50 protein-coding genes and 1 riboswitch (1 of these 51 cut by a window edge) are annotated in these 56,350 nt (G+C 64.1%); of the genes, 26 read left to right on the top strand and 24 right to left on the bottom strand.

Annotated elements, in window-relative coordinates; translation table 11 throughout:
• Positions 1 to 699: the beginning of a helix-turn-helix domain-containing protein gene (locus tag IAQ70_RS19585; protein WP_190991366.1), read on the bottom strand. The gene continues 873 nt to the left of window position 1, outside the view; only the first 699 of its 1,572 coding nucleotides appear in the window; it begins with the start codon at positions 697 to 699; its stop codon lies beyond the left edge, outside the window.
• Positions 700 to 807: 108 nt separating this feature from the next.
• Between IAQ70_RS19585 and IAQ70_RS19580 the strand changes: the two genes are divergently transcribed.
• Together IAQ70_RS19580 and IAQ70_RS19575 are read left to right on the top strand one after the other, a co-directional pair.
• A complete protein-coding gene (locus IAQ70_RS19580; RefSeq protein ID WP_190991365.1) occupies positions 808 to 2,337 on the top strand; it encodes a purine-cytosine permease family protein in 1,530 nt (509 codons plus the stop codon).
• Between the two features lie 61 nt (positions 2,338 to 2,398).
• Positions 2,399 to 3,358: a polysaccharide deacetylase family protein gene (locus IAQ70_RS19575; protein WP_190991363.1), complete on the top strand. Its 960-nt coding sequence runs from the start codon at positions 2,399 to 2,401 to the stop codon at positions 3,356 to 3,358.
• A gap of 115 nt (positions 3,359 to 3,473) precedes the next feature.
• On the opposite strand, the gene IAQ70_RS19570 is transcribed toward IAQ70_RS19575, so the two are convergent.
• Genes IAQ70_RS19570 through uriH form a run of 3 tightly spaced genes read right to left on the bottom strand, consistent with a single transcriptional unit; the run spans position 3,474 to position 6,880 of the window.
• Complete coding sequence (locus IAQ70_RS19570; RefSeq protein WP_190991360.1) at positions 3,474 to 4,448, bottom strand: ribokinase; 975 nt, start codon at positions 4,446 to 4,448, stop codon at positions 3,474 to 3,476.
• Entirely contained in the window at positions 4,445 to 5,863 is a 1,419-nt protein-coding gene (gene uriT, locus IAQ70_RS19565; RefSeq protein WP_190991358.1) for a uridine transporter UriT, read from the bottom strand. Before uriT ends, IAQ70_RS19570 begins: the two co-directional genes overlap by 4 nt.
• The gene (uriH, locus tag IAQ70_RS19560; RefSeq protein WP_190991356.1) at positions 5,864 to 6,880 is read right to left on the bottom strand and encodes a uridine-preferring nucleoside hydrolase UriH; all 1,017 of its coding nucleotides are present in this window, start codon (positions 6,878 to 6,880) and stop codon (positions 5,864 to 5,866) included.
• 252 nt (positions 6,881 to 7,132) lie between these two features.
• Here uriH and IAQ70_RS19555 point away from each other — a divergent pair, with 252 nt between their 5' ends.
• From IAQ70_RS19555 to IAQ70_RS19540, 4 genes are all read left to right on the top strand, one after another.
• Entirely contained in the window at positions 7,133 to 8,239 is a 1,107-nt protein-coding gene (locus IAQ70_RS19555; protein WP_190991432.1) for a LacI family DNA-binding transcriptional regulator, read from the top strand.
• A 124-nt stretch (positions 8,240 to 8,363) separates the two neighbouring features.
• Positions 8,364 to 9,473 carry a GTP pyrophosphokinase gene (locus IAQ70_RS19550; protein WP_190991354.1) on the top strand — a complete coding sequence of 370 codons (1,110 nt, stop codon included), beginning with the start codon at positions 8,364 to 8,366 and terminating at the stop codon, positions 9,471 to 9,473.
• A gap of 178 nt (positions 9,474 to 9,651) precedes the next feature.
• The gene (locus tag IAQ70_RS19545) at positions 9,652 to 10,974 is read left to right on the top strand and encodes a glycosyltransferase family 87 protein (protein ID WP_317983718.1); all 1,323 of its coding nucleotides are present in this window, start codon (positions 9,652 to 9,654) and stop codon (positions 10,972 to 10,974) included.
• A 64-nt stretch (positions 10,975 to 11,038) separates the two neighbouring features.
• On the top strand, positions 11,039 to 12,262 hold the full coding sequence (locus IAQ70_RS19540; protein ID WP_190991350.1) for a glycosyltransferase 87 family protein: 1,224 nt from the start codon (positions 11,039 to 11,041) through the stop codon (positions 12,260 to 12,262).
• A gap of 45 nt (positions 12,263 to 12,307) precedes the next feature.
• Here IAQ70_RS19540 and IAQ70_RS19535 read toward each other — a convergent pair whose 3' ends face one another.
• Both IAQ70_RS19535 and IAQ70_RS19530 read right to left on the bottom strand, forming a co-directional pair.
• Positions 12,308 to 12,454, bottom strand: a complete 147-nt coding sequence (locus IAQ70_RS19535) for a lmo0937 family membrane protein (protein WP_190991348.1) — start codon at positions 12,452 to 12,454, stop codon at positions 12,308 to 12,310.
• Between the two features lie 214 nt (positions 12,455 to 12,668).
• Positions 12,669 to 13,271, bottom strand: coding sequence for a TetR/AcrR family transcriptional regulator (locus tag IAQ70_RS19530; protein ID WP_190991346.1), 603 nt, complete (start codon positions 13,269 to 13,271; stop codon positions 12,669 to 12,671).
• Positions 13,272 to 13,551: 280 nt separating this feature from the next.
• Between IAQ70_RS19530 and IAQ70_RS19525 the strand changes: the two genes are divergently transcribed.
• Genes IAQ70_RS19525 through IAQ70_RS19515 form a run of 3 tightly spaced genes read left to right on the top strand, consistent with a single transcriptional unit; the run spans position 13,552 to position 16,909 of the window.
• Positions 13,552 to 14,946 carry a DJ-1/PfpI family protein gene (locus tag IAQ70_RS19525; protein ID WP_190991344.1) on the top strand — a complete coding sequence of 465 codons (1,395 nt, stop codon included), beginning with the start codon at positions 13,552 to 13,554 and terminating at the stop codon, positions 14,944 to 14,946.
• 38 nt (positions 14,947 to 14,984) lie between these two features.
• Entirely contained in the window at positions 14,985 to 16,223 is a 1,239-nt protein-coding gene (locus tag IAQ70_RS19520) for a sensor histidine kinase (protein ID WP_190991342.1), read from the top strand.
• The gene (locus IAQ70_RS19515) at positions 16,217 to 16,909 is read left to right on the top strand and encodes a response regulator (protein ID WP_190991340.1); all 693 of its coding nucleotides are present in this window, start codon (positions 16,217 to 16,219) and stop codon (positions 16,907 to 16,909) included. The genes IAQ70_RS19520 and IAQ70_RS19515 overlap by 7 nt, the downstream gene beginning before the upstream one ends.
• A 77-nt stretch (positions 16,910 to 16,986) precedes the next feature.
• On the opposite strand, the gene mptB is transcribed toward IAQ70_RS19515, so the two are convergent.
• The gene (gene mptB, locus IAQ70_RS19510; RefSeq protein ID WP_190991338.1) at positions 16,987 to 18,606 is read right to left on the bottom strand and encodes a polyprenol phosphomannose-dependent alpha 1,6 mannosyltransferase MptB; all 1,620 of its coding nucleotides are present in this window, start codon (positions 18,604 to 18,606) and stop codon (positions 16,987 to 16,989) included.
• Positions 18,607 to 18,819: 213 nt separating this feature from the next.
• Here mptB and IAQ70_RS19505 point away from each other — a divergent pair, with 213 nt between their 5' ends.
• On the top strand, positions 18,820 to 20,346 hold the full coding sequence (locus IAQ70_RS19505) for a SulP family inorganic anion transporter (RefSeq protein WP_190991336.1): 1,527 nt from the start codon (positions 18,820 to 18,822) through the stop codon (positions 20,344 to 20,346).
• 7 nt (positions 20,347 to 20,353) lie between these two features.
• On the opposite strand, the gene lhgO is transcribed toward IAQ70_RS19505, so the two are convergent.
• The 6 genes from lhgO to IAQ70_RS19475 form a co-directional block, all read right to left on the bottom strand.
• Positions 20,354 to 21,556 (bottom strand): L-2-hydroxyglutarate oxidase, encoded by a 1,203-nt coding sequence (lhgO, locus tag IAQ70_RS19500; RefSeq protein ID WP_190991334.1) that lies wholly within the window; start codon positions 21,554 to 21,556, stop codon positions 20,354 to 20,356.
• Between the two features lie 124 nt (positions 21,557 to 21,680).
• Positions 21,681 to 22,832 carry a GGDEF domain-containing protein gene (locus tag IAQ70_RS19495; protein WP_190991332.1) on the bottom strand — a complete coding sequence of 384 codons (1,152 nt, stop codon included), beginning with the start codon at positions 22,830 to 22,832 and terminating at the stop codon, positions 21,681 to 21,683.
• A gap of 207 nt (positions 22,833 to 23,039) precedes the next feature.
• Positions 23,040 to 25,427 carry a bifunctional salicylyl-CoA 5-hydroxylase/oxidoreductase gene (locus IAQ70_RS19490; protein WP_190991330.1) on the bottom strand — a complete coding sequence of 796 codons (2,388 nt, stop codon included), beginning with the start codon at positions 25,425 to 25,427 and terminating at the stop codon, positions 23,040 to 23,042.
• Between the two features lie 13 nt (positions 25,428 to 25,440).
• The gene (locus tag IAQ70_RS19485) at positions 25,441 to 27,090 is read right to left on the bottom strand and encodes an AMP-binding protein (RefSeq protein ID WP_190991328.1); all 1,650 of its coding nucleotides are present in this window, start codon (positions 27,088 to 27,090) and stop codon (positions 25,441 to 25,443) included.
• A gap of 43 nt (positions 27,091 to 27,133) precedes the next feature.
• The gene (locus tag IAQ70_RS19480; RefSeq protein WP_223860399.1) at positions 27,134 to 28,039 is read right to left on the bottom strand and encodes an acyl-CoA thioesterase; all 906 of its coding nucleotides are present in this window, start codon (positions 28,037 to 28,039) and stop codon (positions 27,134 to 27,136) included.
• Between the two features lie 5 nt (positions 28,040 to 28,044).
• Positions 28,045 to 28,527, bottom strand: a complete 483-nt coding sequence (locus tag IAQ70_RS19475; RefSeq protein ID WP_190991326.1) for a cupin domain-containing protein — start codon at positions 28,525 to 28,527, stop codon at positions 28,045 to 28,047.
• Positions 28,528 to 28,729: 202 nt separating this feature from the next.
• Between IAQ70_RS19475 and IAQ70_RS19470 the strand changes: the two genes are divergently transcribed.
• Complete coding sequence (locus IAQ70_RS19470; RefSeq protein WP_190991324.1) at positions 28,730 to 29,128, top strand: RidA family protein; 399 nt, start codon at positions 28,730 to 28,732, stop codon at positions 29,126 to 29,128.
• Positions 29,129 to 29,221: 93 nt separating this feature from the next.
• Here IAQ70_RS19470 and IAQ70_RS19465 read toward each other — a convergent pair whose 3' ends face one another.
• From IAQ70_RS19465 to IAQ70_RS19455, 3 genes are all read right to left on the bottom strand, one after another.
• Positions 29,222 to 30,118, bottom strand: coding sequence for a PaaX family transcriptional regulator (locus IAQ70_RS19465; protein WP_190991322.1), 897 nt, complete (start codon positions 30,116 to 30,118; stop codon positions 29,222 to 29,224).
• 128 nt (positions 30,119 to 30,246) lie between these two features.
• Complete coding sequence (locus IAQ70_RS19460) at positions 30,247 to 31,002, bottom strand: alpha/beta hydrolase (RefSeq protein ID WP_190991320.1); 756 nt, start codon at positions 31,000 to 31,002, stop codon at positions 30,247 to 30,249.
• A 34-nt stretch (positions 31,003 to 31,036) separates the two neighbouring features.
• Positions 31,037 to 31,522, bottom strand: coding sequence for a cupin domain-containing protein (locus IAQ70_RS19455; protein ID WP_190991318.1), 486 nt, complete (start codon positions 31,520 to 31,522; stop codon positions 31,037 to 31,039).
• A 228-nt stretch (positions 31,523 to 31,750) separates the two neighbouring features.
• Between IAQ70_RS19455 and IAQ70_RS19450 the strand changes: the two genes are divergently transcribed.
• Positions 31,751 to 32,836 carry an MBL fold metallo-hydrolase gene (locus IAQ70_RS19450; RefSeq protein WP_190991316.1) on the top strand — a complete coding sequence of 362 codons (1,086 nt, stop codon included), beginning with the start codon at positions 31,751 to 31,753 and terminating at the stop codon, positions 32,834 to 32,836.
• Positions 32,833 to 34,296: an MFS transporter gene (locus IAQ70_RS19445; RefSeq protein WP_190991314.1), complete on the top strand. Its 1,464-nt coding sequence runs from the start codon at positions 32,833 to 32,835 to the stop codon at positions 34,294 to 34,296. Before IAQ70_RS19450 ends, IAQ70_RS19445 begins: the two co-directional genes overlap by 4 nt.
• A 130-nt stretch (positions 34,297 to 34,426) precedes the next feature.
• On the opposite strand, the gene IAQ70_RS19440 is transcribed toward IAQ70_RS19445, so the two are convergent.
• Entirely contained in the window at positions 34,427 to 34,861 is a 435-nt protein-coding gene (locus tag IAQ70_RS19440; RefSeq protein ID WP_317983715.1) for an acyl-CoA thioesterase, read from the bottom strand.
• Positions 34,862 to 35,081: 220 nt separating this feature from the next.
• Between IAQ70_RS19440 and IAQ70_RS19435 the strand changes: the two genes are divergently transcribed.
• Together IAQ70_RS19435 and IAQ70_RS19430 are read left to right on the top strand one after the other, a co-directional pair.
• The gene (locus IAQ70_RS19435) at positions 35,082 to 35,657 is read left to right on the top strand and encodes an NADPH-dependent FMN reductase (protein ID WP_190991312.1); all 576 of its coding nucleotides are present in this window, start codon (positions 35,082 to 35,084) and stop codon (positions 35,655 to 35,657) included.
• A gap of 129 nt (positions 35,658 to 35,786) precedes the next feature.
• Positions 35,787 to 36,290, top strand: coding sequence for a MarR family winged helix-turn-helix transcriptional regulator (locus IAQ70_RS19430; RefSeq protein WP_317983714.1), 504 nt, complete (start codon positions 35,787 to 35,789; stop codon positions 36,288 to 36,290).
• A 53-nt stretch (positions 36,291 to 36,343) separates the two neighbouring features.
• On the opposite strand, the gene IAQ70_RS19425 is transcribed toward IAQ70_RS19430, so the two are convergent.
• Positions 36,344 to 36,997 (bottom strand): response regulator, encoded by a 654-nt coding sequence (locus IAQ70_RS19425; RefSeq protein WP_190991310.1) that lies wholly within the window; start codon positions 36,995 to 36,997, stop codon positions 36,344 to 36,346.
• A complete protein-coding gene (locus IAQ70_RS19420) occupies positions 36,997 to 38,370 on the bottom strand; it encodes a sensor histidine kinase (protein ID WP_190991308.1) in 1,374 nt (457 codons plus the stop codon). Before IAQ70_RS19420 ends, IAQ70_RS19425 begins: the two co-directional genes overlap by 1 nt.
• Before the next feature lie 166 nt (positions 38,371 to 38,536).
• On the opposite strand from IAQ70_RS19420, the gene IAQ70_RS19415 reads away from it, so the two are divergent.
• Both IAQ70_RS19415 and IAQ70_RS19410 read left to right on the top strand, forming a co-directional pair.
• Positions 38,537 to 39,748: an FtsX-like permease family protein gene (locus IAQ70_RS19415; RefSeq protein ID WP_190991306.1), complete on the top strand. Its 1,212-nt coding sequence runs from the start codon at positions 38,537 to 38,539 to the stop codon at positions 39,746 to 39,748.
• A 33-nt stretch (positions 39,749 to 39,781) separates the two neighbouring features.
• Positions 39,782 to 40,564: an ABC transporter ATP-binding protein gene (locus tag IAQ70_RS19410; protein ID WP_190991304.1), complete on the top strand. Its 783-nt coding sequence runs from the start codon at positions 39,782 to 39,784 to the stop codon at positions 40,562 to 40,564.
• Between the two features lie 169 nt (positions 40,565 to 40,733).
• On the opposite strand, the gene IAQ70_RS19405 is transcribed toward IAQ70_RS19410, so the two are convergent.
• Together IAQ70_RS19405 and IAQ70_RS19400 are read right to left on the bottom strand one after the other, a co-directional pair.
• Positions 40,734 to 41,111: a cupin domain-containing protein gene (locus tag IAQ70_RS19405; protein ID WP_190991302.1), complete on the bottom strand. Its 378-nt coding sequence runs from the start codon at positions 41,109 to 41,111 to the stop codon at positions 40,734 to 40,736.
• 245 nt (positions 41,112 to 41,356) lie between these two features.
• Positions 41,357 to 41,767: a cupin domain-containing protein gene (locus IAQ70_RS19400; protein WP_223860397.1), complete on the bottom strand. Its 411-nt coding sequence runs from the start codon at positions 41,765 to 41,767 to the stop codon at positions 41,357 to 41,359.
• Positions 41,768 to 41,934: 167 nt separating this feature from the next.
• On the opposite strand from IAQ70_RS19400, the gene IAQ70_RS19395 reads away from it, so the two are divergent.
• The gene (locus tag IAQ70_RS19395; protein WP_317983717.1) at positions 41,935 to 42,384 is read left to right on the top strand and encodes a TetR/AcrR family transcriptional regulator; all 450 of its coding nucleotides are present in this window, start codon (positions 41,935 to 41,937) and stop codon (positions 42,382 to 42,384) included.
• 217 nt (positions 42,385 to 42,601) lie between these two features.
• Here IAQ70_RS19395 and betT read toward each other — a convergent pair whose 3' ends face one another.
• A complete protein-coding gene (betT, locus tag IAQ70_RS19390; RefSeq protein WP_223860395.1) occupies positions 42,602 to 44,701 on the bottom strand; it encodes a choline BCCT transporter BetT in 2,100 nt (699 codons plus the stop codon).
• Between the two features lie 605 nt (positions 44,702 to 45,306).
• On the opposite strand from betT, the gene IAQ70_RS19385 reads away from it, so the two are divergent.
• From IAQ70_RS19385 to IAQ70_RS19370, 4 genes are all read left to right on the top strand, one after another.
• Complete coding sequence (locus IAQ70_RS19385) at positions 45,307 to 45,720, top strand: cupin domain-containing protein (protein WP_223860393.1); 414 nt, start codon at positions 45,307 to 45,309, stop codon at positions 45,718 to 45,720.
• Between the two features lie 143 nt (positions 45,721 to 45,863).
• Complete coding sequence (locus IAQ70_RS19380) at positions 45,864 to 46,229, top strand: cupin domain-containing protein (RefSeq protein ID WP_190991298.1); 366 nt, start codon at positions 45,864 to 45,866, stop codon at positions 46,227 to 46,229.
• A gap of 115 nt (positions 46,230 to 46,344) precedes the next feature.
• Positions 46,345 to 46,722 (top strand): cupin domain-containing protein, encoded by a 378-nt coding sequence (locus IAQ70_RS19375; protein WP_223860392.1) that lies wholly within the window; start codon positions 46,345 to 46,347, stop codon positions 46,720 to 46,722.
• 233 nt (positions 46,723 to 46,955) lie between these two features.
• Positions 46,956 to 47,171: a hypothetical protein gene (locus tag IAQ70_RS19370; RefSeq protein WP_190991296.1), complete on the top strand. Its 216-nt coding sequence runs from the start codon at positions 46,956 to 46,958 to the stop codon at positions 47,169 to 47,171.
• A 592-nt stretch (positions 47,172 to 47,763) separates the two neighbouring features.
• Here IAQ70_RS19370 and IAQ70_RS19365 read toward each other — a convergent pair.
• Complete coding sequence (locus tag IAQ70_RS19365) at positions 47,764 to 48,099, bottom strand: hypothetical protein (RefSeq protein ID WP_190991294.1); 336 nt, start codon at positions 48,097 to 48,099, stop codon at positions 47,764 to 47,766.
• Positions 48,100 to 49,042: 943 nt separating this feature from the next.
• On the opposite strand from IAQ70_RS19365, the gene IAQ70_RS19360 reads away from it, so the two are divergent.
• Entirely contained in the window at positions 49,043 to 50,791 is a 1,749-nt protein-coding gene (locus tag IAQ70_RS19360; RefSeq protein WP_190991292.1) for a S8 family peptidase, read from the top strand.
• Between the two features lie 447 nt (positions 50,792 to 51,238).
• Positions 51,239 to 51,302: riboswitch (guanidine-III (ykkC-III) riboswitch) on the top strand.
• 13 nt (positions 51,303 to 51,315) lie between these two features.
• Positions 51,316 to 51,582 carry a CBU_0592 family membrane protein gene (locus IAQ70_RS19355; RefSeq protein ID WP_190991290.1) on the top strand — a complete coding sequence of 89 codons (267 nt, stop codon included), beginning with the start codon at positions 51,316 to 51,318 and terminating at the stop codon, positions 51,580 to 51,582.
• Between the two features lie 1,605 nt (positions 51,583 to 53,187).
• Here the strand turns inward: IAQ70_RS19355 and IAQ70_RS19350 are convergent.
• Positions 53,188 to 53,433, bottom strand: coding sequence for a hypothetical protein (locus tag IAQ70_RS19350; RefSeq protein ID WP_190991288.1), 246 nt, complete (start codon positions 53,431 to 53,433; stop codon positions 53,188 to 53,190).
• Positions 53,434 to 53,959: 526 nt separating this feature from the next.
• Here IAQ70_RS19350 and IAQ70_RS19345 point away from each other — a divergent pair.
• Both IAQ70_RS19345 and IAQ70_RS19340 read left to right on the top strand, forming a co-directional pair.
• Positions 53,960 to 54,718 (top strand): FadR/GntR family transcriptional regulator, encoded by a 759-nt coding sequence (locus IAQ70_RS19345; protein WP_223860391.1) that lies wholly within the window; start codon positions 53,960 to 53,962, stop codon positions 54,716 to 54,718.
• Between the two features lie 96 nt (positions 54,719 to 54,814).
• Complete coding sequence (locus IAQ70_RS19340) at positions 54,815 to 55,522, top strand: cache domain-containing protein (RefSeq protein WP_190991285.1); 708 nt, start codon at positions 54,815 to 54,817, stop codon at positions 55,520 to 55,522.
• Positions 55,523 to 56,350: the final 828 nt, after the last annotated feature.

Raw genomic sequence — 56,350 nt, 5'->3', positions numbered from 1 at the left:
GGATCCCGCCAAGGCACGGAGCGTAAGCCGGGCCGACGGGATGCCACGAACGGAAACGTCAACGGAGATGGTCCGGGCACGGTCCTGCTCTGCGTTGGCGGTCAGCGCAGGCTCGGCCTCCGCGGCTTGTTCGGCCGGCAGTGCACTTGCCAGCGGCGCCCCTTCATTGGATGTCAGGACAACTTCCGTGCCGGTAGCGTCGGCGAGGACGGCCAGGATCCGGTCCAGGCTGCCGCCGTGGGCCAGCTCCACCGCCATCGCGTGACTTGCCCCGTCGGCCTGCTGCAAGTGCCCAGCTGTCTCGCTCACCAGCAGCGAGTTGATGGCTTCCATAACGCCAACAAACGGCACCACTTTGCGGAGCTCTATCAACGGAAGCCCGGCGGCCTCAGCTGCTGCCACCATGGCGGACGGAATGGACGGCAGGCCGGTACCCGTCTCGATGGCCAAAGCGGCCACTCGGCGTTCCGCCAGCTCCCAGATGTAGCCAACCCGCCGCTTATCCGTTGCCGCGACCAGGGCCTGGCCGCCGGTGAGCAACAGTTCACCGCCGCCGAGTAACGGAGCGATGTCCAAAACCTCACTGGAATGAATCCAGCGCAGCTGAGTCTGGGCGGCAACGGCCGCCGCAGCGCGGATCACAGGATCGGCCGGTGTGAGGCTGGAATGTTTCAAAACATCCTGTAAGCGTATTGGCATGACACTCCGTCGCGTAGGTGGGCGATGTTCATGACACATTGTATGTGGTGCTTGTGGCCTGAGCCACATAATCTGAAGCTATCCCTTTTACTCATGGAGGCTCCCCCCATGCACAACAATCTCTCCACTCCGCAGCAGGAGTCGGCAATGATGCCGGCCGAAGACTGCGAAGCCTGGCTCCAGCCCATTCCCGAGTCCCAGCGCACGCGCAAAGTTTCCGGCCAGTTCTGGATCTGGGCCGGCGCCAACCTTGCACCGATCAACTGGGTGCTCGGCGCACTCGGCATCCACCTCGGCCTCGGCTTCGCTGACACGGTCACCGTTCTGGTTTTGGGGAACCTGATCGGCATGCTGCTGTTCGGCTGCTTTGTACTACTCGGCCAGAAGACCGGCGCCACCGGCATGGTCCTGGCCCGCGCAGCGTTCGGCCGTCGCGGCAACTACCTCCCCGCAGCCATCCAGGCCCTCTTGGTGATCGGTTGGTGCGCGGTTAACACCTGGATCATCCTGGACCTGGTCATGGCCCTGTTCGGCACGCTGGGCTGGGTTGACCCCACTGCCCACAACTATGTCTGGAAGATCGGTGTGGCCACCGCCATCATGGCCGCACAGGTTGCGATCGCCTGGTTCGGCTACAAGGCCATCGCGGCCTTCGAAAAGTGGACCGTGCCGCCCACCATCATCATCCTGGCCGTAATGTCCGCCGTGGCCTGGTTCGGCATGAAAATCGACTGGGGCTACGCCGGCCCGGCCGGCCATATCCTTGAGGGCTCAGAGCGCATCGCCGCCATGAGTGCCGTGATGACCGCCATCGGCATCGGCTGGGGCATCACCTGGTTCACCTACGCCGCCGACTACTCCCGGTTTGTCAGCACCGAAGTCCCCAAGAAGAAGGTCTACCTGGCATCCGTCCTGGGCCAGTTCATCCCCGTGGTGTGGCTCGGAATCCTCGGCGCCAGCCTCGCCACCAACAGCGGTGAAATCGACCCCGGCAAACTCATCGTGCAGAACTTCGGTGTGATGGCGCTGCCCGTACTGCTGATGGTGCTGCACGGACCCATCGCCACGAACATCCTGAACATCTACACGTTCTCGGTGGCCACGCAGGCGCTGGACATCACCATCAGCCGCCGCAAGCTCAACCTGTTCGTCGGCGTGTTCTCGCTCGCCGCCGTCGTCTTCTTCATCTTCCAGGAAGACTTCGCCGCGATCCTGGACGCATGGCTGATCGGGCTTGTCGCCTGGGTAGCCGCGTGGGGTGGAGTCATGCTGGTCCACTACTTCTGGCTCGAGAAGCGCTGGCCGGGCAACCCGGAAAGGCTCTTTGACGCGATTGGCACCAAACGGCTCCCCGTGGTCAACTGGGCCGGAATTGTCTCTCTGCTGGTGGGCATCTTCGCCACTTGGCTGTTCATGTACGGACTGGTTCCCGCCATGCAGGGCCCCATTGCGGTTGCTTTGGGCGGCTGGGATCTTTCCTGGCTCGCGGGCGGTCTGACCAGCGCCGGCACCTACGCCCTCCTGGGCCCGGCATACCACCGCAGGCACCTGGACTCCGCCCTGCCGTCCGCCACGGTTGCCCAGGCCACCGCCGACCTGAAGTTCGCCACCCAGCCCAGCGCCCCGGCAGGGCTCTGAAACACTGACGCTCTAACGGCCCTGACGCCCACACGGACCCTCCAAGGAAACGAAACACACCATGACCTTTGACGCATTCGCGGATTCCGTCCACCCGATCACCTGGCCCGAGGGCAAGCAGGCAGCAGCCTCCTTCACCTTCGACGTGGACGCCGAATCCTGCACCATCGCCCACGATCCGAAAAGCACCAGCCGGATGTCCCTGATGACGCACCAGTCGTACGGGCCCAAGGTGGCGGTGCCGCGGCTGCTGCAGATTCTCCAGCGGCAGGACATCCGGGCCACCTTCTTCGTCCCGGGCTTTACCGCCGAGTGCTACCCGGATACCGTGCGGCGCATCGTCGATGCCGGGCACGAGGTGGCGCACCACGGCTACCTGCACGAACCCATGCAGGGGATCGACGCCGCGACCGAGGCCCGCTACATCGACCGCGGGCTCGCGGCCCTCGCCAAGGTCGGCGTGGAGCCGGTGGGCTACCGGGCGCCGTGGTGGGAGCTCAACTGGCACTCGCCGGCGCTCCTGGCGGACCGCGGCTTCCTCTACGATTCGAGCCTGCTCGACGGCGATGCACCGTACCGTTTTGCGGTGGCGGAAGGCGACAGCCGGGACATCGTGGAGATCCCGGTCGACTGGACCCTGGACGACTGGGAACAGTACGCGTTCTACCCCGGGGTCACCGGCAGCGGTGTGATCGAGAGCCCGGCCAAGGTTCTGGAAATGTGGACTCTCGAGGCCGAGGCACACCACGCCCAGGGCAGCTGTTTTGTCCTAACCAACCACCCGTTCATTTCGGGGCGGCCGTCCAAGGCCGTGGCCTTGGAGAAGCTGATCGAGCGGGTGAAATCCATGGACGGCATGTGGGTGACCACCATGGAGGAGATCGCCGAGCACACCCGCCGGACGGTCCAGGAAGTCCACACCCACGCCAGGATCGAGGTCCCGTCCTTCCCGGACACGGGAGCAAGGTTCACGCCGGCTGCCGTTCACCAGCACAGTCCGGCCGGTACGCACGGCCGGTAACCGCGGCCCGTAACCGCGGCTCCTCAAGCCCGGCCACCGCAACCCCGCACACAAAGAAACGCCGACGGCGACAGTCACCTGTCGCCGTCGGCGTTTCGCGTGTTTCGTGTAACCGTCAGACGGATCCCGAGGCGAGCACGCGTTTGACGTCGTCCTCATCCGGGTAGGCGAACTGGGTTCCCTTGCGGGTGGTGGCGAGCGCGGCAGCGATTGAGGCGAAGGCTGCGGCGTGGGCCAGTGATGCGCCGGCTGCCAGGCGCGCGGCCACGGCCCCGGTGAAGGCGTCGCCGGCGCCGGTGGTGTCCACCGCCTTGACCTTGACCGGCGCGATCTGAACAAGCTGCTGCCCGGGGTCGGCGAGTGAATCGAGCACCACGGAGCCGTTGGCCCCGAGCGTCACGAGGACCTGCTGGAGCCCCCGCTCAGCGAAGCTCAGGCGGACCGCTTCCCAGTCGCCGGCGTCCCCGTCGCTGCCGGGAATCTCAGCGGACCCGAGGAACTGCGCCGCCTCGTGGGCGTTGACCAGCAGGACGTCCGTCAGGTCCGCCAACCGCTGCGGGATTTCCGTATAAGGCGAGAGGTTCAGCACCACTGTTGCGCCGGCGTCGTGCCCTGCCTGGGCGGCGGCCAGCACCGTTTCCATGCTGACTTCGAGGCAGAGGCAGACGACCGCGGCGCCGTTGATGACGTCCGCTGCCGCGGCGACGTCCGCGGGCGAGAGGGTGCCGTTGGCCCCCGCCGAGATGATGATGTTGTTCTCACCGTTGGCGTCCACGGCGATGACGGCGACGCCCGTCTCCGCGGGGGCGGTCCGGACATGTCCGAGGTGAACTCCCGCACCCGAAGCCGACGTAATCAGCATCTCCCCGTTCGAGTCGTCCCCCACAGCGCCGACAAGGTGGACCTCCGCTCCCAGCAGGCTGGCGGCCACCGCCTGGTTGGCGCTCTTGCCGCCCGGGTTCACCGCGAAACCGTTGCCGTGCACTGTCTCACCGGGCAGCGGCAGCCGCTCACAGTAGATGGTGAGGTCAGCGTTCAGGGAGCCGACGACGACGATCTCGCCAGCGGTGCGTGCTTCGGCGGCGGTCATTCGGTCACCTCAGCCTCGACGGGCTTGGGGATCAGGAGTGAGGCCCCGAAGGCGGCCACGGTGATGATGAGGCCGACGAGCACTACCGTCAGGTAGGACGCCTTGGCATCGCCCAGGGCGGACGTGGCAACCAGTACTGCGGGCAGCACCAGGAAGCTGAGGCCGGCGCCCAGGTTGAAGGCGCCCGCGTTCATGCCGGGCAGGAACCCCGGGTTTCCGGCGGGTGAAAGGACAACTCCGAGACCATTCAGCATGATGTTGACCGTACCGGCGTACATGATGCCCAGCAAGACCGTGCCGGCGATCATCATGGGCAGGCTGCTGAGGCCGAAGAACGCGATGATGGCCAGGGCGGCGATGCTGCCGAGCATGCCGATCCGGAGGACCTTGGTGTACCCGAGCACGGGAGCGAGCCGGCCGCTGATGGGGCCCACCAGCCAGCCGAGCAGGGCATACGGGGTGAGGATGATCAGCGCCATTTCGGTGGGGCCGATGCCGAATCCGGGTCCGGCGGCCTGGACGTAGGCCGGCACAATGCCGTTGATGACCGCGAAGATGCCGGTCATGGTCAGCGTGGTGGTCAGCAGCGGCGCCCAGGTGGAGCGCTGGCGCAGGTGGATGATCTCCACCATCGGCTGCTTGGCGCGCTTTTCCACAGTCCAGAAGGCGTAAAACGCGGCGGCGGCAACCAGCACCAGGCCGATGGCCAGCATCAGCGTGCCGGCCTCGAACCCGCCCACCAGCTTCGAGCCTTCATTGAGGGCGGTGAGGAGGGCGCCGACCGCGATCACGATGAAGAAAACGCCAAGCCAGTCCATGGTGGTGCCGGCGGCCGGCTTGCTTTCGCCGGCGAGGAACGCGATCAGGGCCGTGGCGACGACGGCAAGGACCACCATCAGCCAGAAGATGCTGCGGAAGCCGTAGTGCTCGGCGAAGTAGCCGCCCACAAAGGAGTCGACGCCGGCCACGCCGCCGTTGACCGCGGTGATCAGGCCCATGAGCGTGCCGTACTTTTTGGGGCTGCTGACGGCGGACCGGAGCATGATGAGGCAGAGCGGGACAGTGGGGCCGCTGACGCCCTGGATGATGCGGCCCACAAAGAGCCAGGTGACGTCCGGGGCCAGGGCTGCGATGACCGAACCGACGGCCATCAGCACCATCATGCCGATCAGGATCTTCTTGCGGCCGATGATGTCGCTCAGGCGGGGCAGGAAGAGGGAAAACAGGGCGGCCGCGGTGAAGAACCAGGTCTGGGACAGGCCGATGGTGGCCTGGTCGGTGTTGAGCTCCTCGCCCATGGTGACCAGGGCGGGGCTGAGCATGGAGGCGTTGAGCTGGAAGGCGACGCAGGCGGCGAGCAGGGCCACCATGAGGGCGGTGACGTTGCCGGTTTTGCTGTTGGTCAGGGCACTCATTTACTTGGCCTCTGCAGTTTCCGGCTCGCCGGTTGTCGGCTCGCCGATCCGGACCAGCGCGTCGGTGACGAGGTCCCAGAACTTTTTGTGGTCCAGATCGACGGCAACGGAGGTGTTGCAGTCTTCAGGTGCGGGGGCACGGAAGTCGGCCACAGTCATCCCGAGCGTCAGTTTGCCCTGCAGTTCGATGTCCACGGGAACCTTGCGGGTGCTGACGATGCTGGGATCGATCACGTAGGCCACGGCACAGGGATCGTGGACGGGCGGGTAGTCGAAACCCTGGGCGTCCTTGTAGGTCTTGGTGAAGAATTCCATCAGTTCCAGCACGAACTTGGCCGGGCCGGTGCCCACTGCGGCGATGTTCTCCACCACCTCGGGAGTGGCGAGTGCCTGGTGCGTGAGGTCCAGGCCCACCATCACCACGGGCCACTTCTCGTTGAACACAATGTGCGCGGCTTCGGGGTCGATGATGATGTTGAATTCGGCCACGGCGCTCCAGTTGCCCACGTGGTAGCCGCCGCCCATCAGGACAACTTCCTTCACGCGCCCCACAATGCGCGGCTCCTTGCGGGCTGCCAGCGCGATGTTGGTGAGGCCGCCGGTGGGAACGAGGGTGACGGTGCCGGGTTCGTGGGCCATGACGGTGTCGATGATGAGGTCGACGGCGTGGCGCGGGTCCAGTTCGATGGCCGACTCGGGCTGGGCGGGGCCGTCCATGCCCGTTTCGCCGTGGATGGTGGGCGCGGTTTCGATGGTGCGGACCAGGGGGCGGGCGCAGCCGGCGGCGAAGGGAACGCCGGTGATGCCGGCGATCGTCCCGACGGACAGGGCGTTTTTGGTGACCTTTTCGAGGGTCTGGTTGCCCACCACCGTGGTGACGGCCAGGAGTTCGATGCCTGGGTTGCCGTGCGCGAGCAGCATGGCCACGGCGTCGTCATGCCCGGGGTCGCAGTCGAGGATGATCTTCCTGGGGGCGGGGTTCGTCGGTTGGGATTCCACGTTTATTCTCCACGTCATTGGGGCCTGCCGGGGCAGCGGGCGAAAGCAATCAAAGCGATCATGACACCCGCAGGCACACCGCGTCAAGCGCTTAACGTTGCCGCACGTCAAGCGCTTAACTTTCCGCGCTGATCCTGCGGGCAGCGGAAAAGGCTCGCAGCAGCGGGGATGCGGGACAGCAGCCCTTCACTATGCCTTCGGACCCCGGCCGGGGTGGTGCCGGGAGGCGGACGTGCGTTGACCGCACTCCCCGCCTACTACGATCAAAGGATGGAATCCGTGGAACAGCAGCAGCAGCCCCTGCGTGCGCAACGGATCACGGCAGCCATGGTCGCTTCCCGCGCCGGCGTTTCGACGGCGACCGTATCCCTGGTGGCCAACGGCAAGACTGCCGGCCGGGTGTCGGAGGAGAACATCCGCCGGGTAACGGACGCGATTTCCGAGCTCGGCTACGTGGTGGACAGCGTGGGCAGCTCCCTGGCCAAAGGTGTCAGCTCGATCGTTATCCTGGTTGCCCCGGACATCTCCAACCCGTTCTTCGCCAAGGTGATCGCCGGTGTCCGCGAGTCGCTTGGGGCGGACTACCAGCTGCTGCTGTCCGTCACCGATGCCGGGGAGTTCCCGCAGGCGGCGGACGTGCGGAAACTGATGGCGCTGCGACCGGCAGGGCTACTGGTTGATGCCCCCAACGCCGGGTTCCTGGATGATCTTGCCGTCGGCGGGCCACTGGTGCTGCTCGACGCTCCCGGGATGGAGGCCTATGCGCCGTCGGTGAATCTGGACGTAGCCCACGGAGCCCGGGAACTGGCGGCGCATCTGGCAGCTGAAGGGCATCAAAAGATTGCCTATGTGGACAGCATCACCGGGACGGCGACGTTCGCCCTTCGCCGCGAAGCCTTCCTGGCGGAGGCCGCGCACCGCGGGATCACGGTGGACTCCGGTCACATCATCAGCACCACCATCGACGTCGGTGCGGCGGCGGCTGCCTTCGCCGCCGCCTGGCCGGAGTGGCAGCGCGAGGGCGTCACCGCCGTCGTCTGCGGTACCGACACGCACGCCTACGGCGTGCTGCAGGAAGCACGCGTGGCCGGCGTGCAGATCCCGGGCGAGCTGGCGATAGCGGGCTTTGATGATCTGCCGTACTCCGCCACCAGCAATCCGAGCCTGACCAGCGTGCACCTGCCCGCCACTCCGCTGGGGCTGAAGGCCGGCGAGCAGCTGCGCCGGCTGATGGAAGGCCGCGAGCTGAAGCAGCCGCAGCTGACGTTGGAGAGTTCACTGGTGGTCCGCAACTCAACGTCACCCCCCGCCCCCACGCCCGCCCCGGCCCCCACGCCTCCCGACCCCTCCCCGCCCCTAGGACGCTCTCTCACTTAATGCAGCTTTTCAGGCAACGCTCTATCACTCTCCTGAGGAAAGTGGTAGAGCGTTGCCGCTTTTCCTGCGTTAAGTGAGAGAGCGTCCTCACGGGAGTGTCGCACCCCCGCCGTAAGCTGGGTGCATGCCGAGTAACTGGGACAGCCTGGACGTCAGCCTCCGCGAATCCGTGCAGGAGAACGTGGAGATGTACGAGCGCGTCCGCCCTGCCCTGAAGCTGGTCACTCGTGATGTCCTCCTTATCCTGCGTGACATGATGAAGGACACCGAGGTCACGCCGCTGTTCGTCACAGGGCGCACCAAAACGGTGGAATCGTTCCGCGAAAAGATCTCCCGGATCGAGGAACCGCTGGAGCCCGGCGGGCCTCCGGTGCTGAAGTTCCCGGATCCGTTCCGGACGCTCAATGACATGGTGGGCATCCGCGTTATCACCAAACTGCCCGCCGAGAACGCGCTGGTGGCCAACATCATCAAACGCCAGCGCCAGGTCTTTGATTGCCGCGGTGACCGGGAGAAGGACATCGGCTCCATCGAGTCCGGCACGTACGGCTACTCCAGCCGCCACCTCATCCTGCGCACCATCCAGAACGAGGCCGTCAAGGAGTACCAGCAGGTCTTCAATCCGGACGTCCCGCCCAACGGCAGCTACTTTTTCGAGTGCCAGATCCGCACGGTTTTCGCGCACGCCTGGAGCGAGATTGAGCACGACATCCGCTTCAAGGCCGAGGATCCGCGCGCCTGGACGCCGCATTTCGACCGCCAGTTCACCGCCACCGCTGCCATGCTGGAAACCGTGGAGAGTGCGTTCGCGGACCTGCACGAGCGCTACGAAGAGGTCCGCAGCTACTGGGACATGGACGGTGAGGGCGCCGCCCAGCTCACCCCCAACCGGATCCGCGACGTCTGGCGCACGCTGCTGCCGCATGTGGACCGCAAGGTTGACGACGACTGGGGCTGGGCGGCGGAACTGATGGCGGCCCACGGCCTGAACCAGACCGTCCAGCTGGCTGGCCTGCTCAGTGCCCAGCGGATCACCGAGGTCCGCAAGGCCCTGGACCACCGCTACTCCCCCGGCCCGGACCGACTGCTGGATGACCTCCTGCTCTGGCAGTACGGCACCAAACATATTGACCTCACCGCGGAAGCGCCCGACGCCGTCCCGCACCCGCGGCGCGACAGCCTCCTGCGGCGGCTGAAACAGATTGAGCGCTACCGCCACGCCAAGGCCACATAACCTTTTCAGGCTCCAAAAAGAGACGCGTGCGGGGCCGCAGGATTACGGGCCACCACGGACCGTCAACTACCCTTGACTCATAGGGGCGGCTGTCATAAACGGACCCCCGATGCTTCCGGTTCCCGCCCCGCGGCACGATCCGGCACCCGTTTTGCCCCTCTCTGACAAGGATTCCGCCATTTCCACGGACGCATTCTTCGCCTCGCTCACCCGGATCCGCAACGTCATCCTGCCGGCACCCGTACGGTCCTGGCTGAACACTTCCCGCGGGCTGCTCACCGGCTTCATCCTGGTGCACCTCGGCTTCCTGATCTTCGGCGCCCTGCTGTCCCTCCGCGGCGAGGCGTTCAGTGACACCTTCATTTACCGTGACTGGGCTGCGGCCGGTTTCAACGAGGCGAACCTGACCGGCGGGCCGAGCCCGTGGGTGTACCCCATCCTGGCGCTGATCCCCATGGCGATCGCAGGGGCGGCCGGACCCGGACCGTTCTTCTTCCTTTGGGTGCTGATGACCACCCTCCTCAACGGCTGGGGCCTGGCCAAGCTGACTGACCGTGGCCGCAACCGGAAAGCGATCCCTGCGGGCTGGTGGTGGCTGATCTTCACGCTGCTGATGGGCTGGCTGGGGTTCGCCCGCGTGGACGGCCTCACGGCTCCGATTGTGCTGGTCGCTTTGGCCTACGGAGTGGGCCGGCCGTTCATCGCCTCGGTCATCCTCGCCGCAGCCACGTGGGTGAAGGTCTGGCCGGCCGCCGTGATGCTGGCCCTGTTCGCCGTGGTCAAGAACCGTCTGCTGGTGGTGCTGGCCGGTGTGGCGACGTCCGCGGTTGTGGTGGCCCTCGCCGCCGTCGCGGGCAGTGTGCCCAAGCTGCTGAACTTCCTGACCCAGCAGGGCGACCGGGGCATGCAGCTCGAGGCGACGTTCACCACCCCGTGGCTGTGGCTGTCCGTGCTGAACATCGGCGACTCCCGGATGTACATGAACACCGACATCAACTCGATGCAGGTGGACGGGCCCGGCACCGCCGTGATGTCCGTCCTGATGCAGCCGCTGCTGATCCTGGCGGCCCTGCTGGTGGCCGGCCTGACCTTCTGGGCCCTGCACAACGGCAAACTCAACCACGACGCCAATGGCGGCGGCGTGGACCGCACCGAACTGCTGCTCGCCGGAGCCCTTACGCTCACCACCGCCTTTGTGGTCTTCAACAAGGTGGGCTCGCCCCAGTTCATGGTGTGGCTGGCGCCCGCCGTCGCAGTGGGCCTGGCGCACAGCTGGCGTGAATGGCGGGTCCCCGCGGCCATGCTGATCGCCATCGCCGTGGCCACGTTCTTCATCTACCCGCTGTTCTACGATGCCCTGAGCCACAACAACCCGCTGATGGCCGGGGTGCTGACGATCCGCAATGTGCTCCTGGTGGTGCTGTTCCTGTGGTCCGTCCGGCGCCTGTACCTGCTGGGCAAAAAGGCTCCCGCCTCCGTCCCCGCGCTCAAGGAGTCCTGAGATTTCCGCGACGTTCTTCGACCGGCTGGTCAGTGTCCGCAGCAAGCTCCTGCCCGCGCGCGTAGTGGACTGGTTCGCCCGTCCGTCCAGCGTCTGGTGGGGCTTCGCGGTCATCCACCTGTACTTCCTGGGCTGGATGGCCTCGTTCTTCCTCAACGGCAACACCTTCAGCGACACCGAGCAGTACCGGCAGTGGGCCATGGACGGGTACAACCCGGACAGTCTCGACGGGAAGATCAGCCCCTGGGTTTACCCGGTGCTGGCGCAGATCCCGATCTTCCTCGCGAACATCGCCGGACCCAGCCTGTACCTGCTCTGCTGGTTCCTGATCATCACAGCCCTCAACGCCGTCGGCCTTGTGTACCTGACCCGCGGACCGCGGAAGGTGCGGGGCATTGCGCCGGCCTGGTGGTGGCTGTTTTTCACCGTCTTTATGGGGTACCTCAGCTTCGCCCGGGTGGAGGGCATCACGGCCCCCATCGTCCTGATCGCCCTGCTCTACGCGGCCCAACGCCCCGTGGTGGCGGGTGTGCTGCTGAGCGTCGCCACGTGGATCAAGGTGTGGCCGGCGGCCGTCCTCGTGCCGATTGTCATTGCCAGCCGGAAGCGGATCCAGGTGCTGGCCTCCGGCGTTGCGGTCACCGCCGTCGTAGGCCTGGGCACGTACCTTTCCGGCGGCCTGCCGCACATCATGGACTTCCTCACCAACCAGGGCGAGCGGGGCATGCAGCTTGAAGCCACGTTCTCCACGCCGTGGGTGTGGCTGAGCGTGTTCAAGATCGCCGGCTCTAAAATGGCGGACAACACGGCCATCAACTCCACCGAGGTCTACGGCCCCGGCGCTTCGGTGGCCGCGTTCCTGATGCAGCCGCTGCTCATCGTCGCCGCCGTGGTGGCCGCGATCCTGCTGGTGCGGGCGCTGAAGCGCGGCGCCGAGCGGGAGGAACTCTTCCTCGAAGGCGCGCTCATGATGACCACGGCGTTCATCGTGTTCAACAAGGTGGGCTCGCCGCAGTTCATCATCTGGCTGGCGCCCGTGATCATCGCGGGGCTGACCCACGACTGGGACCGCTGGAAGGTCCCGGCCGCGCTGCTGATGGGCATCGCCATGACCACGTTTGTGATCTACCCGCTGTTCTACACCCCGCTCATCCACGCCCACCCGGTGATGGCCGCCATCCTCACTACTCGCAACGTGCTCCTGGTGGTGCTGCTGTGGTGGTCCGTGAAGCGGACCGCGGAGCTCGGACGGAAGTCGACGGCGGTGCCGGAGGCACGGACGGCCTGAAGCGCCGACGGCCTGAGCGCGCAGTGGCGGCATTCAGTCCCGTAGTCAGACGCGGGACCTGCCTTGAAGGAAATGGAAGATCAAGACGACCACCGCCACAACCAAAAGAATGTGAATTAGCCCGCCGCCGATATTGCCGAGCAGGCCCAGAAGCCAGAGAACTGCGATGATGATGGCTATCCAAAGCAACATGAGATTCTCCTTCGTTTCGCTTAGCCAAGGGCTGACCCGGGCCTAAGCACCACTCGGTATCGCGTGGTGCTTATCACCATATTTCAGAATTGGGTCACTGGAAATGGCAAAACAATAAGCAATTTTGCGGCGGTCATCCGACATGCCGGCAGGAGATTTCCTCGGGGCCTGCCTCCGGGCCGGGGCCGGGGTCGGCCGTGCCCGCGCGGCTGATCTATCCCGGCTGGGATCTTTGGGGCCGGTGTTCTGCGATCAGGCCGGCGGCCATCCGCCGGGCCCGGCGGGCGGACAGCTTGTCGCCTTCGGCCGCGGCGATAATTGAGCCCTTCATGAGGATGTGCCAGGAGAGGGCGAACGCCTCTGAGTCCTCCAGGCCGGCCTCATCGGCCAGGAGCCGGACCTGCTGGCGGATCCTGGCCAGGTATTCCATGCTCGCCTTGCCCAGAGGGTGGGCCGCCCCCATTTCCAGCAGCACTTTCACGAAGGAACATGCTTCGAAATCCTCGTCCTGGAACCACTGGTCGTAAACGTCGAAAATGGCCAGCAGCTGGTCCTCGGGGTTCTGCGCCCTGCTTCGGGCCTCCGGGACGACGGATCCCATCATCCACAGCTCGTCACGCCGCTTCAGGAAGGCCAGCACCAGATCGTCCTTCGAGGGGAAGTGCCGATAGAACGTGGCCTTGGCCACGCCTGACGCGCGGATCAGCTCGTCGACCCCGACATCGCGGATCCCGCGGCGGGAGAATAATCCGTAGGCTGCCACCACAATGCGGGTATGCACGTCATCAGCTTCAAGGTTGTCGGCGAGCGTCCTCATGCCAGCGAATTCTACCTTCGCCATACAAGATTCGTCCGTGCATGCCGGCATATGGCGAATGGGCTGCGACCACCCGGTCATGGCTACACCCTGCCCGCAACGAACTCCTGGTGGTGCTGCTCCTGCGTGTGATCGCGTAGTACCCAGGTGCCGGTCGCGCCTGTTTGGGTGTGTACCTTGGGCCGATGTAGATGTGGCGGGCGATCCGTAGCGTGAAAGAGCAAGGCGGGGCCGTACAAGGTGACGACCCCGTTCCTCAACACGGAATCGAGACTCACCCATGGCTTCCCGCTCAAGACGCTACGTTTACCCCGTTCTCTCGGTCGGGTTGTTCCTCTTCACGGTGGCCCTGCTGGCTTTCGCCGGCGCTTGGAAGGCGGATGCGGAAAGTCACGTCCGGCCATCAGCACAGGACTTCAAGGACCGGCCGGCAAATCGTCCTTCCTCCTCAGGCCCGACAGTTGTAGCGGTTGTCCTGGGTTCCTCAGGCACCGTGGGGAGCGATGTCCTGGCCCCCTACGAAGTGTTTGCCAGCTCCCCGCAATTTTCCGTCTATACCGTCGCTGCCTTGACGGGCCCTGCCCCCGTTGACGGAGGCCCGGCGATAGTTCCCACGTACACGTTCGACGACGTTCGGTCGGGTACCGCCCGACGGCCGGACGTGGTGGTTGTTCCGGCTGTCGGAGCCCCGGAGGGCGCTGAGGAGGCCGCCATGCGCGACTGGATCGTGGAACAATCCGGTCGCGGCGCCCGCATACTGGGCGTCTGCAGCGGATCGATGGTTCTGGCCGGGACTGGTCTCCTCAACGGGCATGCAGCGACAAGCCACTGGTCCCGTCTCGGTGCCCTCAAGCAGAGCCACCCCGAGGTCCAGTGGACGGGAGGTTTGCGGTTTGTTGAGGACGGTATGATCACCACTACCGCCGGAGTATCGTCCGGCATCCCGGGTGCGCTGAAGGTCATGGCGGACCTGGCAGGCGTTGACGAAGCCGAACGTGTCGGCCGCCTTATGAACTACCCGGACTGGTCCGCCGCGGCGTCACCGGCGATACCGGTCCAGTCCTTCACCGCTGCGGACTTTCCCATCGGGCTCAACGCCCTCGTCCCCTGGCTTCGGCCGACGATCGGGCTCGGGCTCGTCAACGGGGTAGGCGAGACCGATGTCGCCAGCGCATTCGAGGTCTACAACATGTCCCTCGCCGCCCGGTTGGTGGCGGTTGCCGCCGCGGAGACAGTCACCACCAAGCACGGCATGGTTCTCCTGACCGTCCCTGAACTGGAGGCACCTCCGGTGGATCGGGTCATCGCCCCCGGCGCGGCCAGGGACCAGGATATTGACCCGCAGCTACGGGCCTGGGCCGCATCCCGCGGTGTGCCCGTGGATGCCTTGGGCGGTTCGGACGCGAAGCCCGGCTTCGATGCCGCCCTCGAATATCTGGCGCGGCAGGCCGGCCGCGACACCGCCCTGTCGGCCGCCAAGATGATCGACTATCCCGCCGCGCATCTGAATCTTCCGACCGGAGCCTCCTCTGCCCGGGTCCCTGTCCTTCTGGTTCTCGGCCTGCTGGCCGCCATTTTCATCGCATCTCTCCCGGCTATGATTCGAACCGCCATCCGCCGCCGAACGCTTCAGGGACCGCCCGCGTTGTCACTATCCATGCAGCAGACGAAGTAAGGACGCTGATGCACTCCATGATCGGTAGAGTCCGGAGCATGACCGAGACGGGGGACGCTGCACGCCTGGCAGCTTTGCCGGGACCGGCCTTGACGTTACCGGCTTCGCCGTCCGAGCCACCACAGCGGGACGGGCGCTCCCGCCTGAGCTTGACCGATCTCCTTGTCGCCGCCTCATACACGGTGCCTGCAATGGCGGCAGCCATCGTTTTTCACCAGGGGGAGCCGGAAGGCCTGGTCCTCTCCGGGCTCGCCGTGGTGATTTCCGGCACCGCGCTGTTGTTTCGACGTCGAGCTCCGATGGTTGCCTTGGGCGCCACCGCCGGCATCATGCTGATAACGTTCCCGCTCCCAGCGAGCTTCGCCGCCGTATCGACAGCCATGGCGCTGTATGCCGTCGCCGTCTACCGGCCGGCGCGGCGCGCCGTACTTGGCCTGTTGGGGACCTGCGCCTTCCTCCTTCTCGGTGCGGTTCTCCTGCCCCGCTCGATGGATCCCGCTCAGTCCGTCCAAGCGATGGCTGCGTTGGTAATAGCGGTACTGGCCGGCCTGAACGTGCGCACGCGGCGCGCTTATGTGGCCGCCCTCAGGGACCTCGCCGACCGGCTGATGCGTGAACGGGAGCATCTGGCCAGCATCGCGGCGGCCGCGGAGCGCAACGCCATCGCGCGGGAAATGCACGACATCGTGTCGCACGGATTGGCTGTGATGATCTCGTTGGCACACGGTTCGGCGGAGATCGCCTCCACTGATCCTGCCCGCGCCGTCCAGGCCATGCGGCAGGTCGCAGAGACGGGGCGCTTAGCGGTGACGGATATGCGCCGGATGCTTGGCGTCCTGCACGATGGCGACGGCGGGCAGTGGCCCGGTGCGGTGGCGCCTTCCCCGGGCGTGGGCGACGTGCCTGCACTGATGGAACTCTTCCGCTCAGCCGGCCTCCCGGTGGTCCTACATTCGACCGGGGTCCCTCCCGCCGACCCCGGGATCCAGCTGGTTAGCTACCGGGTCGTCCAGGAAGGGCTCACCAACGCACTGAAGTACGCGAGGGGAGCAACAGAGGTCACCGTTGACGTCGCGTTCGCCGCGGCGGCGACCACGGTGTCCATCACCGACGACGGGGTACGGACGGCCGTGGCCGGCGAGACCATCGGGCGTGGCATCGAGGGAATGCGGGAGCGCGTTGCACTCTACGGCGGCACCGTGAACGCGGGCCCGCTCCCTTCCGGCGGGTGGCGCGTGGACGCCCGCATCCCATCGCTTAAAGAAGCATCATGCTAGCCGCCCCGTCCACGCGGCCCGTTCGGGTGCTGCTGGTTGATGACCAGATACTCGTTCGAATGGGATTCCGCATGGTGCTGGACGCTCAGGACGGGGTCGAGGTGGTTGGCGAAGCCGCTGACGGCAGGATCGGCGTCGACATGAGCCGCCGCCTGGCGCCGGACGTGGTCTTGATGGATGTGCGGATGCCGGACACGGACGGCATAACCGCGACCCGGCTGATTGTCGACGAGTGCCCGCAGTCACGGGTCATCGTCCTCACCACGTTCGATCAGGACGAGTATGCGTTCGCGGCACTCCGGGCCGGCGCCAGTGGCTTTCTGCTCAAGGATGTCGGGCCCGCGGAGCTGCTCGCGTCCATCAGAGCCGTCGCCGCAGGAGACGCCGCCATTTCCTCCAGGGTCAGCCGCCGCATGCTGGATCTCTTCGGCCAAAGGCTCCCCTCCGGTCCGCCCTCCGGAGGCGACGAAGCAGTAGCGGCCCTGACACCGAGGGAGCTGGAGATTCTCCTGGCCATCGCCGCCGGCCGCACAAATACCGAGATCGGGGAAGATCTCTTTGTGGCGGAATCAACGGTGAAAACCCACGTCGGACGCATCCTGATGAAGCTCGGGCTGCGCGACCGCGTACACGCCGTCATCTTCGCGTACGAACACGGCCTGACGGGCCATCGCCGGACAAACTGACTGGTGCCCGAAGGGCAGCAGCGTGGCCGTTCCGTCTGGTGGCCAAGAGTGCCAAGAATCGAGCTCCGCCCGCTGCCTCAGCTCCTCGCCGCCCGCTGTTCCTGCAGCCAGCCCCAGGCCCGCCGGGCCCAGTCCAGAGGCTTGCCCTCGATCAGCAGCTTCCGCGTGTGGATGTCCAGGACCAGCAGGTAGAACGTGAACAGCAGCGCCGTCACGAACGCCAGCGAGGACGCGCTAATCGGCAGCTCCACAAAGGACCAGACCGAAAGCTGGTCCTGCGCCCCGAACACCACAAAGAACGTCACGCCCACGTACAGGCACCGGATCTGCCAGTCGTTCCGGATGCCCGTCACCGCCAGGAACGGCAGGAACCAGAGGATGTACCAGGGCTGGATGATGGGTGAAAGCATCACGACGGCGGTGAACGCCAAAGCTAGCCGGCGCACCGCCCGCGAGTAGTCGCCGCGGAACATCAGCAGCAGGACCAGGCCGATCGCCGCCCACTTCATCCCGGTCCGCAACAGGTCCGCAAACGTGCCGCCGGGCAGCCCCAGCACGTTGCCGAGGAACTCAACCTGCTGCCCCAGGAACCCCGACGGCGAATAGCCCGTGTACCCCGGCGTCGGGTCCATGATCGCCCACACCCAGCCCAGACCAAGGTTGTACGGGATGCCGCTGAGGACCAGCACGCCAAAGCTGATGCCCGCCGTCGCGCCCCACATCAGGAACTTCCGCGTCCACGACGCGGCAGGACCGGCCCACATGACCCCGATGAAGGGGAGCAGCAGGACGGTGATCGGTTTAATCCCGATGGACGCCGTGACCAGTAATATGCCGGTGAGGTAATGCTTCGTCGCGGCGAAATAGACACCGGCGACGGCGAGACCCACCATGAGTGCGTCGTTGTGCGCGCTGGCCACGAAGCTGATCAGGAAGAGGGGGTTGGCCACCGCGATCCACAGTGCCCGGGCGCCGTTGATGCCGTGCAGTTCGGCGAGCTTCGGGACGTAGATGACGCAGAGGACCACCCCGACGCCGGCGAGCAGCCGGAACAGAAAGACGGAAGCGTCAGGCTGGGCCCCGGTCAGCCCCACCACACCGCGGGCCAGCCACAGGAAGTACGGCCCGTAAGGCGTCCTGTTTTCGGCCCAGGCGGGGTCCGCACCAAGGGAGAACCAGTTGCTGAGCGTGGAGATGCCCACCTCGTATGGGTTCTGCCCCTCCATGACCAGCCGTCCCTGCCCCGTGTAGGCATAAACGTCGCGGGAAAAAATCGGGACGGCAAGCAGGAGGGGGAAGGACCACGCGGAGATGGCGATCACCACCGACCGCAGGGAATGCTCGCCCCAGTCCCCCAGGCGCTGGCCCAGCCGCAGCCAGGAGCGCATCAGCAGCATGGCTCCCACCGTGAGGAGGACCGTGGAAAGGGTGACGCCCCAGCCCTCGGTTCGCAGCGCGATGACCACCGGCTGGCGGATCATGGGTGAGCCGTTGGCGATCCAGCCCGTCCCGATGGAGCCCACGAACATCATCAGGGCGCCGAGGAACCCCTGCCAGATGGCGATGTAGGCGCGGCGCTTGGACGGCGGCGCGGCGGCGGGCGCAGCGGACTTCAAAAGCTCTGTCCCGGCCGGCGTCTTTTTCGACGGGCCCGGGAAAGTCTCCGAAGTGCTCAGGTGCGAACCGCCTGCCGTCATGTCTGTGTGGTCCCCTACTTACGTTACGGCGCTGGCCGGACCAGCTATGGGCCGGTCTACAACCACGCCATTTTAGCAGTTGGGATGCGGCGTGCCCCAGACTGGTAGGGGCGGACGCGCACTCTCATTTCCTGAGGAAGCTGCGCGCGGCCCATCATTCCCCGAAGGCAGAAGCCGCCAAAGTGCGCTTCACCAGCACGATTGGACCCCGCCATGGCCGTACGAAGCGTCCCTGACGCCCGGACCAGCACGCCCCAGCAGCTCCAATCGGTCCGCGCCACATTACGTTCGCCGCGGCGGCTGAAGACCGAGGCCCTCGCCGGCCTGGTGGTGGCGCTGGCGCTGATTCCGGAGGCGATCGCGTTCTCGGTGATCGCCGGCGTCGACCCGCGGATCGGCCTGTTCGCCTCCTTCATCATGGCTGTCACCATCTCGTTCGTCGGCGGCCGGCCGGCCATGATCTCCGCCGCCACCGGTGCCGTGGCCCTCGTGATCGCACCGCTGATGCGCAGCCATGGCCTGGACCACCTCATCGCGGCCGTGATCCTGGCCGGCGTCTTCCAGATCCTGCTGGCCGTCCTGGGCGTGACCCGGCTGATGCGCTTCATCCCGCGTTCGGTGATGGTCGGCTTCGTGAACGCGCTGGCCATCCTGGTGTTCATGGCCCAGCTCCCCGAACTGATCGGCGTCCCGTGGATGGTCTATCCGCTCGTGGCGGTCGGCTTGGTCATCGTGGTGGGACTGCCCAGGATGACGACGGCGGTGCCCTCACCTTTGGTGGCCATCGTGGTGCTCACCCTGTTTGCCGTCATCGCCGGCGTGGACGTCCCCACCGTCCAGGACAAGGGCCAGCTGCCGGAGAGCCTGCCGTCCCTGTTCATCCCCAACGTCCCCCTGACGTGGGAGACGTTCCAGGTCATTGCCCCGTTCTCGCTCTCGATGGCGCTGGTGGGGCTGCTGGAATCGCTGATGACCGCCAAGCTGGTGGACGACATCACGGACACCCGCTCCAACAAGACCCGCGAGTCCTGGGGCCAGGGCGTGGCCAACATCGTCACGGGCTTCTTCGGCGGCATGGGCGGCTGCGCGGTAATCGGCCAGACCATGATCAACGTCAAGGGCTCCGGCGCACGGAGCCGCGTATCCACGTTCCTGGCCGGCGTCTTCCTGCTGGTCCTCGTGGTGACGCTCGGCGACGTGGTGGGCATGATCCCCATGGCCGCGCTCGTGGCCGTCATGATCTTCGTTTCGGCCATCACCTTCGACTGGCACTCCATCGCCCCGCGGACCCTGCGCCGGATGCCCAGGTCCGAGACCGCCGTTATGCTCATCACCGTCGCAGTGGTCTCAGCCACCCACAACCTGGCTATCGGAGTCGGCGCCGGGGTGCTGGCAGCCATGGCCCTGTTCGCCCGGCGGGTCGCGCATTTCGCCACGGTGGAGCGGACCGTCGTCGAACTTAACGGCGAAAACGTGGCCACATACACCGTGGACGGCGAGCTGTTCTTCGCCTCCTCTAACGACCTCTACACCCAGTTCGAATACGCCCTGGACGCCGGGGCGGACATCGCCCGGGTGGTGGTGGACCTGCACGCCTCGCACCTCTGGGACGCATCAACCATCGCGGTGCTGGATGCCGTCACGGAAAAGTACCGCCGGCACGGCCGCGAAGTGGAACTGATCGGACTGAACTCCGCCAGCATCCAGATGCGCGAACGGCTGGCGGGGAAGCTGAACTGACGCGGGCTCAGGCCCGTACCTGCAGGTAGTTCTCCACAAGGTGGTCGGCGATGGCCATGCAGGATGTGGCCGCCGGCGAAGGCGCGTTCCGCAGCAGCGTCACGGGGCCCACCTGTTCCACCGCAAAGTCGTCCAGCAGCGAACCGTCCCGGCCCCACGCCTGCGCCCGCACACCTGTTGCCGTCTTGGCCGTCAGGTCGGACATCTCGAGCTCAGGGATGAAGCGCCGGGCTTTGCGGAAGTAGATGGCCTTGACCAGCGAGCCGCTGATTTCGTCCACGCCCATGCGCCAGTGCTTCTTGGCCAACGCGCCAGCCCCGGGCCACCGCAGTGAGTCCCAGGTGTCCTTCGCCGAGACCGACAACCAGCCGTAGCCCTCGCGTGCCAGCGCGGGAACGGCGTTCGGCCCCACGTGGACGTCGTCGTAGACACCGCGGGTAAAGTGCACCCCGAGGAACGGGAATCGCGGGTCCGGGACCGGATAGATCATCCCGTTCACCAGGCTGTTCCGCTCCGGATTCAGTGACCAGTACTCGCCCCGGAACGGCAGGATTTTCGGTGACGGGTCGGCACCCAGCAGGCGCGCAACGACGTCGGACTGCAGACCGGCGCAGGCGATCAGCCGGTCAAAAACCTGCTCGGACACGGGGGTCCGGACACGCACCTTGCCGCCGTCCACTGCGATCCCCACCACCTCCTGCCCGAGCAGGATGGCACCGCCGGCCGCCCTCACGTCCTGCGCCATCGCTTCGGTGATCGCCGCAAAATCGACGACGGCGGTGTGCGGCGAGTGGACCGCCGCAACCCCCGCCGCGTGTGGCTCGATGTCCCGCAGCCGTGCAGCATCGTCGATGCGGGCCAGGTCCGGCACCCCGTTTGCCCTGGACTTCTTTTCGATTTCGGCCAGCGCCGGCAGTTCCGATTCATCCACGGCTACTACCAACTTGCCCACTTCCCGGTAAGGCAGGTTCTTGTCCTGGCAGTACTCCCGGAGGGCTTCCCGGCCCGATACGCACAGCCGGGCCTTCAGGGATCCCGCCGCGTAGTACAGGCCGGCGTGCACAACACCTGAGTTGTGGCCGGTCTGGTGCGCAGCCAGCCGGTGCTCCTTCTCGAAGACGGTGACCTCCCCGAGTCCGCGCTGCAGGAGGGCACGCGCCAGGGCGATGCCCACAATGCCCCCACCGATGATTCCAATGCGTTCGCCCACGTCAATGTGTCCTTATCCTCGCGGCCCTACCTGCAAGCGCCTCCCCGCCATGCTCCCAGAACGGCAACCCTGATTCCATCAAACCCGCCGAACGGCTGGTCCTGGGTTCGCCGGCGGACAGGGCTCAGCGGCGGCGGTCGCTGTGGACGGTGCGGTTCCGGCCCAGGGACTTGGCCGTATAGAGGGCCTCATCCGCGGCGGCGATGAGGTCTTCCACGTCGGAGGTCCCGGCGTCGTACAGTGCAACGCCGTAGCTGACGGTGGGCATCTCAAGTCCGTCGGCAGTGGGGACCTGGGCGAGGCGGCGGCTGATTTCCTCCGCCATGTGCTCGGCGCGAACGGCTGACCCGCCCGGAATCAGGAGGACGAACTCTTCCCCGCCGTACCTGCCCACGAGGTCCGTTGACCGGACGGTATCCTGGCAGGCCGCGGCGAAGGCCTGCAGGGCGACGTCGCCGGCAGCATGGCCATGGGTGTCGTTGACGGCCTTGAAATTGTCCAGGTCCGCGAGGATCAGGGCACCCGTTCCCTGCGTGACGGCGCGGTCCTTGAGCAGCCCGGCCGCGAGGTCCAGGAAGGCTTTGCGGTTGAGCAGCCCGGTAAGGTCATCGCGGGTGGCCACCATCCGCAGGGCGCGGGTCTGCTGCTCCGTGCTCAAACCGGCCATGCTGAAGGACACCACCACCAGCAGCACCATGGTGACCATGGTGGTCACTGCGGACCCGAAGTAGGTGACAAAAATGGGACCGTTCTGGCCATCCAGCAGGAAGAACACCAGCCTGGCGAAATAGAAAACGGTCATCACCGCGGCCGCGGCAGCCATCGGCACGCGGACACGCGAATAGCCCGGCTCCAGCCGCCAGAGCTCCTGCGATGCCAGCCCCAGCGTCAGGCACATAGCGGCGAGGAAAACTGCACCGCCCGCCCAGACGTTGGTGCCGGGATTGTCGACGGCGGTAGCCACCAGGGTGACCACCGGCACCCCTGTGAATACCCAGCGTTTCGGCGGCACCTCCCGAAGCGAGCGCGCACCTGCCCAGACGGCTACACCGCCATGGACCAGCAGGACGTTGCCTAGGATGTTGGCCCACCACTGGTGGGCGGTGCCGTTAAGCAGGAAGGCGGCGGAGCCGCCGAGGAAGAACACCAGCGCGAGGCACCACCAGCCGCTGTACGGGGAGCGCGTGGTCCGGTAGGACGAAAAGTAAAACAGCAGTCCCAGCACCAGGGCCATCACGCCGAAGGCGATCCTCAGCGTTGCTGTATCAAGGACCATTTCCGAAGTTCCCCCAGCGTCGTCGTGATGCAACCCTCAGTATCGCACCGCCGTCGGACATATTTGACGCCCCTTTGCGCTGGTGGAAAGGCACTTCGCCGCCAGATGCTGCGGCAGCGGTGAATGACCCGGAAAGCAAAGATGCTGGCGGCACCACGTGAGTGGGCCGCCAGCATCTTCGGGTGCCTAGTGGAGTGAGTCTGGCGCCTATTCCGCCAAGGCAGCCGCCACCTTTCGGGGCGTCCAGCGCAGGTGCGGGCTGCCGGCGTCTGCGTCAGGCTCCCGAAGGAGTGACAGGCGCGGGCGGACGGCGTCGGTTCGCGAGCCCGGGGGCTTGCGGCGTCCTGCCCGGAACTGCGGGACCCACTGGGCGCCAGGACCTGCGTAGTCCTGTTCGGCGGCGGCGTGCAGGGTCCACTGGGGGTCGTAGAGGTGCGTGCGGCCCAGTGCCACCAAGTCCGCGCGGCCCGCCAGGAGGATGGAGTTCACGTCGTCGTAGCTGGAGATCGCGCCCACCGCGATCACGGCCACGCCTGCGGGTGCGGCAACCTCCTGGCGGATGCGGTCAGCGAACGGCGTCTGGAAACTGCGCCCGTAGGCAGGCTTCTCAGCCTTGGCAACCTGGCCGGTCGAAATGTCCAGGCCCGCTGCGCCGTGGGCGACGAAGGCGCGGGCGATCTCGACCGAGTCGTCCGAGTCGTTGCCGCCTTCGATCCAGTCCGTCGCGGAGATACGCACGGTGACCGGTTTGGATTCGGGCCAGGCGGCACGGACGGCGTCGAACACCTCCAGCGGGAACCGCAGGCGGTTCGCCAGGCTGCCGCCGTACTCATCGCTCCGCCGGTTGGAGACGGGCGAAAGGAACGAGGAGAGCAGGTAACCGTGGGCGGCGTGCACCTCGAGAAGGTCGAACCCGGCCAGATCGGCGCGACGTGCGGCTGCGACAAATTCCGCCTTGATGGAGTCCATACCGGCCCGGTCCAGCTCCCGCGGGGTCTGGCTGCCAGGGCCATAGGCGATCGCCGACGGACCGACGGCGTCCCAGTTGCCGGCCTCGAGCGGTTCATCGATTCCTTCCCACATCACGCGGGTGGAAGCCTTTCGGCCGGCATGGCCAATCTGTGCGCCGATCTTTGCTGTGGAGGTAGCGTGGACAAAGTCCACGATTTCCTTCCAGCTGTCCTGCTGACCGTCCGTGTACAGGCCGGTGCAGCCCGGGGTAATGCGGCCGGCCTCGGAGACGCAGACCATTTCCGTCATCACCAGGCCTGCCCCGCCGAGGGCCTTGGAGCCGAGGTGAACCTTGTGGAAATCACCCGGGACACCGTCCACTGCCGAATACATGTCCATGGGCGAAACCACAACGCGGTTCTTCAGTTCCAGCCCACCAATCCGGTAAGGCTGGAACATTGCCGGAGCGTCGTCCGTCAAGCCTTGCGACTCCGCGAAGTCACGGTTGACGGCCGCCGCGAACTCGGGATCGCGCAGGTTTAGGTTTTCCTGGGTGATGCGGCGGCTTCGGGTCAGCAGGTTGAAAGCGAACTGGGTGGGATTCTGTGCCGTGTATTGGCCGATCCGCTCGAACCATTCCAATGACGCCTGGGCAGCACGCTGGGTGGAGGCCACCACAGGACGCCGCTCGGTCTCGTAGGCGGCGAGGGCGGCTTCGACATCCGGATGTTCGTGCAGGCATGCGGCCAGCGCCAAGGAGTCTTCCATTGCCAGCTTGGTGCCGGACCCGATGGAGAAATGAGCTGTGTGCGCGGCGTCGCCGAGCAGCACCACGTTCGAATGGCGCCAGCTCTGGTTCCGCACAGTGGTGAAGTTCAACCATTTCGAGTTGTTGGAGAGGACCTCGTATCCGTCGAGTTCATCAGCGAAGATCGATCGGATCTTGGTGATGGCCTTCTCGTCTGAGACTCCCGGCGGGAAGACGTTGTCAGCAGTTTCATCGAAGCCGGCGGCCCGCCAAACGTCCTCGTGCATTTCAACAATGAACGTGGACCCTTCATCGGAGTAGGGGTACCCGTGGATCTGCATGGTGCCCCACTGGGTTTCCTTCACGAAAAACTTGAAGGCTTCGAAGACCTGGTTGGTGCCGAGCCACATGAACTTGTTTGGCCTGGGATCCAGGCTCGGGCCGAACGAGTCCGCGTACTTGGCACGGATTTGGGAGTTGATGCCATCAGCGGCCAGCACCAGGTCGTAGTTGGCTTCGAGTTCCTCCACCGGCGGCGCAACGGTCTGGAAGCGCAGGTCCACCCCCAGCTCGGCGCAGCGTCGCTGCAGCAGTTCCAACAGCTCCTTCCGGCTCATGGCCGCGAAGCCCTGGCCCCCCACCGTTACTGTTTCCCCACCGAAGTGGATGTCGATATCGGACCAGCGGGCGAAGCGCCGGCTCATGTAGTCGGCCACAACGGGATCGGCGTTACCGATGCCGCCGAGCGTCTCATCGGAAAATACGACGCCGAAACCGAAGGTGTCGGACGCGGCGTTGCGTTCCCAGAGGGTGATGCTGTGGGACCGGTCAAGCTGCTTCATCAGTGCTGCGAAGTACAGACCACCGGGGCCGCCTCCAACGATTGCGATCTTCATGGTGTGCTCCTTTTCAGGCCTGGTTCAGGCCGGCGCTGGCAAGCCGTTCGGTATTGGCTATACGGTCCCGCAGTTTGAAGTGCTGCAGCTTTCCGCTTGGGTTGCGGGGCAGTTCATCGACGAAGCGGACGTCCCGCGGGTACTTATAGGGGGCTATGGTCTGCTTGACGAAGTCCTGGATGTCCTTGCGTTTGGCTGAAGTGCCTTCCACACCGTCGCGCAGGACCACAAATGCGCAGACGACGCTGCCGCGTTCGGGATCCGGGCGGCCGATGACGGCGTTTTCTGCCACATCAGGGTGCTGGTCGATGGCGGACTCCACTTCCGGCGCGCCGATGTTATAGCCGGAGGAGACAATCATGTTGTCCGAGCGGGCCTGGTACGTGAAGTAGCCGTCCTCATCCATGCTGAAGGTGTCTCCGGTGACATTCCAGCCGTTGCAGACATAGTTCGCCTGCCGGGGGTCGTCAAGGTAGCGGCAGCCGGTCGGCCCGACGACGGCCAGGCGGCCGACTTGGTTGGGTCCGAGTTCATTGCCCTCGTCGTCGAGGATGGTGGCCCGGTACCCCGGAACCGCCCGGCCTGTGGTCCCTGGTTTGATGTCGTCGCCGGCGGCCGAAATAAAGACGTGCAGCAATTCCGTGGCACCGATGCCGTTCACCAGCCGCAGGCCGGTTGCCTGGTGGACGGCTTCCCAGGTCTCTTTCGGCAGATGTTCGCCCGCGGAGACGGCTACTCTTAGCCCGCGGAGCAGGTCCCCTCGGCCTTCCTTGAGGATGGCGCGGTAGGCGGTGGGCGCGGTGAACAGGATGGTGGCGCCGGCGGCGGCAGCGGCCTGGGCGAGTTCCACCGGGCCGGCCCGTTCGGTCAGCAGCGACGACGCTCCGAACCGCAGCGGAAAGACCACCAGGCCGCCAAGCCCGAAAGTGAACGCCAGCGGAGGCGAGCCTGCAAAGACGTCATCGGCCGTTGGCTGCAGGATGTGGCGGGCAAACGTATCGGCATTCGCCAGAATGTCCCGGTGGAAATGCATGGTCACCTTGGGCACACCGGTGGTGCCCGACGTCGGGCCCAGCAGCGCGACGTCGTCGGCTGCTGTCTGGACGGTGGTGAACTCACCGCTCTTGGCGGCACAGCGGGCGATGAGGTCCGCGGCTTCAGCCGACCCGTAGGACAGGACAGCCAGGCCGTCTCCGGCGGCCGTTGCCATTTCGTCCACATAACGGTGGTCGGAAATGGCCACCGTTGGGAGCGTGAGGTCGATCAGCGTGCCGATCTCGCTGGCGCGCAGCATCGGCATGGTGGTCACAACCACGGCCCCGGCCTTGAGTACTCCAAGCCATGCCGCCACGAGCCAGGGGTTGTTCGGGCCACGCAACATGACACGGTTGCCCGGGACCACGCCGAAGTCCTCTGTGAGCACCTGAGCCACTTGGTTGGAGCGCTGTAACAGGTCGCCATAGCTCCACGGCGCGCCGTCGGGAGTGAGCAAAGCCGGCCGAGTGGCTCCGTGGGCTGCCACCGCGTCGTCAATGAGTGCGGCGGCTGCGTTGAGCTGCTCCGGGTAGTGGAGCTCCGGGAGCGTGTATTCGAGCGCTGGCCACGTGTCGGCCGGCGGGAGATGATCACGGGTAAACGTGTCCACGTGCGCTGATGTTGTCATGGGCGTGGCCGTTCCTTTCAGTGGTATTTGGGGGTATTCAGGTTCAGGACGCGACGCGGATCATGCCCTCTTGCGCCACGGTGGCCAGGAGCCGGCCCTGCCGGTCGAAGAAGCGGCCCGTGGCCAACCCCCGGTTGCTCTGGCCGGAGACGGCGTCCTGAGCGTAGAGCACCCACTCATCGGCACGGCCGTCGCGGTGGAACCACATGGAGTGGTCAAGGCTGGCTGTTGCCAGGCCAGGGCTCGACCAGTGGAGGCCGTGAACCCTCAGGAGCGGTTCGAGGATGGTGTAGTCGCATACATAGGCCAGGGCGGTACGGTGCAGATCGGCTGTTGCACGTGGGTCCGGTCCGTCAGGCAGGCTGTCGAAGGCCTTGATCCAGATAGCCTGCTGCGGCACTGGAGCACCCTCCAGTGCGATGTATACCGGTCCGGGAATATGCCGCATATCAAAGCTGCGTCCGGCGGCCCAGTACTCTGCAGCCGGACCAGCTGTCCTCTCCAGGACCTGCGCCGCGCTGCGCAATGACTGAGGGTCGACGGCGGCCGGTGCCTGGGGCTGGAAGTCCGGTCCGTCCTCGGGAACCTGGAAGGATCCCATGGCCGCGTAGACGGCCTTGCCGTTTTGGAAGCCGCGGACGGTGCGGGTTGAGTATCCCCGGCCGTCCCGCAGGCGCTCCACTTCGTAGCGGACAGTTGAGCCGACGTCGACAGGCCGCATGAAATAGCTGTGCATTGAGTGCAGTTGCCGGTCAGCGTCCACGGAGCGCATCATCGCCGCAGCAGCCTGGGCCACCATGTCCCCGCCATAAGCCTTGGGCCACGGTACATATTGGGTGTCGGCCTCATATGCTTCATCGAAGACGTCGGCGGGAACAGCTGTCAGGTCGATTGCACGGAGGAAGGTCTCCGATGTCATGGCTGGGGTGACCGTTTTTGTGGGTGTCATGTGCGCTACGCCCGTCGGTAATCGGCGAGGGTTTCGTCCGCCACGTCGGGAAGGTTGACCACGAGGTTTTCCGGGGTGCGGGCGGTGAGCCACACCAGCTCCTCGGTGACTGACATGTTGGCCTCGACGTGCGGCATAAACGGCGGAACGAAGACCCAGTCGCCGGCCTTCATGTCCAGGAACTCTGAGTAGTTTTCGCCGTAGTAAATCCGCCCCTGGCCCCGCAGGACATAGCCGCCGGTTTCCGCTTCCCCGTGGTGGTGTGGCAGGGACCGGTAGCCCGGGACGTTCGATACCTGCCCGAACCAGATTTTCGTGGCCGGGGTGTGCTGGATGCTGACGCCCGAGACCCTGATGCAGTCGCCTGACTGAGCGGTATTTGTATCTTCTTCGCCGGCGCGGGTGACCACGGGGACTACCTTGCCGTCAGGGCCGGCGTAAAGGGAATTCTCGCCCTCGGTGCGGTATTCGGTGATGGTGTCAGTCATGAGCGATGCTCCTCTGTGCTTGCTGGTGCGGTGGGCGGGACTGGATCGAAGACGTTCTGGAGCCGATCAGCGCCGTCCGTTCCGGGCGGAGCTGGTATGTCGACTTTTTTACGATCGTCACATATGCTCAACGTAGCACGGCGGAAATGATCTGCACAGAGGTTTGCCGAAGTTTCCGTAACCCACCACAAGGAGGAACAGCATGAGCCACATCACCGTCAATCCAGCGTCGCTCCCCAAACCATCCGGATTTGCCCATGGCATGCTCGCCGGCAATACCGTGTTCCTGGGCGGGCAGACGGCCCTGGACAAAAACATGAACATCGTTCCCGGGGGCATCGTGGAACAGTTTGCCCAGGCGTTTTCCAACGTGCTGGCCACGCTGCGGGAAGCCGGCGGGCAGCCAGAAGACCTCGTCAGCGTGACGATCTACCTCACGGACGTCGACGATTACATGGCGAACGGCCGCGAGATCGGCCGCCTGTGGCGGGAAATGGCAGGGTCGGAGTATCCGGCCCTGGCGGGCATCGGCGTCACCCGGTTGTGGCAAAAGGAGGCCCTGATCGAAATCCAGGGCATCGCGGTCATCCCGGAACGCTGAGGGGACAAAAAAGGCGGACGACGCCGGCCATGCGTTCCAGCGGAACGCAAGTGGCCGTCGTCGTCCGTTTTTTCGTCTTGCCTGACGCCCGCTCTAGGCGTTCTGCATCAGGGAGTTCTGCGTCGGTGAATTCTGCATCAGTTCGTGGGCATGGGCTGCCGCCAGCGGCGCCGTCATATGATGCACCGACTCGAAGATCTTGCGCACCGCCGGCCCCTTCCAGTCCTCGGGGAGATACTCCAGCGGGAGGTTCGGATCGCGGTAGGGAAAGCGGCGCCACAGGGTAAGCATGGGAACGTAGTAGCGGAACGCATCGCGACGCAATTCACTGCTGGAGTTGGCCAGGGCGACGTCAGGATCATCCCCCACGAGCCCCGCCCAGAGTTCTACCGCCCCGTGGTAGAGGTCCAGGAATTCCCCGAACTGGGCGTCGATGGACTTCAGATCCCACCACTCCGCGATCTTCGGCCGCATGGGCCCCTCGAAAAGATAATCGCCACCGAAAAAATCCACGAACTGGATAAGTCCGCGGGACGTCAAGCGTTCACGTGTCTGGTCGAGGATCTGGGCCGGGGCAATCCACACCCCCGAGGCAACTAATCCGAACCCCATGCTGGAAAGCTCTGAACGCAGCTGGTGACGCCGGTTCCGCATGGATTCCGGGACAGAGAAGACTGCAAGGATCCAGGCCTCGAATGGCTTGGCCCGCTCGGGGGCAAAGATTCTTCGATCGCCTTCCCGAAAGACGTCCAGGACTGCGTCGGAAAGTTTGTACTTGGCAACGCCGTCTTCGGTGACGCTCTTGAGGACGCCTTTTGCCTTCAGCCGGGAGACCGACGAGCGGACCCCCGGGGCGTCGTAGCCAAACGCACCAAGCATGGAAATCAGCACAGAAACCGGCAACGCATCACCCGCGGCGCGGGCGTACAGCCCGTAAATGGTGACGATAAGTTGCTGGTGACGCACCGGCGGTGCGGGGACGGCCAACATGGGTAACGCCTCGTTTCTGGCCACCAGATGAAGGTGGCCTCATTTTCATCATAGGGGCGGGAACCGGCGGACGGACCTGGTGATAAGCCCGCGGGTTCCCGCCCTTCGGAGTCTCCCTTTAGTCTGAGTCAGCGGACGCCCTGTTCCAGCAACCATTCAGTGGCCGCCGTCCAATGCGGCACCGACGGGTCTATGGCCGCCACATGTTCCAGGCCCGGCACTTCCAGGTAGTCGATCTTGCCGCCGGCGGCGCGGACCGCCATCACAAAGTCCCGGGTATGTGCCACAGGAACGCGGACATCGATATCCCCGTGGATGGCCAGGACAGGGGTGGCCAGGGGCAGGTTCCTCAGCGGCGACGCTGCCGCGTATCCCGCCGGAAGGTCCGCGGCGCGCGCCCCCATGAAGCCCACCGCGGCATCCTCGCCCAGCCTTTCGTCGTCCACTCTCGCAACGTCGGTAACCGGGGCGAGCGCAACTACGGCGTCCACTGCGGCGGCATTAAGGAGTGCCAGTTGACCGCCGACCGAGTGCCCCACGGAAATGAACGGAATAAGGCCGCGCCACCGTTTCCAGTGTTCCCTGACGTGGGTCAGCGCATCGGAGATATCCGTACCCGTAACGGGCCAGCCGCCGCCGCCGCCCACCCTGCGGTACTCGACGTTCGCGACGGCCATGCCGCGGCTGAGGGCGTCCGCCGCGAGCGGCTCCATGATGGACAGATCAATGCGGTCCCGCCAGTACCCGCCGTGAATCAGGACAACGACGGCGGCAGGCCGCCCGGCCCCGGGAGGCTCATAAAAGTCCACAAACTGGGGTACGGCGTCCCCGTACGCCGTCCGCTGCACCGCTGCCAGGGGCGGCTTTAGAGATGTCACTGCCATAGTGGCCTCCTTACGTGTCCGGCGCCGCTGCTGATCAGGCGCCGGGAACCGAACCCTGCGGCAGGAAATCCACGCCGTGCAGTGCCGACCGACGAACTACCTCGTCCGGGTCCGAAAGGTTATGCAGCTGGTCGAAGAGCTGGGCGAGCTGGCCTGACGGGCTGACCCAGAAGAGGGCCTTAGCGGCGGAGTCGGCCTTATTGAAGTAAGCGTGCGGCAGACCCATCGGCATGCGGACCGTGTCCCCCGGCCCGGCGGTCATCCATTCCCCGTCGAGGTAGAGCGTGTAGACGCCGTCCAGGACGTGGATGTGCTCGTCCTGCGTGGGGTGGACATGGGGAGGGACGCCGGTGCCTGTCGGGTCGAGGGAGAGCCAGGCAAAGCTGCTGGCGCTCTCAACCTTGGACAGGTATGTATGGCCGAGGACATTCCAGGTCTTGTTTCCCATGGCCTCGCTGGCGAGCGTAATGCCCTTCTCCAGACGGCCGAGAACAATTTCCTGATCGAGCTGGGATTCCATGGTGTCTCCTTTGTGGCGAGCGTTTGCTAACAGCGCCTAGCCTGCCAGATCGGAAAGAAAATGTATAGCAGATATTGCGATCGTCAATTTAACTGCATACTCTGTGAACTGCGCCACAACCTGAAGTGAGCATCCGAGCCACCCACCGCCGGCGCTCCAGAGCTATCCAGAACGAGCCACCCAGGCGCCTCAACGCAAGCATCTCCGCAACTACAGATAGGTAGTTTGATGAACCACAGACCGCAGAAGGGCCTTTCGGTCCATACTTTGGGCACAGGCGGCGGACCGATCGTGTCCAGCAGCCGGGCGGGCACCAGCACCGCCATCCGTGTCGACGGCGCCACGTATGTTATCGATGCCGGCATGGGGAGTATCAGGAACTTCCGCAAGCACGCATCCTGGGGTGAACTCCGGGGCATCTTCCTGACCCATCATCATTCGGACCACATCTACGACCTCGGCTCCTACCTGCTGACCGGGTGGCAGGTGCCGGGCGAATCGTTCTCCCGTCCCATCCACGTCTACGGCCCCGGGCAGCCGCCACGAACGCCCGCCCTCGACGCCGAACATGCACGGGTGGTTGACGCGCGGACCGCCGGCAGGTCCATGGCCGGCACCGAGCACATTGTGGATTCCCTGCTGGACAGTGTGTTCGCATCCGACGTTGTGATCCGGATGGCAGATGAAGGCCGGTCGGATCCGAAGGAATGGGTCATAGGCCACGACATCGAGATTCCCGCCGAAGCCCAGGCCGACCCCGTCCTGGCCCGGCATCCGGTCATGGAGCCGTTTGAAATTTACCGGGACGAGCTGGTCCGCGTGACGGCCATCCTGGTTGACCATCGCCTCTGTTTCCCGGCCTTCGGTTTCCGTTTTGATACGGCCTACGGCTCGGTAGTGGTGTCCGGTGACACCGCATACTCCGAGAACTGCATCCGGCTGGCCCGCGGCGCAGACATCCTTCTCCATGAGGTCATTGATCTGGAGGCCATCCTGGACACTTTTCCGGACAGTGCAACCCGCGAGGGAATCGCCGTGCACTTGCGGGAATCCCACACACCTTTCGATGAAGTCGGCAAGGTGGCTCACGCCGCCGGTGTGGGCCGGCTCATCCTGCACCACATCGTCCCGAACGTCCCGGGGGCTGCCGACACCGCCAAAATGGAAGCTTTTGCCAGGAAGGACTTTGCCGGGCCCGTCACAGTCGCCGAAGACAACGACGTCTTCACCGTCCCTCCTGCCACGGACAGCGACGCCGACATTGCGGACCTGAACATTGAACGTGCAGGCCTGACGGCGGAGGTTGTGGCATGACCGCCGAACGCATCCTGCCTCCCCATACCTTGCGGGCAGCGGTCAGCAACGGCCGCATGAACCGGAGGGCTTGGCTGGTCACGGGACTCCTTGTGCTCTTCCAGATCATCAACTTTGCCGACAAAGCCGTGCTGGGGCTTGTGGCCGACTCGGCGATGCGGGATTTGCAGCTCAGTGCCAGCGAGTTCGGATTCATCGGCAGCGCATTCTTCTTCCTCTTCGCCATCACCGCCGTTGTGGTCGGCTTCCTGGCCGCGAAAGTGCCCACCCGCTGGATCCTCCTTGCCATGGGCATCTCCTGGGCGGTACTTCAGTTCCCGATGCTGTTCGGCGGCGGCGCAGCAGTCCTGCTGATCACCCGCATCCTGCTGGGCGCCGCAGAAGGGCCGGCTACCCCGATCGCCCTCCAGCACGTCCACGGCTGGTTCGCGGCAAAGGAACGCGGTCTGCCCAGCTCGATGGTAGCCGTCGGTTCAACCCTCGGCCCTATCATCGCCGCGCCGGCACTCGCCGCCGTCATCGCCCATCCAGATCTCGGATGGCGCTGGGCGTTCGGATTACTGGGCCTTGTGGGCCTTCTCTGGTCGGTGCTGTGGTTCCTCATGGGCCGCGAAGGACCGCATAGCCACACGGCCAAGAAAGCAGCCGGAGTGCCGGCCGCGACGAACTCGCCAGCGCCGGTTACGACGGCACCGGATGCAAATGGCAGTCACCCCGCGGTTGAGGCTGCCAGCATTACCGAGCGGGCCGACCTCCTCAAGCTTGTCCCGATCCGCGCCGTCCTCGGCTCGAAGATGTTCATCGTGGCCGTCCTGGCCGGTGCCGGCTGCTTTTGGGCGCAGGGATTCCTGACCACATGGTCGCCAAAGTATCTGGCTGCCGTAGTGTCCCTTCCGCCGGCAACCATTGGCTTGGTCTCGACCTTTCCCTGGATCATCGGTGCGTTGGCACTGCTTGTCCTGGGCTACTCCTCGCGATTCCTGATGCGCCGTGGCGTGACGGTCCGCTGGGCCCTGGGTGCGCTGTTCGGGGCAACCCTGCTGATTTCCGGTATCTGCTTCCTGGTGCTGCCGCATGTTACGGGCGGCGTGGCGGTGGCCATTATGACCGCGGGCGCCGGACTGGCAATGATTTTTCCGCTGGCACCCACGGCAGTGGCCTTTTGCATCAGCTCTAAGCAACGGGCTGCCGTTATGGCAACGCTTACGGGCTTGGCATCCATCGGTGGTGTGGTGGCTCCGGCAATGGTGGGCATGCTGATGGAGAAGGCCGGCTATATGCCAGCCCCCAAAGGCGTAGCCGAGACTGCGGAAATGGCTGCCAGCCTGGCGGCCGGCATGAACAGTGCATTCGGCCTGATCGGTGTCTACCTGGTGGTAGTCGGCATCATCTGCGTTATGTTCCTCAACCCGGACCGCACGGCCAGTTCGCTCCAGAAGAAGTTCGCCTTCAGCGATTGAATTGTTGGCGCCTTCGCTGCCGCGAGGGTGTTAACGACGGCGGCGGGCCGGGACAGCTTGTTCCGGCCCGCCGTTTTCCGCGTGTCCCCTGGTTCGTGCCCGGCGCAACACCGGGCTGCCCCGCGGCCGCCTAATTCAGCTGAAGCTCCGGGCTGGCGGCCACCCGGATGTGCTCCGGCCATGGCTGGGCGGCATCTGCGGTGGCAGGCAAATGCACCGTTGTCACGGTCCCCTGCGCTGCGATGCCGCCCGGATGCCCTTCGTGCGGATGGCCGTACACCTCAAAATTTAGGGTCATGGAGGTGCGGCCAACTTTGCCGATCTCCACTGTGGCCGTCACCTGCTGCCCGAACCACAGCCTGTCCCGATAGTTGATGACCTGCTGAACGCGTGGCGCCACCGAAAAATAGTCCGGCAGACCGAGGCCGCGAAACAACTGGGCCTCTGCCGACTCGACCCATCGGATGATGGCGGAGTTGTGCTGGTGTCCCGAGGCATCGGTGTCCACCCACTCCACGGTGCGCTCAACGCTGGAACGTTTGTTGCCCTGCAGATTAACTTCCACGACGCCTCCATTCGTGACGGGGCAGGCAGCCGCGTCTTGCACAAAACGGTATACCGACTCATGACGATCGGCAGAATTTCGCGATACCTACCGAATGATCACGTCCGTGACCAGCGCCACCAGTCGATACTATTTACAGAAATAGTTTTCTAGAATATTGTTGAATATTGAAGTGTTGCGGAGAATCCTTCCGCTCAGTGATCCATCAGAGGAGTAGTTCATGACTAAGATCGCCATCGTCACCGGCAGCACCCGTCCCGGCCGCAACAACGCCGGCGTGGCCGAGTGGGTTCTCGCGCAGGCACAGCAGCGCACGGACGCGGAGTTCGAGCTGGTCGACATCGCGGACTACAACCTGCCCCTGCTGGACGAGGCTTACCCGGCCGCGTACCAGAACTACCAGAACGCCCACACCATCGCCTGGGCAGCCAAGATCGCCGAGTTCGACGGCTACGTCTTCGTCACCCCCGAGTACAACCACTCCGTGGCCCCGGCCCTGGCCAATGCCCTGTCCTACCTGAATGCCGAGTTCGCAAACAAGGCAGCCGGCATCGTCTCCTACGGCTCCGCGTTCGGCGTCCGCGCCGTTGAGCACCTGCGCGGTATCCTGTCCGAACTGCAGATCGCCCACGTCCAGAAGACCGGCATGTTCTCCCTGTTCACCGACTTCGAGAACTTCTCCGTCTTCAAGCCCACCGAACTGCAGGCCGAGTCGCTCGCGCCGGTCCTCGACCAGCTCATCCCGTGGACCAAGGCCCTCGAAGCCGTCCGGGCCGAGGCATCTGTCAGCGCGTAACCCAGCACACCCGAGCGCCGGTGCTTCCGGCGGGCCAAAACGCCCGCCGGAAGCACCGGTTTTCGTTGTTAAACGGGAGGCCCTATCGGCCGTCCCGACACTCGAAAGACTTACGAGAAGGACATTTACGTGGAGCGTATTATGGGCGTGGAAAGGGATTCCATGCCGGCCACGCAGAAGCACACCCCGACCACCGGGGACCTTGATGTGATCTCGCAGTGGGGGCTGGTCATCGAGGGCTTCCAAAACACCAACAAAAAGGTCCATGCGGAAGTCTCTTCTGCATTCTCCCTGGAACCGGCCGAGGCCGAGACACTGCTGCGGCTGGTCCGGACACCCGGGGCACGGATGCCGATGGCGAAACTGGCCCGGGAAGTCGCGTTCAGCAACGGCGGGTTCACGAAGATCGCCGACAGGCTGGCAACACGGTCCCTGGTCCAGCGCAGCCCCTGCGCCGAAGACCGCCGGGTGGTCTACCTCGAGCTCAGCCCCAAGGGCACGGAAACCGCCAACGAACTGGCCTGCTTCGTTGCCGGACTGGTGCATTCCAACTTCGTTGACATCCTGGGCAAGGAACGGGCGCAGCTGGTCGCGGAAGCCATGGCCGAACTGCGGGACGCCAACGACGCCTGATCCTGCCCGGCGGGCCGGCGCACCTCGTCAGGCCGGCGCACCTCTTCAGCCCGCTACTGCCCCGGCGCGCGGATGATCCGGCGCTGCGTAGCCAGGGCGATGGCCGACGTGCGGTTGTCGACGCCGAGCTTGCCGAAGATGTGCACCAGATGGGTCTTGACGGTGGCCTCGGAAATGAAGAGCCGCCGTGCGATGGCCCTGTTTGTCAGGCCCGTGGCCAGCAGTTCCAGCAGCTGAACCTCGCGCGGCGTCAGTGCGGTCTCCGGGCTGCTGATCCGCGACATCAGCAGCGCCGCGACCTTCGGCGCCAAAGCTGTCTGGCCGGCCGCCGCGGAAAGCACGGCCTGGCGGATCTGCTCCGGCGGGGCGTCCTTGAGCATGTAGCCGCTGGCGCCTGCCTCCACCGCGGCCAGGATGTCCGCCTCGGTGTCGTACGTGGTGAGGATCAGGACCGGCGGCGCGGAATCCAGTTTCCCGATTGCCGCCGTGGCGGCGACCCCGTCCATTCCGGCGCCCATTTGCAGGTCCATCAGCACCACATCCACGCGCTCCCCCAGGGCCCGGAGCCGGGTGAGTTCACGCAGTGCGGCGTCCCCGTCGGCGGCTTCGGCGGCCACGCTGAAGTCCTCGAATCCGGTGAGCATGGCCCGCAGGCCGGCACGGACCACGGGATGGTCGTCCACGAGCAGAATATGCAAGGTTCCCATCAGCGCTGCTCACCCGCGGAACCGGGCAGCTCGCCAGGCAGCGTATTCCCGGCGAGCGCCTGCTCGGCGGGTGATCCTCCGGCGAGCGCTTCACCTGTGAGCGGCAGCCGGACCGCGACGACGGTCCCCTCCCCCGGTGCCGATTCGACCTCCAGTGAACCGTTCAGGTCCGCCACCCGGGCGGCCAGCGAGCGCAGGCCGAAACCGCTCCCGTCCGCGCGGCCAGCCACGCCTGGACCCGACGCCTCGGGCGTGAAGCCCGCGCCGTCGTCGTACACGTCCAGGGTGACTTCGTCGCCGAGGAACGCCAGGGTGACGACGGCGGTGCGCGCCTTCGCGTGCAGCCTCACGTTGGCGAGGCTGGCCTGGCCGGCGCGGAGCAGCGTGACGCTGTACTGCGGCGGCAGTTCCGCGGGGTCGCCCACCAGCTCGAACCGGCAGCGGAATGCGTCGCCGCGGGCGGCGGCCAGGGTTTCGGTCTCGGCGCAGAGCCTTTTGAGGCTTTCCGGCAGAGAGGACTCCTGGAGCCGCGGCGCCGTGAGGCCGCGGACAAAGCTGCGGGCCTCGTCGAGGTTTTCCGAGGCCGTCTGCTGGACCAGCGCGAACCGTTCGGCGGCGGTGGCCAGATCGCCACTGGCCAGGGACTTTTCCGCGGCGCGTGCCACCAGGACGATGCTGGAGAGTCCCTGCGCGAGGGTGTCGTGGATTTCGCGGGCGAGGCGCTCACGCTCGGCGGCGACCCCGGCCTCGTGCTGTGTTCTGGCCAGCTCGGCGCGCGTTCGCCGGAGCTCGTCCGCGGCCAGCCGCTGCGCCTCCCCCTCGAGGTACAGCGCGCGGTAGGCGAGCCCGGTAACGACGGCGAAACCGGCACCCAGGACCGGGCCCAGCACCATCGGCAGAGTGGGCGACGGCAGCCCGCTGGCCATCCACTGCGACGCCACCACCGCCGCCGTCATAACGGCGATCGTGAAGAGCGCGACGCGGCGGGGCAGCACATGCAGGTGCAGGAAGAACAGCGGGAAGGCGACCCAGGAGAACTCCGCGCTGCCGGCGAGGAGGACGCCCCACAGCGCGGTGACCAGGCCCAGCCACAGCAGCGCGTAGGGGTGCGGATTGAACGCCGAGCGGCCGGAGGCATACCGCTTTTCCAGCAGGGTGCCGGCCAGGTAGGTCCCGGCCAGGGCGACGGCGAGTGCGGACCAAAGGTAGCGCCGCGCTCCCGCGGGAGTGCCGACGTCGGCCGGTCCGTCCGCGAGGTGCAGCCGCAGGATGGCGACGAGCAGCAGCACGGCAAACCCGACATGCAGCGTCACCCGCAGGAACCGCAGGACGGCAGCCCCCGACGGGGTGGTCTGTGGGTCCGCGGCAGGCATTCCCTCAGCTTAGGCGCCGGAGTCAGCGGGCGGATCAATCAAAAGGTTGACCGGCGGCTCAACTCTTCGTCCGTCCGGGATCAACCAGGTGCCCGATGTGGGCTGCGCCGGTGCGCGGGAGAGTGGATTGAGAACGAAATCCACCCCTCACTGAAGGAAGTACAACGTGTTTCTCGCTATTCGTGACATCCGGTTCGCCAAAGGCCGGTTCGCCCTGATGGGCGGCGTGGTGGCCCTGGTGACGCTGCTGCTGGTGCTGCTGTCCGGGCTGACCGCCGGTTTGGGCGATCAGTCCACCTCTGCGATCGGGAAGCTGGGCGCCGGGTCCGGGAGCGGGAGCGGGTCCGGGTCCGGCTCGGCTGCCGGCGGCGCAGCTGCCGGCGGCGGCTCCCGGCCGGTGGACAGCATCGTGTTCGGCGCACCCGGGAGCAATGAGCCGACGGCGTCCTTTACCGAGAGCGAGGTGACTGCCGCGCAGGTGGACAGCTGGCAGCACGTCCCGGGCGTGGCCCGGGCCGAGGCCCTGGGCATCAGCCAGTCGCGCCTTCAGGCCGGCGACGGCGGCACCACCAATGTGGCCGTGTTCGGTGTCGCGGCCGGCGGCGAGTTGGCGCCGGCCCCGGTCCGGGCGGGATCGGTGGTGATCGGCGCTACCGTTGCAGCGGACCTGGCGCTCGACGTCGGCGACACCGCCACGGTGGGTGGCACCGGCCTGGCTGTCACCGCGATCGTGGATGACCAGTGGTATTCACACACCGGAGTGGTGTGGACGGCGCTGCCGACCTGGGCCGAGGTGGCGCACATTTCACCGGTTAGCGCCAGCCCTGCGGGCGGCAGTCCTGCGGGTGGCAGCGCTGCGGGGAATCCGCCGGTGGCCACGGTTATCGCGGTCACCCACCAGGACGGGGCCGTGGTGGACGAGGCGGCTGCCAATACGATGGCGGGCACCGTGAGCGCCAGCCGCACCGGCTCGTTCCAGGCGCTCGGGTCGTTCAAGAGCGAGAACGGCTCCCTGATGCTGATGCAGGCGTTCCTGTACGGGATCTCGGCGCTGGTGATCGTGGCGTTCCTGACCGTGTGGACCGTCCAGCGGACCCGGGACATCGCCGTGCTCAAGGCCATGGGGGCGTCCGGCGGTTACGTGCTGCGCGACGCTCTTGCCCAGGCCGCGCTCGTGCTGCTGGCCGGCGCGGGGTTCGGCGGGGCGGCCGGTGTCCTGGGCGGATTCGCGGCAGCGCAGGCTGCGCCGTTCCTCGTCACTCCGGCCACCACTCTGTTGCCCGTGCTGGGAATCGTTGCCCTCGGCCTGGCCGGCGCCGCGTTGGCCGTCCGGCGGGTCACCACCGTCGATCCGCTGATCGCCCTCGGCGGCAACTGAAATCCCCTCCCTCCTTCCGAAAGGTTCTTCGTTATGTCTGTTTCCCTTTTGTCTGCTGCATCTGTCGCTGCTTCGGCTGGCGGGCCTGCACTCTCCCTTTTGTTGGACAACGTCATCCTCGAATACCCGGACGGAGGCGGAACCATCAAGGCCTTGGACAGTGTCAGCCTGGGGGTGGCGGCCGGCCGGATGGTCTCGCTGGTGGGTCCCTCCGGTTCGGGCAAGTCCAGCCTCCTCGCGGTGGCCGCCACCCTGGTCCGCCCCACCAGCGGGCGCGTGGTGATCGACGGTGTTTCGACCACTGGCCTCAGGGATGCCGAACTCACCGCCCTGCGCCGGGAGAAGGTGGGGATCATCTTCCAGCAGCCCAACCTCCTGGCGTCGCTCACCGCCGTCGAGCAGTTGATGATCGGGCATCACCTGCGCGGCAAGCCGCTGAAGGCCGCCCGTTCGCGGGCGCTTGACTTGCTGGGAATGGTGGGGCTGGGGCCGTCTGCGGATCAGCGTCCGCACCAGCTGTCCGGCGGGCAGCGGCAGCGGGTCAATATCGCGCGGGCGCTGATGGGTGACCCCAGGGTCCTGCTGGTGGATGAGCCGACGGCGGCGCTGGACCATGAGCGCAGCGCGTCGATCGTCGGGCTGCTCCGCCGGGTCACGGACGAGTTCCAGGTGGCCACCGTGATGGTCACGCACGACACGGAGTTCGTCCCGCTGACGGATGCGGTAGCGGTGATGCGCGACGGGGGGTTGGCTGCGCCGCGCAACTCAGGTCAGGGAGCCACCGCTCCGTCTTCGGGCCGCTCCGTCTTCGGATAGGAGGACTGAGACGGCGCAGCCGGACGGGCATGCCTGAAACGATGAACGAAAATGCGTTCGCGGCGTCCCCGTGCTGGACCACAAGGCGGTGTCCGGCGACATGACGGCCACTAGCTCCCCTTACCCCGTTTCTTAGCCGGCGGCGTGGACGTGGAACGTCGGGCTGGCCCTAGGGGGCGAAGGTGCGGTCCCCGGTGAAGAACCCCAGAGCATAGTCAGGGGTCTCAAATTTGACGGTGGTTCCCTTGGGAAAAAACAGCACGTCCCGTTCCCTGGCCCGGGTCACGTCCCCGGTCGTCTGGTCGGTGAGTATGAACTCACCCTGCACGACGACCTTCATTTCGTCGTAGGTGTACGTGTACACCAGGGGTTCGGAGGCCCTGAGCTCGAAGAAGCCGGCGCACATGACCGACCCTTCGGGGTTGGAGAGGGAGTCGCCGATCGCGGCATCAGAGCCGGGTTCGTTCATCTGCGGCAGATCAAGATATCCGTTTTGTACCTGGTAAATAGCTCCGGTTTTGCTGAGGATTCCGGTAAGGGCTTCCATGGCTACTCCTGTGGATAGGTTGTGAAAGGTTTGTCAGAGCTGATGTTGCTTTCCGGGCCACCGCAATATCCGGTGGCAGGTGAAAAGGCTCCTCATCGCGGTGGGACCCGTCTTTCCCTGTCAGGAGACCACGTAGGGCTTGCGTAGCGTCTCGGGGAGTTCCGAGTTGCCGCTCCAGCGCCGCGGGATGAGGACCGCGGGATGAAGACCGTGTCTCCGGTGGGTGGCGGTGTAGATGCCGAGGCTCAGAGCTCGGAGTATTTGAAGGAGTGTGACTCCAGGCCTTCGGGATTGGGGCCGTAAATGGTGACCATCCGCGCGTAAACGGGTGCCCAGTATCGGCCGGGTCGTCCGGGATTTACGCGTGCCGAATCTCCCGGCCGCAGGATGACAGTCTCGCCCTCGCTCTGGATGTGAAGTTCGCCCTCCAGTACAAAATTGGTCTCTGAATGGGGGTGGAAGTCCTCCCAGGCACACGCGTCCAGTTCCCACTCGGAGAGTATGAAGTCGTCCCATGGGCCGTCAGGATGAGAATTTATGAACCTGCAGCGCAGTCCCTGCCATTTCTCCTGCATGGCTTCCAGGGACTTCGCTGGCCAGAAATCTATCGCTTCGTCCGTCGTCGCTGTCGGGAGCTGAGGAGTGGTTATGGCCATTCTTTTCACCATTTCTCTAATAGGGAATCTACTTCTGGAATACCTCGGGGAATGTGAGGAATTCTGCATTAGCGTGACGCAGGTCACTGTGTGCCAAAACTGTGACATGAACCTGCGTTCAAGTCAACGGTTCACCGCCAAGATGATGAACCTTTTTCGGGCGCCCGATAGGCTTAAAAAGCCCGGCGGCTGACAGCAACTGGATACTGGAGAGTTACCTATGCGGTGACCCGCGTGAGAACGAAAAAGAACAGCTGATTGCAGCGACGATCGAAATTATGCATCGTGAGGGCGTTCAGTTTGTGACCATGCGGGCTGTCGCCAAAAAGGCTAATGCCCCCTTAGCGACGGCTAATTATTGCTTCAGCAATAAAGAAAAACTCATGGATGCGGCCCCGGAGGCTTGGTTTAACAACTTGAGCCGCTTTTCCAGCGACGCACCGGTCCACTTGGGACGTCGGAAGACCGTGGAACACGTAGCTGAGGGTTACTGGCGCGCCCTGGAAGAAGAACCCGCAAGCATACTCGCTGAAATCGAACTCATTTTGTGGGCCACACGCAGTGCCGATGTCAGCCCGCTGGCCACTAAGAGCGGGCCGCGAACGGCGCGGGCATGATGCGGTTGGTGAGCGAACATGGTGGGCAACGAAGTTGCCCACCATGTTCATGGTGATTTGGAGTCACCGAGGGGACCTGCCGTTGCGTGTGGCCATTGAGGAACTGGATGGCTTCATCACGAACGTCCCCATCCGTGCCCTGCGCCGCCGCGAATCGGCCACTGCCTCAACCCGTACTGTCGTCATTTCCCGCTGCCAGCACATCCGCAAGCTCCGCCTATGCGAGGGTACCCGTGGCTGGCGGTGCGGGCGGGGTGATGAGGGTGGGCTGGTCATACTCGTTCGAGTAGGTGAGGAAGCCGTGGTGGGCTTCGTAACGGACCAGTATGTCCTCCATGATCTGCTGCTGTGTCACGCCCATCAGGTCGTAGCCCTCCGAACCGGTCTGCGAGAAGACCTCCACGCGGTAGTAGATATCGGCTTCACGGCTCTTATGCCTGCCAAATTTCGGCACGGAGGCCTCTACAGCCTGGATCTGATAGTGGAAGTCGCGCTGGTCCGGGATGGTGACCACGAGCACATGGCTGGGGACACCCGTGTGTTCGTTCGGGAGGGTTTGCAGGGTCGCCTCATGGCCCTGCTTCGTGAACTCCTCGAGGGCTTCGGACAGCGCCGGTTGCGCCGTGAACTCCATAAACCGCTCCGCCTCGTCCTTCGACGGGTAGGAGCGGACCCGCGCCAGCCGCTGACCCCAGGTGCGGTCCGCCCCATGACCGCCGTGCACCGTCATCGACTGCCGCCGCAGCGCCCGGCCCTCACGATCGGCCTTCTCCATCCGCAGCGCCTTGGTGAACGAGGCCATCACCAGCCAGGCGATGATCGTCACCGGCAGACCGAAGATCAGCGTGGCGTACTCCATGGTGGTCACGCCGCCGGCAACCAGCATCGCGATGGTCAGCAGGGCCGTAACCAGGGCCCAGAAGATCCGGAGCCACTTGGCGCCGTCCTGGGTCGCATTGGTGATGTTGGAAGAGAAGTTGGACATCATCATGGCGCCGGAGTTGGCGCTGGTGAGGTAGAACAGCATGCCGGACAACGTGCCCAGCCCGATCAGGAGGGGCGCTCCGGGGAACATCCCAAGCAACGCGTACCAGCCCTCTTGCGGGCTGGTAATGGCCAGTTGCGCGAACTCCTCATTCCCGTTTAGGACCTCGTGCAGGGCACTGTTACCGAAGATACTCACCACCAGGAAGTCGCACAGCACCGGGAAGGTGATGGCGGCGATGACGAACTCCCGCAGCGTACGTCCACGCGAGATGCGGGCCAGGAACAGCCCCACGAAGGGACCCCAAGCCAGCCAGAATGCCCAGAAGAACAGGGTCCAGCCACCCATCCATTCCGAACCGCCTTCCTGGTACGCGAACGTCTGCAGGGTGCGTTCAGGCAGGGTGAAGACAAAGCGGCCGATGTTCTCCACCAGGGAATTGAGCAGGAATGAGGTCTGGCCGGTAACCAGCATGTACAGCAGCAGGGCGGCGGCGCTCCAGATGTTCAGCTCCGCGACCCAGCGGATCGCTTTGTCAACGCCGGAGGTGCACGCGGCGATGGTCAGTACGACGGCGACAATCACCAGCGCGATCTGCAGCGCCAGACCCTCTTCGAGACCGAACATGATGGAGAAGCCGACGTTCAGAAGTACCACGCCGATCCCCATGGCCGTGGCCACACCAAAGACGGTGCCCACCAGGGTGATGATGTCGATCGTGTCGCCCAGCCCGCCCTTGACGCGCTTGCCGAGCAGTGGATACAGGGCCGCCCGGATGGACAGCGGAGTGCCCCACCGGTAGGCGAAGTAGCCCATGGCCATGCCAAGGAGGGCGTACATGGCCCAGCCCGCCACGCCGTAGTGGAACATGGTCCAGACCACGGCTTCGTGGGCCGCCTCGGCCGTCTGGCCTGCGCCCTCCGGCGGTTTCATGTACTGCGTAATGGGTTCGGTCACGGAGTAGAACAGCATGTCGATTCCCACACCGGCGGCGAACAGGTAGGCCACCCAGGTGAAAAGCTTGTACTGCGGGCGAGAGTGGTCCGGGCCCATCCGGACCGAGCCAACCTTGGAAAACGCCACCCACAGCACAAACCCGATCACGACAGTGACAGTGAGCACGTAGAACCAGCCGAGGTTCTCCGCGATCCAACCCACCACCGTCTTCATGGTGGACTGGGCGCCGGCAGGCACCAGCATCGCCCAGATAGAGAAAGCAATAATAATGACTGAGGCGATGATGAAAACCCGCCAGTTGACCTTGGGCGCGCGCTCCTCAGTGAGATCGGCGGGCGCCGTGTCAGGGTCTTTATCGATATTAATGATGCTCAAATGTCCAACTCCAATTCCTGGTTCATGCCGCGCGGAACGCAGCACATCATGGTGGTGTTCGAGGTCTTTTACTGATCGGTCTGATAGACGTCCCCGTGCAGGGGTGCCCGACGAACTACTGGCAGGAAACATTCCCCGCAAATGCCACTGGGGCGCATATCGTGACGCTTTTCCTGCATTTTGTAGGATGCTGCGAAAGATTTATCGAAGAACTGTTCATCACTGGTGAAGGGACTGCGCTGACGATCACCTCTGAAGCCCGGTCAGGGCCCCCGGAGAAGATTGCCGCGAACCATGCATCCCCTGATTTTCAAAGGGCCAGATGGGCTCCGCGTTGAGCCCTCCTGGTGTGATGCCAGTCACGCTGGTCGTCCACATACTTTGACAGGAACGCATGTTCAAGTCAATGGTCCAACTGAAGATTTCGAACCCATTTTTCCGAACCAGGCAGTCACTTCAAGGATCTGACATGAACGCTTGACTTGAACAGCGGTTCATGTACTGTCTATCACAGCACCGTGATCCACCTCACCATCACCGGGGTAACCGAAATTCACGGGGCACGTCCTAATAGAAGATTTCCGACTCTTGAAACGGTTGAAGCCATGAATGATGTAGACACCATTCAGTCCCCGACAGTGACGACGGGGAATGCTGTGGACTTCTGGGCGGCAAAGCCCTTGGAGGCCTTGGGCGGGGAATATGGGCGACTACGCTGCCGGTTTATCAATTCCGGCCCTGTAGGCAGCTGGGACGACTTTATCCTCTCGGAATGGACGCTTAGCTCCTGCGCCTGGGAGGACTTCCACCCGCACAGTGAAACCGCATTCGTACTGGAGGGCGAACTCCATATTGAGAGCCGGGGCAAGACTGTCATCCTGCGGCCGGGCGACTCGGCACGCGTCAACCCGGGCGGCCTGGGCCGGTACTGGGCACCTGTCTACGCGCGGATGATCACCATTTACGGCCCCAATCCCGAAGGCCTGGAATCACACTCCTTCCGATACTCCGAAGCCTGACCCCGACATACCCCTAAATGACAGGACGCTCCGGGCACCGCCAAAACCCTTCAGCACCCGCGCTTAAGCGCGATCCGGCCGCCATGAAGGAAACCTCTGTCACCAGTAGTAGAAGCTCCATAACTTTTTGAAAGGCAAAACAAATGACACAACAGAAAACCTCAATCTCCGCCGCGCTCATCCGCGACGCGAAGAATGCTACGGATCTAGACGATTGGGGCCCCTGCCCTGAAGCGATCGGACCGCAGACGATGGACACCCGGGGAATTTACCTGTGGAAAGACGGGAACAGGGCCGAAGCCGGCGTCTGGGAATGCACCGCAGGACCCTCCCGCTGGGTACTCGAAACGAACGAATTTGTGCACGTCCTCTCAGGCTCCATGACCATCACGCCCGACGGCGGCGAGCCCGAGTTCGTTGGTCCCGGCGACACGATTTTCATTCCTCGCGGCTGGAGCGGCAACTGGGAGATTCACGAGACGCTGCGCAAGCTCTACGTGATCTTCTAATCACGCGTAAAAGCTATCAACAAAGAACCAATCCAAAGATGGACGGTTCTGGCAAAGATAAAGACTTCTGACAAAGACAAGTCAGAAATTCGTAACACTATCCACAGGAGAGATCATGGAAACCACAACACTCGGAAAGTTCACCAAGGCCGGATCCATCCACAAGGTGGAAAACGGCTTCATCGGACTGCCGTCAATGAACGTCCCAGGCGTCGACGCCGCCATCGGCGACTCCCTCACCCACCCCACCGGTTCGGTCATGAGCTCCGGATTCTTCGAGCTCAAGGCCTCCGAGCCCCTGGTCTACACGTATACCTGCGACGAAATGAAGGTCGTCGTGAAGGGTGAATTCATCCTCACCGACCGGGCAACAGGAGAAGTGACCCACGCCAAGGAGCGCGACGTACTCTTCTTCCCCAAGGGCGCAGAAATTACCTTTGAGACGCCCGACTACGGCCTGGGCTTCTTCACCGCCCACGGCTCCATGTCCTAAGCTGCTCCGTTCGTGGCTGCCACCATCAGGCGGTCATGAAGCAGATCACTGGAACCGCTACTTGCCCCTGCAGCAACAGCTATCCATCACCTGGCTGTTGCCGCAGGGGCAAGCCCTCCGCGGCGCGTTTGGCGCTGATCTTCGCTAAGACTGCAGAAGGACGGTTATCTTGACCGTTTGTTCATGTCAGCGTAGCTCCGACCTGGTGTTCCACGTCACAAGAAAGTATTGGCATGAATAGTCAGACAATCGAGTCTTTGGAAGTCCTCATCGACAGCCCGGAAGAACTCTACGAATTGCTCAACGAGGCCGAGGCCTTGCTCCGGCAAGCAGCAATGGCCCGTGGGTCTGCCGGCATTAGGGTCACCCGGCATGACCCTGCCCGATACACATTCGAACTCAGCGACATGGTCCCGTTTGGCGAGACCTGGGAGCAGACAGCCCGGTGACCGTCGTCGCGGGCCTCGCTACCAGTTTGGTCCGTGCGGCAACAATGGCTCCCTCCTACGGACACGCGGGGCCGGCCTGAGTTCCGTCCGCCCCTTGAGCCGTCTTATCGAACTCAAAACAGTCAAGTTTCAGCCTGAGTGCGAGTCAGTCCATTAGATGCTGCTGCTGAACAAACAACGAGGAGTGAATAGTGACTTCAGGGATGAATCGAGCGGGAGGGTCCGGCTGGGATAACGTCCAGGTTGGCGACAAGGTGCAGCTGGTCGGCAGCGGGCGCCCACAGTATGTCGGACTAGTAGACGCCCGGACAGCGGATGGCGACATCATTTGGGTCCACGACCCTGTTGATGGCCGCCGCCTGTTCCACATTCAGGATGGCTACGAACTACAACTGGCCGCATCATGACCGAAAACGGTGTTCTGGTGAATGTCACCGGTTCAGGACCGGAGGCTGGCTAACTGCCATGCCAGTTAGCGGAATGCCTCGTTGCGGAACAGCAGAAGTCTGGCTTATCGCCTACGCTCAGTGGGCCGCGGGAAAATAGTGTGCTGTGGCCCCGCGGGGTCCTTTGGATCTATGGCTTGCGGTGGCTATGGCAGGGCAGCGAGCAGCGGTGCCGAGGCTTGTGCAGTGGCATGGTCAGGGGTGGGAATTTCGATCTGCCCCTCCGGTGCCTTGTTCGTGACCGCTCGATCGGTTGGTCGGTCGCTGCGGCGGGCAAGGATGGACGCACGGCCGCAGCGCGGGCATGTCGTTTCCCCTAGTCCGGTGGGATCCGGGCAGTGCACCTGGGCGCGAAAGAAATAGTCCCGCTCGTGCCCGTGACCGTCCTCGACGTGCTGGATGTCATAGTCGGCCACCCAGGCATGGTCACAACCAGTGCAATTGAAAATGAGCCGTTCGAACGAATTTTCCTTAAGAATCATGAGCTTTCCTTTCAGTCTGTCCGGCCTTTTAGGATGCGAAGGAGCAGTGGCCGGAGAAAAACGTCATTGCGTAGTCATGGGTTCCGAACTTGGCTGTTGTCCCCGTTGGGAAGGACAGCACATCAGCCTCTTACATCCGCGGTGTTTGGCTCCCTTCACTGACGTGACGCCGGTCATGATTTTTCGCCGTTGATTTGGTCATCGACCGTAGGCGTCAGATGGAACCTCGCGGGGTGATATTCATCCTCTAGGTACGAACGAATAGGAGGAACTCTCCTTTCGAATAGGTTCGACCACACTTTAGAACGGTCGGTAATATCAGCCCCAGTTCGGCATTTTATTTACCAACGCAAGATTGCGGGGCGCCCGTCAATCGCCGGCCCTGGCCGAGCACTAAGCCACGGGCCGTCCCAGACGGTAAAGCAATAAGAAGCCGACGGCGGCCGCCGATGGGAAACGAACGTGCCGCCCGAGACAAGCTCAAGAACATTGGATGTGCTTCCCGTTGCGGGTCAGCGCGGACGCGACCAAGACAAGAGAGCGTCTGGCCTTGGGCCCTCCACACGGCCAGCCAGCACACGCACGCCCTGGACGTTGGCCTGAGTGGCGTTGTCCAGGTCGAGCCCCAGGCGCCGAGCACCCAGGTGCGGCATCGGCAGCAGCGGGGCCCCCTCTGCAGGGCGCCGCCGTCGGCAACCTTCCGGATGGCCAGCACCACCGTCCTTTCGCGGTACTGGTTTGCATCGCCGTGGTCCGCCTGGTTCATGGCTCGGTCCTAGCCAAAGGGGTTCGCGTTGGGGGGAAAAATAGGGGGCGGAATAGGGGGCACTTCACGGCGACATCGTTGCTCCGCAGGCATAGTCTTGGCCCGACGTTTCCGAATTTATTGCCTCTCGCGAGGCTCCTTATCCGGCCCGTCAAGGGCGCCAACCGGAGTACCCAGATGAAGAAAAAATTCCCGCTCGTCGCCTGTCTCGCTGCCGCGGCGCTAGTCCTTCCGGCCGGGCCTGCCGCCACCGCCTTCACGGCCGTGGTCGCATCCCCGACAGCAGCAACCGGGGCCGCGGACGAAGCCGCGAGACAGGGCGGATCAACGGCGGCCGGGGGCAAGTTCGTCGTCTCCTTCAGTGGCACTCCCGAAGCCGCCACCGCCGCGATCGAGGCCGCCGGCGGAACAGTGGAGGACGTTACCTCCCAGATCGGTCTCGCCCTGGTCACGGCCCCCGACGGCGCATTCATGGACAAGGTTCGGGCCGGTACCGGCATCCGCGGTGCCGCCCGGAACCACTCCGTCGGTGTGAGCCGGCAGGGGATGCCGCACCACTACGCCGGTGAGCGGGTCGACGCTACCGAACGGGCGCAGGCGAGCCGCCCCGGGAAAGCCGGGAGCCCGTCCACGCCCGGGCCCCTCGCCGAGCCGCTGTCCGACCTTCAGTGGGACATGGAGATGATCGGCGCGACGCCCGACGGCGCCTGGGAGGAGGCGACAGGCAAGGGTGTCGACGTGGGCATCATGGACACGGGGATCGACGCCCGGCACCCCGACATCGCGCCCAACTTCGACGCGAAGCGGTCGCGGAACTTCACCACCGACATCCCGGACATCGACGGACCCTGCGAGTACAAGGACTGCAAGGACCCCGCGAACGTCGACAACGACGGGCACGGAACGCACGTGGCCGGCATCGTAGCCGCGGCCGACAACGAGTTCGGCATCGGCGGGGTGGCTCCCGACGCGACCCTGGTGAACGTGCGCGCAGGACAGGACTCCGGCTACTTCTTCCTGTACGAGACGGTCAAGGCGCTCGTGTACTCGGGGGACATCCGCCTCGACGTCGTGAACATGAGCTTCTACACCGACCCGTGGCTCTATAACTGCACGTCGCCCGACGAGTACGTCAGCGGCACCGTGAGCGACGCGCAGCTGACCGAGCAGCGGCTCATCAGCGAACTGGTGCTGGGCGCGGTGGAGTACGCTTCCGACCGCGGCGTGACCCTGGTCGCGGCCGCCGGTAACGAGCACACCGACCTGGCCGCACCGACCCGCAGCGACGCGACCAGCCCGGACTACCCGCCGAACACCGCCCAGCCGCGGGTCGTGAAGAACACCTGCCTCAACCTGCCCAGCGAGGCTCCGCAGGTGATCAGCGTGTCGTCGGTCGGTCCGTCGGGGACCAAGGCTGACTACTCCAACTACGGGTTCGGTGACGTCGAGATCGCCGCCCCGGGTGGCTGGTTCCGGGACTACTTCGGGACGCCGCAGTCTCAGACCCCTGGGAACCTCATCCTCTCGTCGTATCCGCTCCAGGCGGCGATCGAGCAGGGTCTGGCCGACCCTGAGGGCAACCCGGTCGACGGCTTCTCGGTCAAGTACTGCGACCACGGAAGGTGCGGCTTCTACACGTACCTGCAGGGCACCTCGATGGCGTCGCCGCACGTCGTCGGCGTCGCGGCGCTGATCATCCAGGAGCGGGGCAAGTCCACCGATCATGGCGGATACGCCCTCGACCCGGAGACCGTGGCCCGCGTGATGTTGGGGACGGCGGCCGACCACGCCTGCCCGGTCGGCGGTGTGGAGGACTACACCGCCGAGGGGCGGACGCCGGACTGGAACGCGACCTGCGAAGGGACGACCGATAACAACGGCCTGTACGGCGAGGGCATCCTCGACGCGGACAAGGCGGTGGACTGAGATATCCCGGCGCCGGCTGTGTACGGCATTCGTTGGCGGACGCTTCCCACGACAGGCTAGGCTGCAGCTGCTCGCTCCCCGAGCGGGCCCCACAAAGCGGCGGTCAAGTCCACCGATATCGAACTGGCCAAGCTACGGCTTGGAACCCTCCGCCACCTCGACGGCGACGTCCAGCAATAGAGCCGGCCGCGTTCCGACGCCGCTTGAAGGGTGGCGGGGGTGTCTTCCTAACCCCTTGGCAGAACTAGCGGGATTGGAGAGCATCCAGTGCCACTGCCATCGCCGCCGCAACCCGGCCGTCAAGTCGTGCGCCTGGCAGGGTGATGACGTAGCGGTCGCGCAGAGAATTACACGCTCAAACTACTGCTGGTCCACCGGCCGGTCGACGAATAAAATCGCAGCACCACCCAGGGCTCGACGTTTTTGCGTACCTGGATTAGAGTTCGTTGCTGGACTCCAATTGAGTTTCCCCGGACGAGACGCGCCGTACCCGGACTGACGACGACGCTCAAAGGAGATGACTAATGGGTGTCGCCGTTCAAATTGCTGGATCCCTCCTAGTTCTGGCAGGTTTTATCTGCTGCCAACTTGGCTGGATGGAAGCAAAATCAAAGAACTTTCTCGTTTTGAACCTGTTTGGATCCGGAATCCTTGCGGTAGATGCATTCTTTGGTAGACAATGGGGCTTTCTTCTCCTTGAGGGAGTCTGGGCAGCCGTATCTCTGGCCTCGTTTGCGCGGCTTGTCATAGCGGGAGTGTCAGTTCCGCGAGTTAAGACTCCGGATGAATGAACCCTGTCTGGGTGCCCCTGCCAAAGTGCTCTAATTGCTATGCGTTCAGCGGCTAGGCGGATGCGTTCGTTTTGTTATACCGCCCTTGGCATAGCAGAGCAATTCGTCCTAAGGCTGTGGCGTCGGCATGTTTGAACGCCCCCAAGAGTTTTGACCCCACGGCCTTGGCGCCCACCCGCCGCCCAATGCCGGTGGCGTTGTCGAAGACCAGATGCCTCGGTGCGGCCCCGAAATCCACCTGCGCGGTCCCGGCGGGCCGCACCAATTCGGTGAAACCCGATCCTGTTCCGGGCCGTCCATTTCTTCACGAACCGCTGCACCGGGGAATACGTCACGATAAAACCGTGCTCATCCACGAGTCGGCCAAAGACACGTTTGGCCGTATTCCGTGGCTTGCGGTTCCGGCGCTGGTCATCGGTCAACCACGCTTCGATACGTGCTCGAACCCGGTGAGCACCGAAGCCCCGCGCCGGGCAACGGCACCGGGGGTGCCGGCGAGTAGTTGTCCTGATCGGCGTACTTGGACACCAAGGACCGGCTTACGCCCACCTGCAGGCGATCTCCCGGGCCGGGACTCCTGTCAATGGCCATTAGGTTCTGCCCACGGGCGATCACGCACAAACGCCCAAGCTATACACGTTTTGGTCGTCGAGCCGCGACGCCGTTGCAGCGCACGCTACGCCCCCGCGGGAACCTGGGGGCCCTCGTCGAGAACCCCGCCATTCTGGAGGAGGTCGAGGAAATCTGCGCCACACTCGGGCTGGATGCCGTCGGCGTCGGCAGCGGCGACATGGGCCAGAGCCTCGGCGCCAGTTACAGCGGAATGCCGGACGCGCGCGCGTCCGTGCCGCGTTCGAACGCGTCACGGCCGCCGCTAGGGCCTGGTCTCCCGTCTTGGCGATGCCAACGATCAATGACCCCCTTCGCCTCGGGTCCGTTCCTTTGCTGACGATGGAGTCCGGCTTGTGACCTTCGACACCGACGCGCTGATGTTCAAGAGGGCATGCGCCAGCATCGTTGCCGGCTTCTAAACCAGCGTCGAGGACATGGCGGTCGGAGCCCAAGTGAGGAGGCAGACCGTAACCGATTAGGACGGCCTCGTGGGCACAGGCCTGCCAGAACCTAGAGTGGCTTTCACTGCCTGCTTCCCCATGCTGCTCCGGGCCGAATGAGATCCAACCGCCGCACTCGATGCACCGTCAGGGCGCCCCACCCATATTCAGGGGGCGTCGGCAATCCCTGATACTGGACCACCTGACCTGCGGCATTCCGATGTTTCTTCGAAGTGCATGGACACGCCGTTCATAGCTTCACTCGAACTAAAGCGTCAGGCGAGAACCTGCTCGCGAGTTTCACCGAAGGGTACCTTGTCACACAGCATGAGTGTGTACCGGTTGGGATCATGGCGGGTGACGAGTATGCCTGCAGCTCGCTGAGGCACATGTCGTAGCAATGCCTCTGCCTCGTCCAGCAACTCGTGAAGTTGATGGGGTTGAGTAACGATAATTTCAAGCTGCTCCGTGGTCTTACTAGGCATGACGAACAGCTACCTTCCTTGGGAATTTTCCCGAACTTGCTGACCCTCCTCCTGCAAGTTCGATGGCTTTAGATCAAATAAAGCGTGACGGGGTCATCATCGCGAACCAAAAGACGACGGCAGCCCATGCCGATTTCAATAACCCATAAGAGCCGGCCGTCGTCGTGGTCATCCACGTAGCCCGTGTAAAGGAACAAATCATCGGACCAAACTTCAACCTGGCTCCCCCGTCGCAGATAAGCCCAATCGTCGACACGCTGCCGGTCGGTGAGGCTCCAAGCCTCCCCGGTCAGTCCGAGTATCTGCTCAATCACTTAGCGCTCCTTGTCTCATACTGCAGTGGCCACCCTCTTCCAGTAACCGCGCATGCAACTTCCATCAACAGCAGAAACCCGAACAAAGCGACGGACTCTTTCTGCTGTCACGGCCGAGCCCTTGGACCCGTCACTGCAATTCCTGGCCGCACCGACACGTGCAATTGAACCCATCATGGTGGACCAGATGGAGTTGTAATACACTTTTTATTGACGGTTTTAACTATACGAAGGAGTAGTAGCAACAAACGGCACGCGGCAGGCCCGCATGAGGCGGAATTATGAAGGGGCTATGAGATGCCGGATTGCCACAAGAAGTTCGACATAGTTCAGCTAGGACAGGCAAGCCCTCCTGGGACGGTTCTCAGAAAGATCAATCATGCGACTTGGGGCGACAGCGGTTCAATCAGGACAGCCAGCAGCTCCGGATGCGTCACTCCTAAGACCTCAGGAAGACGACTTTCCTAAGCGACCGTCCCGTTTGTCTATTATTAGTAGACCCACAGCCACAGATCCGGAGCAGATTTTGGCCTCGACAGCAGTACAATCGCAGATCTATCGGTCGTTACCAGAAACCGAGAGGGCCGAGGCGGTTGCGGAAAGAATTCTCAAGGGGATCGCGCTCGGGCTCCTCAAAGTCGGTGAACGCTTGCCCTCTGAGGCGGCTCTCTCGGATATGTTTGGGGTCGGCCTATTGACCCTTCGGGAAGCCTTGGCCGGGCTGCGCGAGCAGGGAATCGTGGAGACTCGCAGGGGACGTAGTGGAGGAACCTTCGTCGTCAGGCAGCCTTCACCCCAGACCGACGTGATTCGGGAGTGGTTTCTCTCCACGTCCGTCTCCGAAATACGCGATATCGGGGACGAACATATTGCTATAGCCGCCGCAACGGTTCGCTTGGCATGTGAGCGCGCCGTACCACATGACTTCGACCGCCTTCATGATCTCGCAGAGGCATTGGTTTTGGCCGGCACTCCAGAAGAGCGTGCACCTGCCGACGCGCGCTTCCACTTCGAGTTGGCAGTAGCGGCGCAATCCCCGAGGCTTACTGCTGCAGAAATGCGGCTCCAGGAAGAAACAGTTCAGCTCCTATGGAGTCCTTTAGGCGTGCCCCCTGACCCTGAAGCAGCAGCCGCTGAACACTTGGAGCTGGTCCAGGCAGTCGCTCAGGACCAACCCGAGACAGCTCAGAAGCTTGTACACGCACACATCAAACGGAACATCTTCCGCCTTATCGACACGAAACTCACCCTGAGTTACACCGCAAATAGTCAGAGTGGACAGTGATCTGCCTCGCCGGGGCACCTGACGTGTAAAGCTAAGCATTGAATGTTCAACCCAATAACACGAAACTTACTCGTTCCGACGAACACAGGATGGCCAATGACGACCGACAAGGATGTCGAAAATGTTGCCCAAGCCCTTGCTGCCTGGATAAGCGGCATCTCCACTGAGGCCAAGAAACTAACCGAAAACGTCGCCTCGCTGCTCGAGCAAAATCTTGCCGACAAGAGCAAGATCGATAAGGCCGCACTCCTTGGGCTGGAGGGAATCATATGGGAGTTCTTGGAGAAAAATTCTTATGCTGTTGGCGCTGGAACCTTCTTCGATGCAGGCTCCGTTGAGGAGGGCGTAAGCGTTTTCGAGTGGTGGTTCCGAAGGGACTCCGGTGCATTGAAAAAGCTCGACGCTGACCGAACTCCGGGCAGTAATCGATATTACGACTATGAGAAGCTGCCCTTTTTTTCCGCAGCCGCCTCGACAGGGGAGCTAACACTGTGGGGTCCGTATGTCGACCATCTCGGCGTCGACGAATACATTATGTCGTTCACAGCCCCATTTTTCGTCCATGGACGGTTTCTGGGCGTATCTGGATGTGACCTTCGGATCAAGGACTTGGAACCGCTCATCATGCCCGATCTGCGCGTCATCCCAATGGACGCCGCCCTAATCAATGCTGATGACCGCGTCATTCTAGGTAACTCGGGGACATACTTGGTGGGTGAGCGGATAAAAGCCTGGGCGCCAAACCAACATCGAGTGGCTTTGGATGTCCCCCATATGGGACTCTCCCTGATCTACAGCACCTAGTCTCAACGCAGGACCTCGTTAGAAGCAGTCAGGCGATCACGGTGTCCTAGTCATGCACATGGATTATCGAGAATGATCGGCTCACCAACTGGCATAGGGCTTGGGCCTCGATAGTCTCCTCCGCTGCATACGTTGCTGTCCGCCGCGAGGAATGGGAACGCAGCGGAAGCTCTCCAGGCGAGTAGCCGCGCACCCCCTATACAAACATTCAAAATTGAATTTTTTACTCGGTTTGGACCTTGCCCTGGAGGGTAGAGCCTGCGCACGAGGACGCCCGGAACAGGCTCAGCCTCCAACCGACAGATTCGCATATTCGGCGTTCTGCGCCCCCCGCGAGAAGACTCCTCGGCGGCGGTATCCCTTGTTATGGCTCGTCAGCCCCGCGTGAAGCACGCTGGTCATCTGCTACCCCACGCGGGATGATCGGGGTCGGGCAACTAGCCTGCAGGGACTGCTTGCGGATGGATTCGAAATGCGCTCAATGTCTCGTCCCCCACGACCGGCTAATGCGGAAGCGCCGTTTCCTCGAAAAAACCTCTAAATCATTCTAGATAAAATGCTTTAGATGCCGTAGGTTGATCTGCATGGGAATCACGTGATCGACATCACTCCAGTAGGTCCGAAGCCGGGACCGCAACATCCATTGAGGGATGGCGGGTCAGCGCTTGGCACCTGCAGGAAAGCTGCAGCAAACCTGCCGTTGCGTCAAAGGGCGGGTTGTCCTGTTTATGAGTGGATTACCACACCTCACTCGTATTCGGTGCTGCGGCCGCCAGGCCACGAGGACTCTCATCCTGAACAAGACACAAGGAGAAAACCATGACTCTC

It is taken from the genome of Pseudarthrobacter sulfonivorans (assembly GCF_014712225.1).
Taxonomy (GTDB): domain Bacteria; phylum Actinomycetota; class Actinomycetes; order Actinomycetales; family Micrococcaceae; genus Arthrobacter; species Arthrobacter sulfonivorans.
The sequence above is the reverse complement of the archived record's forward strand: the minus strand, read 5'-3'. Positions and strand labels throughout refer to the sequence as shown.

What these genes read in the sequence shown, in the direction of transcription:
- IAQ70_RS19580 (WP_190991365.1), top strand. Translation starts at nt 808, where the DNA reads ATGCACAACAATCTCTCCACTCCGCAGCAGGAGTCGGCAATGATGCCG.
- IAQ70_RS19575 (WP_190991363.1), top strand. Translation starts at nt 2,399, where the DNA reads ATGACCTTTGACGCATTCGCGGATTCCGTCCACCCGATCACCTGGCCC.
- IAQ70_RS19570 (WP_190991360.1), bottom strand. Translation starts at nt 4,448, where the DNA reads ATGACCGCCGCCGAAGCACGCACCGCTGGCGAGATCGTCGTCGTCGGC.
- uriT (WP_190991358.1), bottom strand. Translation starts at nt 5,863, where the DNA reads ATGAGTGCCCTGACCAACAGCAAAACCGGCAACGTCACCGCCCTCATG.
- uriH (WP_190991356.1), bottom strand. Translation starts at nt 6,880, where the DNA reads ATGACGTGGAGAATAAACGTGGAATCCCAACCGACGAACCCCGCCCCC.
- IAQ70_RS19555 (WP_190991432.1), top strand. Translation starts at nt 7,133, where the DNA reads ATGGAATCCGTGGAACAGCAGCAGCAGCCCCTGCGTGCGCAACGGATC.
- IAQ70_RS19550 (WP_190991354.1), top strand. Translation starts at nt 8,364, where the DNA reads ATGCCGAGTAACTGGGACAGCCTGGACGTCAGCCTCCGCGAATCCGTG.
- IAQ70_RS19535 (WP_190991348.1), bottom strand. Translation starts at nt 12,454, where the DNA reads ATGTTGCTTTGGATAGCCATCATCATCGCAGTTCTCTGGCTTCTGGGC.
- IAQ70_RS19530 (WP_190991346.1), bottom strand. Translation starts at nt 13,271, where the DNA reads ATGAGGACGCTCGCCGACAACCTTGAAGCTGATGACGTGCATACCCGC.
- IAQ70_RS19525 (WP_190991344.1), top strand. Translation starts at nt 13,552, where the DNA reads ATGGCTTCCCGCTCAAGACGCTACGTTTACCCCGTTCTCTCGGTCGGG.
- IAQ70_RS19520 (WP_190991342.1), top strand. Translation starts at nt 14,985, where the DNA reads ATGACCGAGACGGGGGACGCTGCACGCCTGGCAGCTTTGCCGGGACCG.
- IAQ70_RS19515 (WP_190991340.1), top strand. Translation starts at nt 16,217, where the DNA reads ATGCTAGCCGCCCCGTCCACGCGGCCCGTTCGGGTGCTGCTGGTTGAT.
- mptB (WP_190991338.1), bottom strand. Translation starts at nt 18,606, where the DNA reads ATGACGGCAGGCGGTTCGCACCTGAGCACTTCGGAGACTTTCCCGGGC.
- IAQ70_RS19505 (WP_190991336.1), top strand. Translation starts at nt 18,820, where the DNA reads ATGGCCGTACGAAGCGTCCCTGACGCCCGGACCAGCACGCCCCAGCAG.
- IAQ70_RS19495 (WP_190991332.1), bottom strand. Translation starts at nt 22,832, where the DNA reads ATGGTCCTTGATACAGCAACGCTGAGGATCGCCTTCGGCGTGATGGCC.
- IAQ70_RS19490 (WP_190991330.1), bottom strand. Translation starts at nt 25,427, where the DNA reads ATGAAGATCGCAATCGTTGGAGGCGGCCCCGGTGGTCTGTACTTCGCA.
- IAQ70_RS19485 (WP_190991328.1), bottom strand. Translation starts at nt 27,090, where the DNA reads ATGACAACATCAGCGCACGTGGACACGTTTACCCGTGATCATCTCCCG.
- IAQ70_RS19480 (WP_223860399.1), bottom strand. Translation starts at nt 28,039, where the DNA reads ATGACACCCACAAAAACGGTCACCCCAGCCATGACATCGGAGACCTTC.
- IAQ70_RS19475 (WP_190991326.1), bottom strand. Translation starts at nt 28,527, where the DNA reads ATGACTGACACCATCACCGAATACCGCACCGAGGGCGAGAATTCCCTT.
- IAQ70_RS19470 (WP_190991324.1), top strand. Translation starts at nt 28,730, where the DNA reads ATGAGCCACATCACCGTCAATCCAGCGTCGCTCCCCAAACCATCCGGA.
- IAQ70_RS19465 (WP_190991322.1), bottom strand. Translation starts at nt 30,118, where the DNA reads ATGTTGGCCGTCCCCGCACCGCCGGTGCGTCACCAGCAACTTATCGTC.
- IAQ70_RS19460 (WP_190991320.1), bottom strand. Translation starts at nt 31,002, where the DNA reads ATGGCAGTGACATCTCTAAAGCCGCCCCTGGCAGCGGTGCAGCGGACG.
- IAQ70_RS19455 (WP_190991318.1), bottom strand. Translation starts at nt 31,522, where the DNA reads ATGGAATCCCAGCTCGATCAGGAAATTGTTCTCGGCCGTCTGGAGAAG.
- IAQ70_RS19450 (WP_190991316.1), top strand. Translation starts at nt 31,751, where the DNA reads ATGAACCACAGACCGCAGAAGGGCCTTTCGGTCCATACTTTGGGCACA.
- IAQ70_RS19445 (WP_190991314.1), top strand. Translation starts at nt 32,833, where the DNA reads ATGACCGCCGAACGCATCCTGCCTCCCCATACCTTGCGGGCAGCGGTC.
- IAQ70_RS19435 (WP_190991312.1), top strand. Translation starts at nt 35,082, where the DNA reads ATGACTAAGATCGCCATCGTCACCGGCAGCACCCGTCCCGGCCGCAAC.
- IAQ70_RS19425 (WP_190991310.1), bottom strand. Translation starts at nt 36,997, where the DNA reads ATGGGAACCTTGCATATTCTGCTCGTGGACGACCATCCCGTGGTCCGT.
- IAQ70_RS19420 (WP_190991308.1), bottom strand. Translation starts at nt 38,370, where the DNA reads ATGCCTGCCGCGGACCCACAGACCACCCCGTCGGGGGCTGCCGTCCTG.
- IAQ70_RS19410 (WP_190991304.1), top strand. Translation starts at nt 39,782, where the DNA reads ATGTCTGTTTCCCTTTTGTCTGCTGCATCTGTCGCTGCTTCGGCTGGC.
- IAQ70_RS19405 (WP_190991302.1), bottom strand. Translation starts at nt 41,111, where the DNA reads ATGGAAGCCCTTACCGGAATCCTCAGCAAAACCGGAGCTATTTACCAG.
- IAQ70_RS19400 (WP_223860397.1), bottom strand. Translation starts at nt 41,767, where the DNA reads ATGGCCATAACCACTCCTCAGCTCCCGACAGCGACGACGGACGAAGCG.
- IAQ70_RS19385 (WP_223860393.1), top strand. Translation starts at nt 45,307, where the DNA reads ATGAATGATGTAGACACCATTCAGTCCCCGACAGTGACGACGGGGAAT.
- IAQ70_RS19380 (WP_190991298.1), top strand. Translation starts at nt 45,864, where the DNA reads ATGACACAACAGAAAACCTCAATCTCCGCCGCGCTCATCCGCGACGCG.
- IAQ70_RS19375 (WP_223860392.1), top strand. Translation starts at nt 46,345, where the DNA reads ATGGAAACCACAACACTCGGAAAGTTCACCAAGGCCGGATCCATCCAC.
- IAQ70_RS19370 (WP_190991296.1), top strand. Translation starts at nt 46,956, where the DNA reads ATGAATAGTCAGACAATCGAGTCTTTGGAAGTCCTCATCGACAGCCCG.
- IAQ70_RS19365 (WP_190991294.1), bottom strand. Translation starts at nt 48,099, where the DNA reads ATGATTCTTAAGGAAAATTCGTTCGAACGGCTCATTTTCAATTGCACT.
- IAQ70_RS19360 (WP_190991292.1), top strand. Translation starts at nt 49,043, where the DNA reads ATGAAGAAAAAATTCCCGCTCGTCGCCTGTCTCGCTGCCGCGGCGCTA.
- IAQ70_RS19355 (WP_190991290.1), top strand. Translation starts at nt 51,316, where the DNA reads ATGGGTGTCGCCGTTCAAATTGCTGGATCCCTCCTAGTTCTGGCAGGT.
- IAQ70_RS19340 (WP_190991285.1), top strand. Translation starts at nt 54,815, where the DNA reads ATGACGACCGACAAGGATGTCGAAAATGTTGCCCAAGCCCTTGCTGCC.